Source organism: Acinetobacter kyonggiensis, from assembly GCF_900107285.1.
Taxonomy (GTDB): domain Bacteria; phylum Pseudomonadota; class Gammaproteobacteria; order Pseudomonadales; family Moraxellaceae; genus Acinetobacter; species Acinetobacter kyonggiensis.
Map to the genome: position 1 here is coordinate 115343 of NZ_FNPK01000007.1, position 57671 is coordinate 173013.

51 protein-coding genes, 1 tRNA gene and 1 pseudogene (1 of these 53 cut by a window edge) are annotated in these 57671 nt (G+C 38.1%); 23 read left to right on the forward strand and 30 right to left on the reverse strand.

Annotated features, from left to right (window positions below; all coding sequences use genetic code 11):
- Window positions 1-312: 312 nt before the first annotated feature.
- Complete coding sequence (locus BLV99_RS07690) at window positions 313-1932, forward strand: inorganic phosphate transporter (protein WP_092689365.1); 1620 nt, start codon at window positions 313-315, stop codon at window positions 1930-1932.
- 172 nt (window positions 1933-2104) lie between these two features.
- Here the strand turns inward: BLV99_RS07690 and BLV99_RS07695 are convergent, their stop codons facing one another.
- Entirely contained in the window at window positions 2105-3655 is a 1551-nt protein-coding gene (locus BLV99_RS07695) for a hypothetical protein (RefSeq protein WP_092689367.1), read from the reverse strand.
- Between the two features lie 331 nt (window positions 3656-3986).
- Window positions 3987-4604, reverse strand: coding sequence for a rhomboid family intramembrane serine protease (locus BLV99_RS07700; protein WP_004648195.1), 618 nt, complete (start codon window positions 4602-4604; stop codon window positions 3987-3989).
- 158 nt (window positions 4605-4762) lie between these two features.
- On the opposite strand from BLV99_RS07700, the gene nfuA reads away from it, so the two are divergent.
- The gene (nfuA, locus tag BLV99_RS07705) at window positions 4763-5401 is read left to right on the forward strand and encodes a Fe-S biogenesis protein NfuA (RefSeq protein ID WP_086184749.1); all 639 of its coding nucleotides are present in this window, start codon (window positions 4763-4765) and stop codon (window positions 5399-5401) included.
- A gap of 280 nt (window positions 5402-5681) precedes the next feature.
- A complete protein-coding gene (locus tag BLV99_RS07710; protein ID WP_092689370.1) occupies window positions 5682-7736 on the forward strand; it encodes a TonB-dependent receptor domain-containing protein in 2055 nt (684 codons plus the stop codon).
- Window positions 7737-7774: 38 nt separating this feature from the next.
- On the opposite strand, the gene BLV99_RS07715 is transcribed toward BLV99_RS07710, so the two are convergent.
- Together BLV99_RS07715 and BLV99_RS07720 are read right to left on the reverse strand one after the other, a co-directional pair.
- On the reverse strand, window positions 7775-8782 hold the full coding sequence (locus BLV99_RS07715; RefSeq protein WP_086184747.1) for a hypothetical protein: 1008 nt from the start codon (window positions 8780-8782) through the stop codon (window positions 7775-7777).
- A gap of 14 nt (window positions 8783-8796) precedes the next feature.
- On the reverse strand, window positions 8797-9825 hold the full coding sequence (locus BLV99_RS07720; RefSeq protein ID WP_092689372.1) for an alpha/beta fold hydrolase: 1029 nt from the start codon (window positions 9823-9825) through the stop codon (window positions 8797-8799).
- 316 nt (window positions 9826-10141) lie between these two features.
- Here BLV99_RS07720 and BLV99_RS07725 point away from each other — a divergent pair, with 316 nt between their 5' ends.
- A complete protein-coding gene (locus tag BLV99_RS07725; RefSeq protein WP_092689374.1) occupies window positions 10142-10756 on the forward strand; it encodes a carbonic anhydrase in 615 nt (204 codons plus the stop codon).
- 353 nt (window positions 10757-11109) lie between these two features.
- Here the strand turns inward: BLV99_RS07725 and BLV99_RS07730 are convergent, their stop codons facing one another.
- The gene (locus tag BLV99_RS07730; protein ID WP_425283534.1) at window positions 11110-11694 is read right to left on the reverse strand and encodes an arylesterase; all 585 of its coding nucleotides are present in this window, start codon (window positions 11692-11694) and stop codon (window positions 11110-11112) included.
- 56 nt (window positions 11695-11750) lie between these two features.
- On the opposite strand from BLV99_RS07730, the gene BLV99_RS07735 reads away from it, so the two are divergent.
- Complete coding sequence (locus BLV99_RS07735; protein ID WP_092689382.1) at window positions 11751-12479, forward strand: ABC transporter ATP-binding protein; 729 nt, start codon at window positions 11751-11753, stop codon at window positions 12477-12479.
- A 1-nt stretch (window position 12480) separates the two neighbouring features.
- Window positions 12481-14952, forward strand: coding sequence for an ABC transporter permease (locus tag BLV99_RS07740; protein WP_092689386.1), 2472 nt, complete (start codon window positions 12481-12483; stop codon window positions 14950-14952).
- Between the two features lie 31 nt (window positions 14953-14983).
- Here BLV99_RS07740 and BLV99_RS07745 read toward each other — a convergent pair whose 3' ends face one another.
- Window positions 14984-15796 (reverse strand): rhomboid family intramembrane serine protease, encoded by an 813-nt coding sequence (locus BLV99_RS07745; RefSeq protein ID WP_092689389.1) that lies wholly within the window; start codon window positions 15794-15796, stop codon window positions 14984-14986.
- 79 nt (window positions 15797-15875) lie between these two features.
- Here BLV99_RS07745 and mtgA point away from each other — a divergent pair, with 79 nt between their 5' ends.
- Both mtgA and ppk1 read left to right on the forward strand, forming a co-directional pair.
- The gene (mtgA, locus tag BLV99_RS07750) at window positions 15876-16550 is read left to right on the forward strand and encodes a monofunctional biosynthetic peptidoglycan transglycosylase (RefSeq protein ID WP_086184740.1); all 675 of its coding nucleotides are present in this window, start codon (window positions 15876-15878) and stop codon (window positions 16548-16550) included.
- 503 nt (window positions 16551-17053) lie between these two features.
- Entirely contained in the window at window positions 17054-19135 is a 2082-nt protein-coding gene (ppk1, locus tag BLV99_RS07755; protein ID WP_086184739.1) for a polyphosphate kinase 1, read from the forward strand.
- Window positions 19136-19231: 96 nt separating this feature from the next.
- On the opposite strand, the gene BLV99_RS07760 is transcribed toward ppk1, so the two are convergent.
- The 5 genes from BLV99_RS07760 to rubA all read right to left on the reverse strand — a co-directional run bounded on the left by BLV99_RS07760 (window position 19232) and on the right by rubA (window position 23696).
- Window positions 19232-19855 (reverse strand): response regulator transcription factor, encoded by a 624-nt coding sequence (locus tag BLV99_RS07760; RefSeq protein WP_092689391.1) that lies wholly within the window; start codon window positions 19853-19855, stop codon window positions 19232-19234.
- 515 nt (window positions 19856-20370) lie between these two features.
- Entirely contained in the window at window positions 20371-21276 is a 906-nt protein-coding gene (gene oxyR, locus BLV99_RS07765) for a LysR family transcriptional regulator OxyR (RefSeq protein ID WP_092689394.1), read from the reverse strand.
- Window positions 21277-21282: 6 nt separating this feature from the next.
- On the reverse strand, window positions 21283-22227 hold the full coding sequence (gene estB, locus BLV99_RS07770) for an esterase EstB (RefSeq protein WP_086165459.1): 945 nt from the start codon (window positions 22225-22227) through the stop codon (window positions 21283-21285).
- 57 nt (window positions 22228-22284) lie between these two features.
- The gene (locus tag BLV99_RS07775; protein WP_092689397.1) at window positions 22285-23463 is read right to left on the reverse strand and encodes an NAD(P)/FAD-dependent oxidoreductase; all 1179 of its coding nucleotides are present in this window, start codon (window positions 23461-23463) and stop codon (window positions 22285-22287) included.
- Window positions 23464-23531: 68 nt separating this feature from the next.
- Window positions 23532-23696 (reverse strand): rubredoxin RubA, encoded by a 165-nt coding sequence (rubA, locus tag BLV99_RS07780; RefSeq protein ID WP_004648213.1) that lies wholly within the window; start codon window positions 23694-23696, stop codon window positions 23532-23534.
- 531 nt (window positions 23697-24227) lie between these two features.
- On the opposite strand from rubA, the gene BLV99_RS07785 reads away from it, so the two are divergent.
- Complete coding sequence (locus tag BLV99_RS07785) at window positions 24228-24770, forward strand: adenine phosphoribosyltransferase (RefSeq protein WP_086184734.1); 543 nt, start codon at window positions 24228-24230, stop codon at window positions 24768-24770.
- Window positions 24771-24813: 43 nt separating this feature from the next.
- Here BLV99_RS07785 and BLV99_RS07790 read toward each other — a convergent pair whose 3' ends face one another.
- Window positions 24814-25317, reverse strand: coding sequence for a YqiA/YcfP family alpha/beta fold hydrolase (locus tag BLV99_RS07790; protein WP_092689400.1), 504 nt, complete (start codon window positions 25315-25317; stop codon window positions 24814-24816).
- Between the two features lie 299 nt (window positions 25318-25616).
- Here BLV99_RS07790 and BLV99_RS07795 point away from each other — a divergent pair, with 299 nt between their 5' ends.
- Window positions 25617-26030 carry an SRPBCC family protein gene (locus BLV99_RS07795; protein WP_092689403.1) on the forward strand — a complete coding sequence of 138 codons (414 nt, stop codon included), beginning with the start codon at window positions 25617-25619 and terminating at the stop codon, window positions 26028-26030.
- 150 nt (window positions 26031-26180) lie between these two features.
- A complete protein-coding gene (gene lysS, locus BLV99_RS07800; protein WP_086184732.1) occupies window positions 26181-27707 on the forward strand; it encodes a lysine--tRNA ligase in 1527 nt (508 codons plus the stop codon).
- A gap of 297 nt (window positions 27708-28004) precedes the next feature.
- On the opposite strand, the gene BLV99_RS07805 is transcribed toward lysS, so the two are convergent.
- The 3 genes from BLV99_RS07805 to trpS all read right to left on the reverse strand — a co-directional run bounded on the left by BLV99_RS07805 (window position 28005) and on the right by trpS (window position 32152).
- Window positions 28005-29108 (reverse strand): hypothetical protein, encoded by a 1104-nt coding sequence (locus BLV99_RS07805; protein ID WP_092689478.1) that lies wholly within the window; start codon window positions 29106-29108, stop codon window positions 28005-28007.
- 68 nt (window positions 29109-29176) lie between these two features.
- Window positions 29177-30703 carry a hypothetical protein gene (locus tag BLV99_RS07810; protein WP_092689406.1) on the reverse strand — a complete coding sequence of 509 codons (1527 nt, stop codon included), beginning with the start codon at window positions 30701-30703 and terminating at the stop codon, window positions 29177-29179.
- Between the two features lie 435 nt (window positions 30704-31138).
- Complete coding sequence (trpS, locus tag BLV99_RS07815; protein ID WP_074944120.1) at window positions 31139-32152, reverse strand: tryptophan--tRNA ligase; 1014 nt, start codon at window positions 32150-32152, stop codon at window positions 31139-31141.
- 194 nt (window positions 32153-32346) lie between these two features.
- Between trpS and BLV99_RS07820 the strand changes: the two genes are divergently transcribed.
- A complete protein-coding gene (locus tag BLV99_RS07820) occupies window positions 32347-33273 on the forward strand; it encodes a DUF808 domain-containing protein (RefSeq protein WP_092689408.1) in 927 nt (308 codons plus the stop codon).
- Window positions 33274-33323: 50 nt separating this feature from the next.
- The gene (gene ypfJ / locus BLV99_RS07825; RefSeq protein WP_092689411.1) at window positions 33324-34229 is read left to right on the forward strand and encodes a KPN_02809 family neutral zinc metallopeptidase; all 906 of its coding nucleotides are present in this window, start codon (window positions 33324-33326) and stop codon (window positions 34227-34229) included.
- Window positions 34230-34270: 41 nt separating this feature from the next.
- Here ypfJ and BLV99_RS07830 read toward each other — a convergent pair whose 3' ends face one another.
- Window positions 34271-34828, reverse strand: coding sequence for a hypothetical protein (locus tag BLV99_RS07830; RefSeq protein WP_092689413.1), 558 nt, complete (start codon window positions 34826-34828; stop codon window positions 34271-34273).
- 281 nt (window positions 34829-35109) lie between these two features.
- On the opposite strand from BLV99_RS07830, the gene BLV99_RS07835 reads away from it, so the two are divergent.
- Entirely contained in the window at window positions 35110-35445 is a 336-nt protein-coding gene (locus tag BLV99_RS07835) for an MGMT family protein (protein WP_092689415.1), read from the forward strand.
- 73 nt (window positions 35446-35518) lie between these two features.
- Here BLV99_RS07835 and BLV99_RS07840 read toward each other — a convergent pair whose 3' ends face one another.
- A complete protein-coding gene (locus BLV99_RS07840; protein WP_074944131.1) occupies window positions 35519-35962 on the reverse strand; it encodes a universal stress protein in 444 nt (147 codons plus the stop codon).
- A gap of 313 nt (window positions 35963-36275) precedes the next feature.
- On the opposite strand from BLV99_RS07840, the pseudogene BLV99_RS18455 reads away from it, so the two are divergent.
- Window positions 36276-36467: pseudogene (locus BLV99_RS18455) on the forward strand (P-loop ATPase); the annotation flags it as partial.
- A gap of 65 nt (window positions 36468-36532) precedes the next feature.
- On the opposite strand, the gene BLV99_RS18460 reads toward BLV99_RS18455, so the two are convergent.
- From BLV99_RS18460 to carA, 6 genes are all read right to left on the reverse strand, one after another.
- Complete coding sequence (locus tag BLV99_RS18460; RefSeq protein ID WP_244516294.1) at window positions 36533-36817, reverse strand: hypothetical protein; 285 nt, start codon at window positions 36815-36817, stop codon at window positions 36533-36535.
- Between the two features lie 607 nt (window positions 36818-37424).
- Window positions 37425-38051, reverse strand: a complete 627-nt coding sequence (locus BLV99_RS07855) for a CatB-related O-acetyltransferase (RefSeq protein ID WP_092689416.1) — start codon at window positions 38049-38051, stop codon at window positions 37425-37427.
- A 130-nt stretch (window positions 38052-38181) separates the two neighbouring features.
- On the reverse strand, window positions 38182-38394 hold the full coding sequence (locus tag BLV99_RS07860; protein WP_092689419.1) for a hypothetical protein: 213 nt from the start codon (window positions 38392-38394) through the stop codon (window positions 38182-38184).
- Between the two features lie 99 nt (window positions 38395-38493).
- Window positions 38494-38970, reverse strand: coding sequence for a transcription elongation factor GreA (greA, locus tag BLV99_RS07865; RefSeq protein ID WP_092689422.1), 477 nt, complete (start codon window positions 38968-38970; stop codon window positions 38494-38496).
- A 95-nt stretch (window positions 38971-39065) separates the two neighbouring features.
- Window positions 39066-42296, reverse strand: a complete 3231-nt coding sequence (gene carB / locus BLV99_RS07870) for a carbamoyl-phosphate synthase large subunit (protein ID WP_092689425.1) — start codon at window positions 42294-42296, stop codon at window positions 39066-39068.
- A 14-nt stretch (window positions 42297-42310) separates the two neighbouring features.
- Window positions 42311-43450, reverse strand: a complete 1140-nt coding sequence (gene carA, locus BLV99_RS07875; protein WP_086165445.1) for a glutamine-hydrolyzing carbamoyl-phosphate synthase small subunit — start codon at window positions 43448-43450, stop codon at window positions 42311-42313.
- Window positions 43451-43760: 310 nt separating this feature from the next.
- Here carA and BLV99_RS07880 point away from each other — a divergent pair, with 310 nt between their 5' ends.
- Window positions 43761-44327 carry a hypothetical protein gene (locus BLV99_RS07880; RefSeq protein ID WP_086165444.1) on the forward strand — a complete coding sequence of 189 codons (567 nt, stop codon included), beginning with the start codon at window positions 43761-43763 and terminating at the stop codon, window positions 44325-44327.
- 266 nt (window positions 44328-44593) lie between these two features.
- Here the strand turns inward: BLV99_RS07880 and BLV99_RS07885 are convergent, their stop codons facing one another.
- Window positions 44594-45133, reverse strand: a complete 540-nt coding sequence (locus BLV99_RS07885) for a DOMON-like domain-containing protein (RefSeq protein WP_004648234.1) — start codon at window positions 45131-45133, stop codon at window positions 44594-44596.
- A gap of 5 nt (window positions 45134-45138) precedes the next feature.
- Window positions 45139-45462: a ribosome assembly RNA-binding protein YhbY gene (gene yhbY / locus BLV99_RS07890; protein WP_004648235.1), complete on the reverse strand. Its 324-nt coding sequence runs from the start codon at window positions 45460-45462 to the stop codon at window positions 45139-45141.
- A 196-nt stretch (window positions 45463-45658) separates the two neighbouring features.
- Here yhbY and rlmE point away from each other — a divergent pair, with 196 nt between their 5' ends.
- The 5 genes from rlmE to BLV99_RS07915 all read left to right on the forward strand — a co-directional run bounded on the left by rlmE (window position 45659) and on the right by BLV99_RS07915 (window position 51495).
- Window positions 45659-46309, forward strand: a complete 651-nt coding sequence (gene rlmE, locus BLV99_RS07895; RefSeq protein ID WP_034696440.1) for a 23S rRNA (uridine(2552)-2'-O)-methyltransferase RlmE — start codon at window positions 45659-45661, stop codon at window positions 46307-46309.
- Window positions 46310-46441: 132 nt separating this feature from the next.
- On the forward strand, window positions 46442-48331 hold the full coding sequence (ftsH, locus tag BLV99_RS07900) for an ATP-dependent zinc metalloprotease FtsH (protein WP_086185628.1): 1890 nt from the start codon (window positions 46442-46444) through the stop codon (window positions 48329-48331).
- 134 nt (window positions 48332-48465) lie between these two features.
- Window positions 48466-49317, forward strand: a complete 852-nt coding sequence (folP, locus tag BLV99_RS07905; protein WP_092689427.1) for a dihydropteroate synthase — start codon at window positions 48466-48468, stop codon at window positions 49315-49317.
- Between the two features lie 154 nt (window positions 49318-49471).
- A complete protein-coding gene (locus BLV99_RS07910) occupies window positions 49472-51058 on the forward strand; it encodes a vWA domain-containing protein (protein WP_092689429.1) in 1587 nt (528 codons plus the stop codon).
- Between the two features lie 122 nt (window positions 51059-51180).
- Entirely contained in the window at window positions 51181-51495 is a 315-nt protein-coding gene (locus BLV99_RS07915) for a DUF5713 family protein (protein WP_086165438.1), read from the forward strand.
- Between the two features lie 14 nt (window positions 51496-51509).
- On the opposite strand, the gene BLV99_RS07920 is transcribed toward BLV99_RS07915, so the two are convergent.
- Both BLV99_RS07920 and BLV99_RS07925 read right to left on the reverse strand, forming a co-directional pair.
- Entirely contained in the window at window positions 51510-51902 is a 393-nt protein-coding gene (locus tag BLV99_RS07920; RefSeq protein ID WP_092689432.1) for a hypothetical protein, read from the reverse strand.
- Between the two features lie 105 nt (window positions 51903-52007).
- Window positions 52008-52093, reverse strand: a tRNA-Leu gene (locus BLV99_RS07925).
- Window positions 52094-52301: 208 nt separating this feature from the next.
- Here BLV99_RS07925 and BLV99_RS07930 point away from each other — a divergent pair.
- Entirely contained in the window at window positions 52302-54065 is a 1764-nt protein-coding gene (locus BLV99_RS07930) for an alkaline phosphatase D family protein (RefSeq protein ID WP_092689434.1), read from the forward strand.
- 44 nt (window positions 54066-54109) lie between these two features.
- Here the strand turns inward: BLV99_RS07930 and BLV99_RS07935 are convergent, their stop codons facing one another.
- On the reverse strand, window positions 54110-54841 hold the full coding sequence (locus BLV99_RS07935) for a hypothetical protein (RefSeq protein ID WP_092689437.1): 732 nt from the start codon (window positions 54839-54841) through the stop codon (window positions 54110-54112).
- A gap of 355 nt (window positions 54842-55196) precedes the next feature.
- Here BLV99_RS07935 and BLV99_RS07940 point away from each other — a divergent pair, with 355 nt between their 5' ends.
- Entirely contained in the window at window positions 55197-55706 is a 510-nt protein-coding gene (locus BLV99_RS07940; protein ID WP_086185634.1) for a hypothetical protein, read from the forward strand.
- A gap of 93 nt (window positions 55707-55799) precedes the next feature.
- Here BLV99_RS07940 and paeA read toward each other — a convergent pair whose 3' ends face one another.
- Complete coding sequence (gene paeA, locus BLV99_RS07945) at window positions 55800-57128, reverse strand: polyamine export protein PaeA (protein WP_086185622.1); 1329 nt, start codon at window positions 57126-57128, stop codon at window positions 55800-55802.
- 128 nt (window positions 57129-57256) lie between these two features.
- Window positions 57257-57671, reverse strand: the 3' portion of a protein-coding gene (locus BLV99_RS07950) for a LysR family transcriptional regulator (RefSeq protein WP_004648248.1). 575 nt of this gene lie beyond the right edge of the window; 415 of the gene's 990 nt are visible here — the last part of the coding sequence; its start codon lies beyond the right edge, outside the window — the gene reads right to left on this strand; it ends in the stop codon at window positions 57257-57259.

The following is a 57671-nucleotide window of genomic DNA, read 5'->3' on the forward strand; positions in this document are numbered from 1 at the left end:
TTTCATCGAATTGAAATATGGCTCAGCTATGATCTGAGTCCAGATAAGAAAAAAATTGAGTGATGAACGGAATTAGAAAGATTTTTTATGCAGTGATCCAAATATTTTGAAATATTGCGGCGCAATTTATTTTGAGCTTCAAAGATTGCAAAATGATGGATTTAAAAGAATTTAGCTTCCTAAAATAAAGCGGGAGTGATTTAAATTAGCTCAATTGTTAAAATTTGGCTTTATATGGCACCTCTTTGTCATATAATTGTCACAATTAAATTGAACAATAAGGGGATTTTATTATCCCCTTGAACCGTCTGCATGAATTCTAATATTCCTCCCGTCCAAGATCAGGTGCAATCCGTGCCACAGAAATCGACGAATGTGCATGTTGCCACACCGAAATTTTTTATGCCGGTGTTTTTAACGGTTATTATTTCTACTTTGGTGTACATCGGCTTTCAACTTGCAGCTGATTTGTCACATGTTCCAACTTTAAGTTTATATTCCGTTATTCTTTTAGCCACTGCACTTTTGATTGCCTTAGGCTTTGAATTTGTTAATGGTTTTCATGACACTGCCAATGCGGTTGCTACAGTCATTTATACCAATGCTTTATCTGCACCTGTTGCTGTGATGTGGGCAGGCTTTTGTAATTTTCTTGGTGTAATGGTTGCAAGTGGTGCTGTTGCTTACGGCATCATTGCTTTATTGCCTGTCGAGTTGATTATGAATGTCAGCTCTGGGGCAGGTTTTGCCATGGTTTTTGCCATGCTAATCGCCGCTATTCTTTGGAACTTAGGGACTTGGTTCTTGGGTATTCCAGCGTCAAGTTCACATACCTTAATCGGTTCGATTTTAGGTGTGGGAATTATGAACTACATCTTGCATGCAGGTAGTGGTGCTAGTGGTGTAGATATGGACCAAGTAATGAAAGTCGGCAAAGCCTTGCTGTTTTCACCTTTAATTGGTTTTGCTTTTGCTGCGGTCGTATTCTTGTTAGTGAAGAAAGTTTTCAAAAAACAAGTCGAACTTTTTCAACCGCCTGAAGGTAATAAGCCACCACCGCCTTTAATTCGTGCCATCTTAATTTTTACCTGTACTGGTGTTAGTTTTGCACATGGTTCAAACGATGGTCAAAAAGGTATGGGCTTAATTATGCTCATTCTGATTGGTGTTGTACCGCTAGCGTATTCGTTGAATAAAAACTTAGATACTCAACATATTCAGTCATTTGATCAATTATCAAATCAAACTGCGGCTGTTATGTACGCCAATCACAGCAATATTTCGGATACTCACGCACGTGAAGTTTTGACGTCATACATTCAAACCAAAGAAATGAATAAAGACGTCATTCCTGCTCTAGCAAGCTTAACGGATCATTTGGGTGATCGTGTGGCTAAGTATCGTGATTTAAAAGATATTCCTGAAGCAGATACATCTATTATTCGCAATGATATGTATTTAAGTAGCACTGCATTTAAGCGTTTAGATAAAAATAAACAGTTACCTGCAATGTCGGAAGCACAAAGCAAAGTGGTTAAAGAGTACCGCTCTAACCTAGACTCGTTCTTACAATATATTCCGACTTGGGTGAAAGTTGCAGTGGCACTGGCACTTGGTTTAGGCACCATGGTGGGCTGGAAGCGTATTGTGGTGACAGTCGGTGAGCGTATTGGTAAAAACCATATGACTTATGGTCAGGGCATGTCGGCTGAACTTGTGGCAATGACCACCATTGCAGCGGCAGATGGTTTTGGTATGCCAGTTTCAACCACACACGTTTTGAACAGTGCGGTTGCGGGTACTATGGTTGCCAATAAATCAGGCTTAAACTTTGCAACAGTGAAAACCATTCTTTCTGCATGGGTCTTTACTTTACCAGCAACGATTTGTTTATCTGGTGGTTTGTATTGGTTGTTCTTACAGTTTGTTTAAACAAGCTATATGAAATAAAAAACGCTGCAATTGCAGCGTTTTTTATTGGTTTTTTGATGTGGTCTGACTTTTACAGACGCTTAGAAGAGAGTAGATAAACTACCTATGGTGAATAGTCATCTTGTATTAAAGCCAAAACTGAGTTTCAGCTTTAATCGGTTAAAGATAAAAATTACTTCTTAAATAATCCGTATATTTTCTTCATCGGTAATTTATCATTGGCAAAGCCATAGATTGCTGCAAAAGGCAGAGCGGTACGTGCTAAATAAGCCACACGCCATAAACCACCATGGTTTGCACCTTTCATCATTAATTCTAAAGGATGGGCCAAAGGGGTTTCTGGATTGGCAACCGAGTCAGGATTGCGTAAGTCATGAACCCATAATGCTGCCATAAGCGCATTGGTGGTTTCTGGACTAAATGATTCAACATCAAACAGACTGGCGCCATTAAATGCAGCTTTTAATAACGGATTTTTAGTCACCGAATGGGTTGTGGTCGAGGGTGCAATATTAATACTGACACGTTGTCCAGAGTGACGAGCTAAAGTTGCACGCCACTGTTGAATGCGTTTTGCCAAAGCATAGTTGGGGCCTTGTTCCACCACCAAACAATCGGCAATACCATATTCCTTGCCATTATCAGAAGAAATTAATGTTTTTAGATTTTCTTTGAAAAAATGCTGACCCGAAACAGTGGAAATACTTTTGCTAATAATTTGCTGGGTTTTAGAGCGTTGTTGGAACTTTTCATGTGACGCCTCTACCACCTCTTTAGGAACGGCATAGACATCGGTTGGCGTACACATAAACATTAAACTGGTGTCAGCCTTTCGCTCACTCACGTATTGCATAATACTGTCCATGGCCATAGAGACACGAACATGTTTTTCACCATCTAAATAAGCAATCGCTGCTAGATCAAGCTGATGTTCACTTTGAGTCAGCCAGTGTGCAATTTCTGGTGTTTGAGTCAGTAAATCAGCCCCCAATTTTTTTTTCAGCGTGGCAGTTGGGGTATTTTCATCTAGCTTTTCTGCGCAGGGTGCATATAGCGTTGCATTGCCTTGTTGAATCGTCTTTAAAATTTTGTCCCAAACACGGCTATTGGGTAAATCGACAGCCACGATGTTGGCTTTCCATTTAGATAACCACGTGAGGGGGCCTGCTTCAGAGCCTGCACCAAATAAGACCATGGTACGGTCAGAAAGATTAAACCATTCAGGATGGGCCTGTGCTGCACGTAAAGCATCTGCATGGCTAAGCTCAATAATTCCTGCATCTTGCCATGTTTGAATTTGGTCTAATAAAGCCTGACCTTGCAATTTTTGTCCTTTATAAGGTACATACCATTCAGGTGCAGCATGACTTTCACCTTTAAGCTGAACGGTATGCAAATCTGCTGTGTCGACATCATTCATGATGTCTTTGAGTAAATAGCGTTGACCATTGCGATAAAAATCAAAGCTATGGTGGGCCTTGTGTAAGCCTTGTTTTGCGATGGTAATCGGATTGTTGGTGCTACGAATACCGTGTTCAACCAAAGCTTTAAAATAGATAGGATAATTTTTACGCCAATTTTTTTCTGTGAGTGCATCCATTGATGATTTATTGTCAACAATAGAAAGGGCTTCAGCAATAATTTCTTTACCTGTCTGGGATGTGCTGGCTTTATTGCTGGCTGGATTGATTGGAAATTGAAGACCATCTAATGAAGTAGACATGCAAAATATCTCGTTTTTTTGATTGTTAATATACAGATGTCTACATTATCTATGCCAAATTGATTTATGGGTTAGCATTTAATGACAAAATTGTGTAAATCTTTTTTAAAATAATTTTTTTTACAATGATTTTAGCGTCTTGAGAAAGAAGGGCAACAGCGCTTTAAGCTTTAAATCCACCATCTTAAAAGCTCAGTGTATTTGACAAGATGTTCAGAGCTTTTTTAATCATGCCACGATCAAATTCAATGACATAATCAGAATTTGATTTTACTCTAAAAAGGACGCTGAATTTTAACGTCCTTGAGTATTGATAAATGAAGCATAAATTTTAGAAAGGAAGTTGCATCAGCTTATTTAAAAAGTGTGGAATCACACGTGGTTCTATAATGATGGTCATGATCACACCGTAAGCTGCTCCCCATAAATGGGCACTATGGTTGATGTTTGAATTGCCACGTTTGCCAGACCAAATACTATAGCCGATATATAAAATGGCAAAAATAATCGCAGGCACTGGAATAAAGAACACAAAAATCAGTTTCCACGGTTCAAATAAAATATACGCAAACAAGACTGCTGAAACTGCGCCAGAGGCACCTAGACTGGCCCAGCGATGGTCATTTTTATGTTTTAAATAACTGGGAATAATTGCGACAATTAGACCGCCTAAATAGAATAAAACAAAGCCAAGATCAAAAAAATACTGTCGATAAAAACTTTCAATTACACTGCCAAAAAAGAACAGCGTAATCATATTGAAGATTAGATGTGCGCCATCTGCATGTACAAAACCATGAGTCACAAAGCGATCATATTGCCCACGTTGCATTGCAGGTGGCCAAAAAATAAGGCGGCTCATGACTTTCTGATTTGAAAATGCAATCAGTGAAACAACCACTGTAATGAGGATCAAGCTAACAGTATGGTTAAAAGGTAAATCTAGCATAAAGTGAAGGTTCAGCTTTTAGATATTTGTTTTAATAATGCCATTAAATGAAGGGCTAAGATGAAATTTTATAATAATTCCGACAATTTTAGTTGATTTTTTTTTATTACCCCGCATCTTCAGTTAAAATAGCCACTTCAGCTTGAGGAAATATTATTATGTCGACTGAGAACATCAGCGCTGCAGTTGCAGAAGAAATTCCAAATTTATTGATTACGCCAACAGCACAAGAGTATTTGTTTGATTTACTTGAAAAACAAAATACACCAGGTATTGCTGTACGTGTTTTTGTGGAAAATCCTGGTACGCCACGTGCTGAATGTTGTATGGCATATAGTGCGCCTGAAGAAATTATTCCTACAGACTATAAACAAGATTATCCAAATTTTGCGGCTTATATTGACGCGCCATCTATCCCATATTTGCTAGATGCTGTGATTGATTACAATAAAGACCGTTTTGGTGGGCAATTGACGTTCCGTGCGCCAAATTCAAAAGTGCCACGTGTGGGTGCAGATGCTTCAATGGAAGAGCGTATTAGCTATGTATTACAAGCCGAAATTAACCCCGGTCTTGCTGGACATGGTGGTAACTGTGCTTTAGTTGAAATTGTTGAAGATGAAGAACATGGTTTAACGGCTGTATTGAAATTTGGTGGTGGTTGCCAAGGTTGTTCAGCCATTGATGTCACACTAAAACAAGGTGTTGAAACGACCTTGAAACAGCATATTCCTGAATTATCTCGTGTGGTTGACCAAACGGATCATACTCAGGCAGAGGGTGCTTATTTTAAATAATTTTTGAAATAAGTTTAGGAAAACCTCCAATTATGGAGGTTTTTTTATGTAGAAAATAAGCATAAATTTTTGAGCTGAACTCAGTTTTAGATTGTGCAGAAAACATATAGGTCAAACTTAAATTTATGATGAAAATCGCTAATCTTGTTTAAAATCCCCTCATAAAAGAGAATTGTATTGATAATTATTATCAATATTTATTGCAATCCGATTACTTTTTGTTACACTGTGCGACGAAAATTGCAATACTTATCCACTATTTGCCACTTGGGGACCTTGAATGACCAAGCGTATTATTCGATCTGCATTATCTCTTTCTGTACTTTCTGCTATAGCTTCATTTACCTATGCAAATGAAGAAAAAATACCGTCTGTTTCTGAGCCAGTTAAGTTAGAAACCATCGTTGTTACAGCAGCGGGTTATGAACAGGATGTGAGTAAAGCACCTGCGTCAATGACAGTGATTAGCAGCGAAGAATTAGAGGCACGGCAATATAATGATATTACTGATGTGCTCAGAAATACTCCAGGTGTGGTCGTTTCTGGAGCAGGCTCCGCACAAACTATTAGTATTCGTGGGATGGGGTCGGATTACACACTATTTTTGGTGAATGGTAAACGTCAATATTCTAAAGATGTGAATCCGAATGGTGATGACAGCGGTTTTGAAAAAAATATCTTACCGCCAATGGCAGCTATTGAGCGTATTGAAGTGATTCGTGGGCCTGCATCTACTTTATATGGTAGTGATGCTATGGGCGGTGTAATCAATATTATTACTAAAAAAGTCAGCGATGAATGGTCAGGCACAGTTGAATTAGGGACTGTTCTACAGGATCAGGGTAATTCTGGTGATATTAAGAATGCTTCTGTATATTTAGCTGGGCCGTTGATTGCAAATAAATTAGGTATGCAACTTGGAATTAATAAGCAAGAGCGTGAAGAAGATAATTATGTCGGTGGCTTCCGAGGTACGGAAGTAGAAAGCTTAAATTCCCGTTTTACTTATTTGATTAATGATAATCATGATTTAGAGCTTGAAGCAAATTTCACAAAACAGCAATCTGAATCAACTGCGGGAAAAACCATTCTAAGTACAGGCGCTGATTCATACGGACGAAATTATCGTGAAGTATTTGGCTTGACTCATAATGGTCATTACAGCGACGTACTAAACAGTAGTTCATATATTCAGTATGAAAAGTCCAAAAATCCAGATCGTAAAAATAGCACTTCAGGTTTAAGTGGCATTGAGCTGGAAACTTTACTTGCCAATACACAATGGAATTGGCAGTTAAGTAATCACAATTTAATTTCTGGGCTATATTTTAAAAATGAGTCGCTCGTTGATAGTGCGACAAATCAAAATACAAACATGCCTGTAACGGAATTAGAGCGTTGGGCATTTGCTGTGTTTGCAGAAGATACATGGTCGATTACAGATACTTTTAATTTAACAACTGGTTTACGTTATGATCATGATGAAAATTATGATGGTAACTTCTCACCACGTTTATATGGTGTGTATAACCCAACAGATGCATGGACATTCAAAGGCGGTGTATCCACTGGGTATAAACAACCCGATTTAAGAGCTTCATCTAGTGATGTGCATTCTGTTACAGGTAAAGGCAGCGCCTTTATTATGGGGAATGAAGATTTAAAACCAGAAAAATCATTAAGCTATGAATTAGGAACTGCATGGCAGGGTGACAAGGCTAAAGCTTCATTAACCGCATTCTATACTGAATATAAAGATAAAATTACTGAAGTCCGTGATTGTTCATCTCCAAATGGAAGTAATACAAATTCTGCAACGTGGGCATGTGTAGACCCATTTGGTCGTATAGATGCAGCAACGGGGAATGTTCGTCTATGGAATTTTATTAGTTCACAAATCAATGTAGATAAAGCCACAATGCAAGGGGTTGAAGCATCTTTTGCAACTGAACTGGCTGAAGGTGTAAATTTAAATACCAATTATACTTATATGGAAACTGAGCAAAAATCAGGTAATTTAAAAGGTCAACCATTAAACCAAATGCCAAAGCATATGTTTAATGCAACAGTGGATTACAACATCAATGATGCTTTAGATGTTTGGACACGTTTACATGCTCGTAGTGAAACGTCTTCTTATTTGGGGCGGGCATCAATGTCTAAACCAACACCTGCATATCAATTCCTCGATGTTGGTTTTAACTATAACTTTACTTCAACTTTAAAAGGTAAGTTTGGTGTATATAACATCTTAGATAAGAAAGCTGAAAATGCAGATGGCGATCAAATCTTAGATGGTCGTCGCTACGGCATTAGTTTTGTTGCTAATTTTTAGATCAGTAATAATGAAAAAAGCCGCATTAGCGGCTTTTTTTATGCCTGAATATTTAAAATTTTCTGCGCTGTTTCAGCATAATAAAATTTCTCTAAATACACTCTGGCACGTTCACGTAAATATTCAGAGGAAACCAAATTTTGCATCACAGGGGCTAATAAATGCTGTAATTCTTGTTGAATCAGCGCTTCATCAATATTTAAATCACGAAGTAATAAGTCAAAACTATGTTCTTGATTACGGACATACCAAGCATAAACGCCATCATGAACCTGTTGTTTTAAATATTCTGTTTGACGGATATGATCCCAAATTTCATGCCCTAAATTGACAGTATTGGGAAGGTCTTGAATTTCAATATAGTTCTTCAAGACGCTTAAAGGCATATCTTTAATTTTATGCCAAAGATTGGCCTGAAAGTGATACAGCTTGTCATCATCAAAATGTTGATTGAGCACATGCTCACTCATTTGGCTAAGTTTTAAAATATTTTTTTGTAAATAATGTCCGATGGTGTCATTTAAATTGGAATCTGTGACCGTTTCTAAAACAGATTTGCCCATTTTCATAAAACTGGACATACCTGGCATGCGTTTAGCCATGACAGAGTTATCTAAATAATCTTGAATAGAGTGCTGAATTAATTGGGTAATCATGGCTGAAAAGGCAGGGCTATTCACCACAGTTTTAATTAAACGCTGACGATGAGCACTTTTACTTGCCACATATTGGGCAATTTTATCGACGGTGAGTACGGGAATTACATCGGCAATTAGCGTGTTTTCATTGGCAGGATGAATTAAAGCAAAACGAAGGTGTTCAGCAATTTGCTCAATGAGAACAGGACTGGCAGGCGTGGCTAAAATTTGCTTTTGTAACAGGGCATTGATGTGTTCAAATGACCAAATGTTCTGTAAGGTTTGTTTTCTAAACCAATGATAAAAATTTAAAAATTCGCTTTGAATGGTGGCAGCATGCGAAAACTCTTGCGCTAAAAAGTCAAGATGAGCATCTATTAATTGCTCAATCATCGGGTGTTTCTGCATACTGTCTCTGCAAGCTAATTTAAAGGAATGAGTTTATCAGCAAGTGGGTTTTTTAGCTTTTGGGTTTTTGCTAGAAAGGGTAAATAGTGTAAAGCCACTTGTTGTTCTGCTTCTAAAATCGGCATATGACCGACATTGTTTAAAATCACAGGCGTTTCTGCACGCTTTAATAAAGACTGTAATTCACTTGCTGCTTCAACATTAATAATTTTATCTTGCTTGCCCCAGAGAATCAGTGTCGGTGCTTCAATGGTACGTGTCAGACGGGCAAAGGACTCAGGGGTGTAAATACGATTGAGTGTCACGATTTGATCAATCATTTTACGGGTTTGTGCAGATTGTGAAATCAACATTTTTTCTTGTGCTTTTTTAAAGTAAAGCGGTAGTTCTGGTGGTGTTTGCATGACTTGACTGAGTACATCTTCTAAATCACCCGGTTTAGAAACAATCAAATTTTTTAAAAAATAAGGATCTTTGGTATAGGCTGTATTGGCTTGTTTATAAATTCCTGCGCTATTGAGTAAAAACAAACTTTGAGTATCGAAGGGATACTGTGAGGCATAAATGGTTGCAATTGATCCGCCCAGTGAGTGTCCTGCAATATTCAGTTTAGTTTCGATATTAATTGCTTCAACAAAACGACGTAAGCGTTCCGTGACATTGGGCACAGAGAGATCAAAATTATCTGCAACTTTGGTTTCGCCATTGCTGGGAAGGTCTGGAATAATCACATGATAATAAGGCGTTAAAAAATGTGCTACGCCATTCCAATTGTCACGATTTCCTGCCAAGCCATGAATGAGTAATACAGCAGGTTTATTGCTGGAACCACCTTCACTATAGCTCCAAGTAATGTCATCAATTTTTATAGTTTTACTGCGTAAGCCTGCTGCATGACGTTCTTTGGCGAAATAATTCTGTAAAGAAAGCGGTGCATCGGTCACTTTATTGGTTGCTGCATATGAAAAATGAGGCACACTGATTGCAAGTGCTAAACACATCGTGCTTAAGATGCGAGATAAAATCGAGTGTTGCTGTATCATTGATCATTATCCTTAATGTGTTCATGACGATAATATTTATAGAGGATATGATAAAAATAATCTAAATTTAGACTGCATTTTATTTTTCTAGAAATGTCTATAGCTTATTGTAAGTATTATTAAGAAAATGTCACTGTATTGTTTGTTGAATTGGGTAGCTCGAAAGCTTAGAAGTGTGAACTAGATTTATTTTTTATGTGAAATAAATTTTTTTGTAACGTCATTATAAACTCGATAGCTATTCGTTTTTGCAAGTGACTTTCATTTTTACAGCGATTAAAATGTTCCAACTTCAAAATATTCTGGTGGGAAAGAAATGCTAACAGCTCAAGAAGCTTTAGAACGTCTTAAAATTGGTAACGAACGTTTTGTATCTGGCGAGACGACCCATCATAAACAACTGAGCCATCAGGAACGTGCAGAAATGGCGGGAGACCAAAACCCGTTTGCTATTGTTTTAGGCTGCTCAGACTCGCGTGTTCCTGCTGAAATGGTCTTTGATCAGGGGCTGGGTGATTTATTTGTGATTCGTGTCGCAGGCAATGTGGTTGCACCTTCTCAGGTGGGTAGTGTTGAATTTGCTGCTGAACGTTATGATTGCGCAGTGGTTGTAGTTTTAGGTCACAGTCATTGTGGTGCTATTCAAGCCACGATTGATACATTGATGAATCCTGCCAGTCCACCATCACAAAACTTAATGTCCATTGTAAACCGCGTGCGCCCATCGGTTGAAACCTTGTTGCAGACAGAATTGAAGGATGATTTGGCTAAACTATGCAAACATGCGGTACGATCAAATGTTTTTGCATCTGTGAATCAGTTGCGTCATGGTTCTGCTGTACTGGAAAACCTGATTGCTAAAGGTAAGTTAAAAGTGGTTGGTGCAGAGTATTCTTTAGAAACAGGTGAAGTATTGTTCTTTGATTTTTAAAATCAAATAAATTTCAATGATTCATAAGAAAGTGTTTATAAACCTAATGTCAGCCGGTTAAGAAATTGACCGGCTTTTTTATTTTAAATTCATGATGTTATTTGATACGCGGAAACGTCATCTGCAACTGTTCGAGGCAAGACTACTTTGAAAAAGTAAGGTTTCTGCGATTAATTGATCAATAAAAGGTATTTGACGAGTTTTGCTGATGACAAATGCCTTTGGTTACTTTGGGCTTATCCAAAGTAATAAATGAGCTCCAAGTATTTGATTTAACAAATATAAGACTCCGTCATGAATAACTAAAAAGCTAAGGAGTTAGTTGTAAAATCTATTAACTGACTAGCATTAGTTTATAAAGCGCCTTTTATATAGGGATAAGCATTGTTCAGTAAAATGCTTTGCGCTTTTGCATTCGGGTGAACCAGATCGGATTGCATCAGGTTTTTATTGCCTGCAACGCCTGTTAAAAAGAAGGGCATCAATTTAACTTTGTATTGTTGGCTGACAATAGTGTAATTTTTTTCAAAAGCTTGACTATAAGCCGTGCCATAATTGGGTGGAATTTTCATGCCCAAAACAACCACCGTCGCTTTGGCTTGCTGACTTTGTTGAATTAAATTGGCAAGGTTCTTTTGAATCAAAAGTGGCGATTGACCACGTAAACCATCATTCCCACCCAATTCAATCACGACAATTTGTGGTTTATAGGTTTTCAATAATTTCGGCAAACGTGCTACAGCACCACTGCTGGTTTCACCACTCACACTGGCATTGACCACTTTATGTTTTTTCGGATACTGTTGGTCCAAACGCTTTTGTAATAAATAGACCCAACCTTGTTCTGCTTGCATGCCATATGCTGCGCTAATACTATCCCCCACAATCATAATGGTTTTAGCAGAAACCACGGCTGGAATAAGACACAGGCTGAACATCGCCAAGTAAGAAATTCCACGAATTTTTAAATTGCGATTTTGCATATAGAGATATTATGACCCAAGTTACTCACGATCATTGCATCATGCCACAAGTGATTATTTCTGCACAGCAACTGACACAAAAGATCAAAATTGCACAAAAAGAACTACGCATTTTTGAAAATTTAAATTTTGAAATTTATGCGGGTGAGCAAGTGGCAATTACGGGGCGTTCGGGTTCAGGAAAATCGACCTTGCTTGGAATTTTAGCCACGCTAGATCAAGCCAGTGCAGGAAAATTAACAGTTTGTGGAGAATCGATTGCTGAATTAAACGAAGAACAACGTGCTTTGGTGCGTTTAAAACATATTGGATTTGTTTTTCAATCTTTTCAACTGTTACCGCATTTAACTGCGGTTGAAAATGTGATGTTGCCACTGCGCTTACAAAAGAATTTTAATTTTGCAGCAGCTGAAAAAAAAGCCTTGGCGTTGCTGAAAAAAGTGGGTTTAGAACGACAAGCGACACAAACGCCCAAAGTCCTTTCCGGTGGTGAGCAGCAACGAGTTGCGATTGCGCGGGCTTTAATTAGTGATCCGCAAATTATTTTTGCCGATGAACCGACAGGTAATTTAGACACACAAACAGCCGAAGAGATTGAGCAATTATTATTTCAGCTAAATCGTGAATTGGGGACAACCTTGGTTTTGGTGACGCATGATCCAAAACTGGCTGAACAATGCCAGCGTCATTTTGAATTGTTAGATGGCCATATAATTGAACATCGTAACGGTGAGGACTGAAATGAACCCTCTATTTCAACCGTTACTCAAACAAAGTTTTAAAAGTAGCGGTGTTTACTTACTGATTATTGCGCTGGTTTTAGCCATTAGTGCGACCACAGCACTAAAATTTAGCAATGAACAAATTCAAAATGCTGTGGCACTACAAGCCGCAGAAATGTTAGCAGCGGATTTGGTTCTGAGTGACAATCAGCCATTGGAAAAAAAGTGGCAAGATCAAGCAAATCAATTCGCGTTACAACAATCTAAAGTCACCACATTTAGTTCAATGGCACATACCCATGAGCAGTTTGTGATGGTGAATGTCAAAGCCATTGATGATGCCTTTCCGTTACGTGGAGACATTCGGGTTGTGCCAACAGCAGACAAAATTCAAGCAGGGCAGGTTTGGCTCAGCGCTCGTGCTCTGGATTTATTGCATGTCAAAGTCGGTGATACGGTCAATATTGCCGATGCAAGCTTCAAGGTCACGGCTCAAATTGAACATGATTCCAATCAAGAATTGGGCTTTTCAGGTTTTTCCCCTACGGTGATTATTGCTCAAGCCGATGTTGCTCGAACCCATGCCATTCAAGTGGGCAGTCGGGTTGAATATCGTTTATTGATGGCGGGTACGGCAGGGCAAACCAAGCAATTTGAGCAAAATTTCAAATTGCAGCAAGGTCAAGGTGCAGGTGCTGAAACACCAAACGCAAATGAACAAAGCAGCCTTAGGTTACGCAATGCCAGCGAAGGCAATACTCGTTTAATGAAGCCGATTGCCAACTTAGATACCTTCTTACAACTGACCAATATTTTGACTATTTTATTGTGTGGTATTGCGATTGCCTTAACCAGTCAGCGCTATGTACAACAAAATCAGGACTATATTGCGCTCATGCGTTGTATTGGTGCAACGAAGGCTCAGATTCTTAACGCATATTTAGCTTTATTGAGCGTGGTTTTAATGGTTGCAATGGCGATTGGCAGTTTGGCAGGAGTTTCACTCGGCTATGGCTTGCTACAACTGATGCTACAGTTGATTCCACATCTGCAGATTCAATTTTCTGTGTTGGATTTGTTGCTTGGGCCATTGCCTATTGCAATGCTCACCAGCGCCGTAGTATTGCTTGGATTTATTGTGCCAAGTTTATGGCAACTGTTGAATACACCGCCTATTCGTGTGATTCGTCAGCAAGAAAAAACGGTGCAGTCGATGCTGTGGATGCTACTGATGGGCACGGCAAGTTTGGTGTTGTTTAGTATTGTACTGACTGAAAATATTGTGCTCACCACTTGGGTGATGGGGGCGATTATTTTATTGTGTACTGTGCTGTATATGCTCATTTGGGGCTGGCTGAAATTAATCAAAAGCTTAAAAATATCCATTTCAGCTTATGTACGTGCGCCTTATCAAACAGCATTTCAAATTACCGCTTTGGCACTGGGCCTAAGTCTAATTACCGTATTGGCGGTGCTGCGAACGGATTTGCTGGAGCGTTGGCAGCAACAATTACCTGAAGGCACGCCCAATCAATTTGTTTATGGTTTACCACCATTTGATATGCCTGTATTCAAAGCCCAGCTTGAACAACAGGGTTGGCAGAGTACACCATTATATCCCAATATCCGTGGGCGATTGGTGGCGAAAAATGATCAGCCCTTTGCAGAGCAATTGCTGAAAAGCAATAATTCTTTGCGTCGTGAATTAAACTTAACCCAAACCACAGAATATCCGACTGACAATAAAATAGTGCAGGGCAGTGCAGCATTAAAACAGGTCGGTGATGTGTCTGTTGAAGTCAAAACTGCAGAAGAACTGGGAATTAAGATCGGAGATCGGCTGACCTTTAGCTTGCCTGAAGGTTTGGTTCATGCCAAAGTCATTAATTTGCGTAGTGTGGAATGGGAAAGTTTTAGCCCCAATTTTTTCTTTATTTTTGCACCCAAAACCATGGATGAAAATGCAGGCAGTTATTTAGGCAGTTTTTATGTGCCAGAGCAGGATAAAAAGCAATTGGTTGCTGTGATTCAGCAATTTTCCAATACGGTTTTTATTGATGTCAGTTTGATCTTGGATGAAGTTAAACGCTTAGTAAATGTATTAGTGCAAATTATTACCATTTTGGCGTTGTTGGTGAGTGTGTCAGGTATTTTGGTGCTCATTGCTTGCTTGAATTTATTGATGGATGAACGTAAACGTGAAGTGGCCTTGCTACGTTCGTTTGGTAGTTCTAAACAAAAGCTAAAACAAATGATGAGTTTGGAGATTGGTTTTATTGGATTTGTGGCGGGTGTGGTTTCTTGTCTGTTTGCAGAAGTGATTAGTGCCATTGCGAGTTATAAAATGAATCTGGCAATTCAGGCACATGGGGAAATTTGGCTGATTTTACCGATTCTGATGACCTTACTGTGTGCCTTGATTGGACGTTATCGTTTAAGTTATCTTTGTGATATTCCACCTTTACAAAGTTTGCGAGAGATCAATCAATGATCTTTCATCTGAAATAGGTGATTTATTTATGTTAAAAATGAAGTTGTGCGCGCATAGCGCTAAGAATTTGGCGCCAAATCGGTTCAAGGATTTGAACTTGTTGCATGCAGTAATCATAAAATAAATAACAGGTCACTGCGCCCACAGCTAAGCCGATATAAACACCCAAATTCGGTTTATGTATCCGTTGTCCCATATACCAAATAATTGCCAATACAGCGCCCATCAGCATACCGCCAATATGGGCTGCATTATTAATTCCGGGCATGGTGAAGCCAATCAATAAGTTAATCCCCATTACCATGACCAAAGTTTTTTTATCTAAAATAAAGCGTTGCTTGGGTAAAACAGGAAATAAAGATAAAATCGTTAATGCGCCACCAATGCCCATGACTGCACCAGAAGCACCCGCACTGACGGTTGGAAAAAGTTCAGGATTTTGGGTTTGAAGCAGTTCGAAGGTGTTTTGAATGTCGATGAAACCGCTGAGCAAGCTGCCCATAAGACCTGCAAAAATATACAAACCTAAATAGTAAACCCGACCAAAAAGTTGCTCAGCGACACTGCCGAAAATATAGAGTGCCCACATGTTTAACATGAGATGAATTAAGCCAAAATGAAAAAACATGCTGCTAAACAGGCGGGTGGGTTCCTCTAAAAAGGTTAAAGGTGCATAATCAGCGCCCCAATGAATAGCATCGACAAGACTGGGACTGCTAATATTTACCCCTGTGAGCACTTGCCAGAGAAATAAACTGACATTAATGGCAATAAAAAGTGCAGTCAGCCACCAAAGGTGAACCTCGGGTTTACTTCGAATTGAGGGAGGTGAAAGTTCAGCCATGCTATTCTTTTATAATCTTTGCTATATTCAGCTTCAAGCTTAGCATGAAAAAATAGATATTTTGGAGTAACTCACTGACATGAAAGCTTTTATTGTTCGTAGTTTGTTAATACTTGTCAGTTTGGTACTTTTAGTACAACTTTGGATTTTTGCAAGTCTGGTTTGGTGGCGCAGCCATCCGGTAGAAACCACCATGATGATGCGGATAGATTATTGGTCTGAACCGTCTAAGCCAATCAAACATGAATGGCGTGATTATGATCAAATCAGTGACTATTTGAAACATGCGGTGGTTGCAGCCGAAGATGGTAAATTTTTACAACACAATGGTTTCGATTGGGCCGGCATGCAATTTGCCTTAGAACGTAATAAAGATAAAGGTAAAGTGGTTGCAGGTGGTTCAACGATTTCACAGCAATTGGCAAAAAATCTATTTTTATATAATAAGCGTTCATTTCTGCGTAAAGGTCAAGAAGCAGTTGCCACGTGGATGATGGAGCGGGTCTGGTCAAAAGAACGGATTTTAGAAGTATATTTAAACTCAGTTGAGTTTGGTGAAAATATTTATGGTGTCGAAGCAGCAACACAGCATTATTTTGGTAAAAGTTCGAAAAATTTATCGCGTGAACAGGCTGCTTTCTTAGCTGCAATTTTACCGAATCCAAAATATTATCAAGACCATCGTGAAGATCGGAAATTAAAGTATCGTAAACGTATGATTCAAAAATATATGCGTTATAGCCATATTCCTTAATTCATGATTGTAAAAAGCCCAAATTATTGTAATGTCAGTTAGTTAAGAGATTGATTGGCATTTTTTTAAATTCATGATGTTGTTCGATACACGTAAACGTCATCCGCAACTTGAGCAATAAATAAAGCACGGCTTTATTTTGCAGCGCAAGGCAAGACTACTTTGAAAAGTAAGGTTTCTGCGATGAATTGATCAATAAAAGGTATTTGACGAGTTTTGCGGTGAGAATAGTTTTAAATAAATTATTTAAAACTATTCGCAATATACTTTTCTTACAAAGCGCTGCTTCTCATTTTGGCTAAACAAAAGAACAAACGAGCTCCAAAAATTTGATTTAAAGCGATAAGACTCCGTCGTGAATAACTAAAAAGTTAAGGCGTTCATTGTAAAATCCCTTAACTGATTCAGCATTATAAATTATTGAGCTTTTTTTATGAAATTGTCACAATTTTGAAGCATACTTAAGTGAATACGAATTACTTTAAAATATGCATAGGTTAGGTATGAATACTGCAGCAGACCCATCTCCTACACAAATAGAATATACATATAATGATCGCTATATTAACCGTGAACTTTCTATTCTAGATTTTCATCTTCGTGTATTAGAACAGGCGGTTGATCCTCTGCATCCTTTGCTTGATCGCATGAATTTTTTGCTTATTTTTTCCCGTAATCTAGATGAATTTTTTGAAATTCGTTTTGCTGGTTTGATGGAGCAACTTGATTTAGGCAATGAAAGTCGCAGCCCTGATGGTTTAACCCCAAAACAAGTGCTAGATACTATTTCTAAAACAGCGCACGCAGCAATTGAACGCCAATACCGTATTTTAAATGAAGCAATTTTGCCTAAATTACGTGAAGAAGACATTTGTTTTTTACGTCGTGGTGAGCTGACACCTGCTCAGTCTGCTTGGATTAAAAAGTATTTCCAAGAACAAGTTGCTCCTGTTCTTACCCCAATTAGCCTTGATCCAGCGCATCCATTTCCGCGGTTGGTGAATAAAAGTCTAAACTTTATTGTGACTTTGGAAGGAAAAGATGCCTTTGGTCGTCAAATTGATTTAGCTGTTGTTCCTGCACCACGTTCATTACCTCGCGTGGTACGTTTACCTGATGAGCTGACCGATGGCAAAGAACATCATGTTATGTTGTCTGCCATCATTCATGAACATGTGTCCGACTTATTCCCAGGTATGACTGCGACAGGTTGCTATCAATTTCGCGTAACACGTAATGCAGATTTGGCATTGAATGAAGATGTTGAAGACTTAGCCAAAGCATTAAAAGGCGAATTGAATTCACGCCGTTTTGGTCGTGCGGTACGTTTAGAGGTGACCCACAATTGTCCTGAACATATTTATGAGTATTTACTCAATGAATTTGATCTTGAAAAAGAGCAACTTTATAAAGTGGATGGGCCAGTTAATCTTGCACGATTACTCTCGAATTTTAAACGTCCACATTTACGTTATGATTCACATACGCCCATTATTCCAAAAGTTCTGAAAAAATCTGAAAATATTTTTTCTGCTATGCAGAAACAAGACATTTTGTTACATCACCCATTTGAATCATTTGCACCTGTGATTAATTTATTGCGTGAAGCTGCACGTGATCCGCAAGTGCTTGCGATTAAGCAAACCTTATATCGTAGTGGTCCCGATTCTGAAATTGTACAAGTGTTGGCGGAAGCTGCACGCAATGGTAAAGAAGTCACCGCAGTCATTGAATTACGTGCACGTTTCGATGAAGAGTCGAATATTGAAGTGGCAAATGTACTGCAAGAAGCGGGTGCTGTGGTGGTCTATGGCATTGTGGGTTATAAAACCCATGCCAAAATGATTTTGGTGGTACGCCGTGAAAATAACAAGCTTGTGCGTTATGTACATCTAGGTACAGGTAATTATCATGCAGGTAATGCGCGTATTTATACCGACTATGGATTGCTCACCACAGATAAAGAGCTATGTGAAGATGTACATCGTATTTTTCAAGAATTGACAGGCATGGGGAAAATGGCGAAGTTGAAAAAACTTCTACATGCACCATTTACCTTACATGCGCAACTTGTGAATTATATTGATGAAGAGATTGCCAATGCTAAAGCAGGTAAGCCTGCACAAATTATTGTCAAAGTGAATGCTTTAACTGAAATGCAGTTGATTAACAAGTTGTATGAAGCATCTCAAGCAGGCGTACAAATTGATTTAATTATTCGCTCTATTTGCTGTTTACGTCCGGGTTTGCCGGGGCTTTCAGAAAATATTCGTGTGCGTTCAATTGTCGGACGTTTCTTAGAGCATACCCGTGTTTATTACTTTGGTAATAATGGCAATGCTCGAATTTACTGCTCAAGTGCCGATTGGATGGATCGTAATTTATTTAATCGTGTTGAGGCATGTTTCCCAATTGAAGATCCCGCGCTGAAAAAACGTATTTATCAGCAAGGTTTATTGACTTATTTACAAGATAACCAACAAGCATGGTTGTTGCAAGGAGATGGAACGTGGGTACGTGCTCATGTTGCGTCAGGTCAACAGCCACATAATGCGCAAAGAATATTACTAGGCTTAATTAAATAATTTACTCGTAAGTGCATAAAATAAAGGAGTCTTCGGATTCTTTTATTTTATCTCGATACTGCTTTTGAGATAAAAGGGGATTTGGGATATTTCATGCTATAAACAGGTGATTTTTTGATAAATATTTTTAATATGACCTTCAATCTTATATAAGGGCACAGTAATCTGTTGTGCAATGTGTTGTGGGCTTAGCCCCTCTGATATTAAATTTAAAATGTCATTTTCAATCGCTGTTAGGTGTATGGGTAGGGGTGTTTTAGTTGTTGCTTGGGTTTTATTAATGTTGGGTTGATGTGACAAAATATACTGCGCTAAAGCGTAATGAATGGGCGCACCGCCACGCAAAATAGTTTTAATGTGGCTGAAAATTTCTGCTTCAGTGTGCTCATGAAAAATATAGCCTTGTACACCCGCTTGAATTGCAGCAAATAGCAAACAGGTCTCGTGCTGGGCTAAGACCACAATAATATATGTATCTGGATGAATCTTTTTTATTCTTCTTATAAATGAAATTTTTTCTGATTGATTAAGATACAAATCAATCAAGATTAAATTGGGTAAATGTTGTTGCAATAATTGTTCAGCTTCAATCAGATTATCAGTATGAATCATTAATTCAGCTGGATAACCTAATCGAATGAGAATACTTTCGGATAGATGATTAAAAACTGGTTGATCCTTTATCATCAGAATAGGAACAGGTAACGTTAGTTCACCCACTAGGCATTTCTCACAATGGTTTTCTATTTTATTGAGTCACTTTGCTATAAAGTGAATGAAAGTGCTATCCCAAGAAATTGGTAATTTATAAGGTTTGAGGTAAATTTAAGTATTTGTTGAATAATATATATTTAAAAAATGTATATTTATTGTGTTCTTATTTTAAGCTTTTTTTGTTTGCAGCAGAGTGGTTTTGGGTAATGAGGAAATCCCTATTTATGGGGATATAAAAAACACATTTAACCTTCTACTATGACAGCACTTCTTATTAGTCTGGCTAATTAGTAGTACTTCAACTTATCGGGAATCTAATATTTTATTGCTCTATTGAGTCATAATCTATTTTTATCTTGAATAGCTTATCTGTATAGATAAGCTATTTTTTTATCTAAAAAAACATGAAGTATGTTTTGAGTTTGCATCCCGTGGATTGATTTGCGTTAGGTGAACATGGAGTATAAAAAATTAAACATAAAAAAAGGAGCGATTGCTCCTTTTCATATATAGATGGTTGTTTAGTGAAGATTTTTGGTGATTTTTTGAAAAATTTGCAACAGCACATCAAATTCACTTTGCAATGGGGTGCTTTTACGCGTAACCAATGCAAGGGTACGACTTGGTGCTGCCTCAATCGCTTTGACCACTAAAGCTGAATTTGCTTTAATCATATTGGTATGAATTGCAATTTCAGGAAGTAAGGTAAAACCTAAATCTGAAGAAACCATTTCGACTAATGTTGGCAATGAACTTGCTTTTAAGCGATGATCATTTTTACGTTCGCCAATTGGACAAGCACTCAAAGCATGATTACGTAGACAATGACCTTCTTCAAGCAAGACTAAACGCGATAGATCTAAGTCATCTAAAGAGTTTGCATTATTCGCATTTTGGTCTGATTTATTACAGACCAAATAAAGGTTTTCTTTTGCAATTTCAGCAACTTTCAAGCCACGCGTATCAAAAGGTAGAGCCAAAACAATCATGTCGAGATTGCCATGTTCTAGTTTTTCGACGATTTTTTCACTTTGTGCTTCGTGCAAATGCAATTGAATTTTAGGAAGTTGTTTATGAACTTCGTCTAAAAGTTTCGATAAAATAAAAGGTGCAATGGTCGGGATGATCCCCAAATGTAAATCACCAGTTAAAGGCTCGCTCATCTCACGACTTAAACGCATCAAGTCTTGTGCATCTGCCAATAGAACACGGGCTCGGGCAACAACCTGCTCGCCTAGTGGAGTTAAACGTACATTTTGGCGGTCGCGTTCAACGAGTACTCCACCTAACAAGCGCTCTAACTCCATGATCCCGCCTGACAAAGTCGATTGGGTCACAAATGAACGACGCGCAGCTTCAGTAAAATGCAGCGTTTCAGACAGTGTAACGAGATATGACAGCTGTCTTAAAGATGGTAATGCAGCCATAGTGTCCTAATGTTTTGATTTAAAGTGATCAGCAAATAATCCGCTAAGATATGGAATAAAATGCGGAGGCATATCATGCCCCATTCCATCAATTAATTCAAACTTAGCATCTGTAATTGCCTTTGCAACGGCTTTGCCATGACTCGGTGGAATTAAACGATCCCGAGAGCCATGTACCACGAGGGTCGGTTGCTGAATTTGCTTACCTAATTGTAGCAAAGAACCAGTACATAATATTGCTAAAAATTGTTGAAGTACACCCGCTGGATAATAACTTCGTTGATATAACTTGCGTGCGGTCTGAATAATCTCAATTTGATTGATATATCCGGGTGAACCAATAATATTAAATACTTTCACACTATGATTCACAATACCATCTTCGTCGGTAGATTCAGGTTTACCAATCAGACTAAAAAGTTGTTTTGGAAAGGGTGGTGGTAGTAAGGGTTGATTGTTACTGGTAAACATTAGCCCCAGATTGCTTACTTTTTGAGGGTGTTTTGCTGCCAGAATTTGCGCAATCATCCCCCCCATTGAAGCTCCGAGCACCGAGACGTTATCAAGTTCTAAATGATCAATTAACAATGCAGCATCTTCTGCCATATCATATAAATTATAGGGTGCGCCTTGGTTTTCTAAACCTAAAGCAAAGCGACCCATGAGTTTTAATGTATTGAGTCGTGGACCTGAATGACGAATTTTTGAAGACAACCCAATATCTCGGTTGTCAAAACGAATGACTCGATAACCTTGGTCTATAAGTGATTTACAGAAAAAATCAGGCCAGAATAACAGTTGCGCACCTAAACCCATAATCAGCATGATTGCAGGATGTTCAGGCTTTCCACCTATTTCGACATGCAGCTCAATACCATTGCTTAAAGTAACTTTGGTTTCATGCATAAACGAAGTATATGGAGAGCCCGTGAATGTGAGTGCGCTATTCATTGTTATTTTCCTAAAAAAGGACATTTTTTTTGAAAAAACATCCTTTATATTAAACCCTTAAACTGCTACAGGAATCAAGTCAGGTACTAACTTAGTTAGGCTTAAACGTTGTTTTGCTGCAGTTGCACCCAAGAGTACAAAACCACGTAAGGTATTTTGACTATCGAAAGCTTTTGCAATCATGCCATCTTCTAGTTCTTCTGTCTCCCACGTGACATCTACGTCAATTGGTGCTGGAAGTACAGTCAGTGGTGCAGTAGGCGTTTTAACGGCAACAGGCATTGCAGGATAGTGAACATGCGTGTTGTCACCATTTAAGGTTTTTGCTAAAGCGCGGGCTTGTTGCATGATTGGCATCACGTAAGGTAGCAGTAGACCATTGACTTCTGCACAGTCACCAATCGCATAAATATCGGCTTGATTGGTTTCTAAAAGGCCATTGGTCAAGATTCCACGACTACATGTAATCTTTGTCGCTTTTGCTAACTCTACGTTGGGTTGTAAGCCTATTGCAGAAAGTACAATGTCTGCAATCACAGACTGACCATTGGCTAGGGTAATTTGATAGTCGCCATTTTCAACTTTGGTGACTTTTTCAACTGTTGTAGCCAATACAAAGTGAATACCAATCTCTTCTAATTTTTCTTGGAACGAAGATGCAACATATTCAGGAATGAGACGTCCTAAAGGTTGAGCTGCTAAATCAATCACAGTGACTTGATGTTCAGTGTTTTGTAAGTCATTGGCAAATTCACAGCCAATCAGACCTGCGCCAAGAATCACGACACGTTTGTCTTGACGTATAGCCAAATTTTTACGGAAGCTTTTGTAGTCATTCAAATTGTTAACCACATGAATGTCATCACTACCATCGCCTGCAATGGCTAAGCGAACTGGATTTGCGCCAACAGCGAGAACCAATTTTGAGTAGGGCTGAGTACTTTGTTGCCCCTCTTTTTCTAAAATGAGTTGATGTTGTTCGGACTGAATTTCTTTGACCCAAGTATGTGCTTCAATACGCATCTGTAATTGAGCACTCATTTTAATGGCATCACCCAAAGCAATTTGTTCTGGTGCTTTGTTACCAACCAAAGCATTTGACAGCGTGGGTTTAGCATAGTTTACCGCATCATCTGCACAAATCATGACCAGTTCATGCTCGGGATTTAGCTTACGAAACTCACGTGCTGCGGTATAACCGGCCATACCTGAACCAATGATGACGATAGGGTGCATAGTTTTCTCCAAACGGTTTTCTAAAAGATGTAAAAAAGACCATGCGCTATGGTCTTTTGTATCAATGATTAGATTTCAATCATTTCAAAATCAACTTTTGATACACCACAATCCGGACATGTCCAATCATCTGGGATATCTTCCCATTTCGTGCCTGCGACAATACCATCTTGTGGCCAACCTTCAGCTTCGTTATAAATCCATCCACAAACGATGCATTGATACTTTTTCATTTGACTCTCCAAAGCACTGACTTTTTAAAAAGTGAAGTCAGTAAAAATCCATATACAGCTTGACTCTAGTGATATGACTTTCAATGTACATATTCAAGCAAATTTTTACGCAGTTCTAGCGTTAATGTAAAGCAAATATCTGAGTTTAGTGAGTGAATTTGAAACCAGAATTGCAGATGAGGACAAAACTTGTCATAAAAATGCTGAAATATCATTTTTGTTTAACAATATGAACTAAATATACGCCTTTAAATAGCGGTGAATGAAAGGTGTATGCAAAGATTTAGATAGTTTTTTTAAGTTTAAAAGTCAGTCTCTAGACTAAGGTCGAGGAGAAAAAGAATATCTGATTTGTTATTTTATCATTGGGTAAATTTATATCTATTATTTATTTAAAAATTAACATAATAAAATCATATACTTGTGTTTTGATTTGGTGTTTGATTGTATTTTACTGATGGTTGTTTACTGGCCATTTAGTGTATAAAGCGCTAAAATTGACATATTCTCTTTTTAATTAATTTTCTCCCCATGAGCAATCTGTCTACAACTTTGTGGTCTAAAATTCGTACTGTCCAAAATTTCCCTAAACCTGGGATTTGTTTCTTTGATTTAACACCATTATTTATGGGCAATATTGAGCTATTAACAGATGCGTTAATCGCAAGTATTCCTGCTGAAAAGTTGCAAGAAGTCGATAGTTTTGTTGCTGTTGAAGCTCGTGGTTTTGTTCTTGCGAGCTTGTTGGCACAGCGTTTAGGCAAAGGTCTATTACTGGTTCGTAAAGCGGGTAAGTTACCGCCACCCGTAGTTGGAGTAGGCTACAGCTTAGAATATGGTATGGATCGTTTAGAAATGTCTGCTGAAATTGAGCCGCAAAAAATTATTATTGTGGATGATGTTTTGGCAACAGGCGGTACTTTAAAAGCAGTGAAACAATTGGTGGATAAATGCAACCATGAACTTTTGGGTGCTAGTATTTTCCTAGATTTACCTGACCTACATACTGATTTGGGTTTAACGGTTTGGTCAGTATTGGATGATAAAACTCAGCCAGAAAAAGCTGTTGCATAAACAATCATAAATGATAAAAAGCCTTGGTTAATCCAAGGCTTTTTTACTTCAAGAAATGTATTTGCAAATGTTGAATTAAGTCATTCAAGTTTTCAGGGCTGGCTAAACGGTGATGTCCACCTTCAACAGCTTGAACAAGCATATATGGTTCAAGTTGTTCTTTCACTGCATGCATATTTAGTACTTCATCCCCTAGCTCTAAATAAGCAATTTGAGCAATTTCATGTTCTAGATCATCTTCAGTAATAGGTGGATAGTCTTCCCGAAAATTTGGGTTGAGACTTGGATTGGCAATAATTGCTGGAATTTTATGTAAGGCTGACATTTTGAGTGCCCAATAAGCACCTAAGCTGTGTCCCACTAATATTTCAGGTTTAATTTTAGTAATAATGTCGTGATAAAAATTGGCGACAGTCTGAAAAGTAAGATTGCGATAATCGATATCAATGCAATATTTATGATTGGCATCAATGGCATGGAATTTGGTCGATTCACGAGAAGAATCTAGTCCATGTAAAAATAAGATTTTTGAAGTACATGTACTCATTATTTTATCGTTCACTCTGTCTTTATTTACAAAGATAGAAAGAGTTGAATAGTTTCCTTTTCAACTATTTTGCTTAAATCATTGTAAGGGACTCTGGTGAACAAAGAAGTTAGCTTTTGGTCTAAGGAACCAATAATAAGATGTGAAATAAAATAATTTTAAAAATAGATATTTGAATAAAAACATGTATTTATTTGTATTTTTAGCTAATTATTTTTTAAATAACAAAATATAAATATATGGTAAAAATAAACATGGATAATTTTAAATGGATACGATCACTTTGATGTGTCACGGCTATGGAAATTCTAAAATATGAAATTTTGATTGCTGCAACGCCACAAAAAGTTTGGCAGGTATTATGGAACCCTGAAACGTATATGCAATGGACACAATATTTTTCACTGGGTTCAACGATGCATTCAGATTGGACAGTCCATGGCAAAACTGTTTTTCTTGATGCCAGTGGTGCGGGTATGGTTTCTACAATGAGTCAACTAGAAGAATTTAAACTGGTGGTTTTTAAACATTTAGGTCTAGTTCAAGGTGGTATTGAAGATTTAGACAGTGACGAAGTTAAGAAATGGAGGGGTGCATTGGAAAAGTATTTCTTTGAAGATTTAAATGGAACAACAAAATTGAAAGTCGAGTTAGAAACCGCTCAAGAATATTTAGAAATGATGGATGTTGCATTTAAAAAGGGTTTTGAGTAGGTCAAACAATTGGCCGAAGGTTAAAAAGATGAATTAAAGGAAGTTGTTTTGAGTAAATCAATACTTTTGTTTGGCAATAAGTCATACGAAACTTTTACTGAATCTGCTATGCTATGCAACTTCCGTTTTTTACACATATACGAGGCAGAGATGACGCAACCTAACGCTCAATCGACTTCTGAACAACAAATTTCCGAAAACGATTTAATTGCACAGCGTCATGCCAAGTTAAAGCATATTGAACAACATGCTAAGGAAAAGGGCACTAGCCCTTGGCCGAACACCTTTAAACGTGAACACTATGCTCAAGATTTACAAGATCAATTCGCAGATCAGTCTAAAGAAGAAATTGAAGCTGGTGAAAAAGTTTATGTAAAAGTTGCAGGTCGTGTGATGTTGAACCGTGGTTCATTCATCGTGATTCAAGATATGACTGGTCGTATTCAACTTTATGTTGCGCGTAAAGAATTAGATCCAGAAGTACTTGCAACCATTAAAGGTTTAGACCTTGGTGATATTATTGCTGTTGAAGGCTATATCGGTCGTTCTGGTAAAGGCGATCTTTATGTTCATATTGAACACTTTGAACTTTTAACCAAATCACTGCGTCCACTTCCAGATAAATTCCATGGTTTAAACGATACCGAAATGAAGTATCGTAAACGTTATCTTGATTTGATGGTGAACGACGAAACACGTAAAACTTTTGAAATCCGTGCCAAAGTCGTTGCGGGTATGCGTGCATTTTTAACTGAACAACGTTTCATGGAAGTTGAAACGCCAATGATGCATGTGATTCCAGGTGGTGCATCTGCGCGTCCATTTGAAACACACCACAATGCACTTGATATGCCATTGTATTTACGTATTGCCCCTGAGCTTTACTTAAAACGCCTAGTGGTTGGTGGTTTTGAACGCGTATTCGAAATTAACCGTAACTTCCGTAACGAAGGTGTTTCGACTCGCCATAACCCAGAATTCACCATGATCGAATTCTACCAAGCATATGCAGATTACAAAGATTTGATGGCTTTGACTGAAAATATGTTGGAAAAATTAGCGCTCGATATTTTAGGTTCTACTGATGTACCTTATCAAGGTGAAGTGTTTAGCTTCAAAGGTCCATTTAAGAAAATTTCGATGTTTGATGCCATTCTTGAACATAATTCAAATCTCACGCCAGAAAATGTGGCTGACCGTGAATTTTTGGCTAAATTTATTCAAGAAGAATTGAAAGAAAAAGTAAAACCGAGTTTTGGTCTAGGTCGATTACAAACCATTGTATTTGAAGAAACGGTGGAAACGAAACTTCGCCAACCAACATTCATTACCGAATATCCAGCGGAAACTTCACCATTGGCGCGTCGTAATGATCACAATGCACACATTACAGATCGTTTTGAGTTCTTTATTGGTGGTCGTGAATTGGCAAATGGTTTCTCAGAATTAAATGACCCAATTGACCAAGCGGAACGTTTCCAAGCACAAGTTGAAGAGAAAGACGCAGGTGATGATGAAGCCATGCATTACGATGCTGACTTCATTGAAGCACTTGAATATGGTCTTCCTCCAACAGCGGGTCAGGGTATTGGTATTGACCGTTTGGTGATGTTATTTGCTGATGCAGCAAGTATCCGTGATGTGATTTTATTCCCTCACATGCGTCATAAAAACTAAGTCTTAAAATGAGAGTGAATACCAGTCAGTTGAACTTGACTGGTATTTTTCTTGACTATTTAAAGCAGCTTAAGAGTTACAAATGGTATTCAATGCTTGTATAAGAAAAATATCTTGAGCTAACAGTAATCTTATTTTCTGTTTGAATATTCTTCAACATCTTTGTTAGATTAAGCTCCAAAGAGTAGAGTAGTCAGTACATTAAAAATATAATTATTTGTTTTTGCTATATTTTCACCTTGATGTAATGATGCATTACTCAATCTTATCTTAAATAATCCTTAATCTTTGCTATTGTTAAAAACCTTGAAAGGTTAGCCCCAAAGTCGCAAGACCATATCGACGATCCAGACGCGATGCAGTCACCCCATTATACAAGAATGGAATATTGCCGATGAAATTGTGTTGGTAAAATTCCCCTTTCATAAAGGTCGATATTTTTGGGGTAACATCGTAGCTGAGTTTAAGACCGAGACTATGATTGTTGTTAACTGGCGTATTACCAAAATTACGAACGCGATCATCAATGTTGTCTCGCCATAAATGCTGATACTGGTAGGCGAGTTGACTTTCAAATTGACGATATCTCCAGTTCCATGAACCGCCTAAGCTGGTAAAATAAGCGTTATAGTTCAGGTCATTTTGAATCTCAATGCCATAATCACTGGCATTACCTGAAATATTCAGTTGGTTGATCAATAGATTATCGATAGAACAGGGTTTGTTTAATTTTCCTGAATATTGATTACTGGAATTAATATTGATATCCATCAAACAACCGTTATATTTGGCTTGAATATCTAAGCTATCTACTTTGACTTGGCTATAACCGACTCCAGCAAATAAATTAATTTGATTCATGGGATCAAGTTTTCGAGAAAAAACACCATTGAGTTGAAATTGTAAGTCTTGCGGTTGATTGACCTGAAGCTGTTCAAGCCTTTGTTGATTAACGATGGTTGCTGTAGATTTATTTAGCTCATTGGCCTGATTTCCCCATAGCGTTGCAGCAATGAAAAAACGATCTTTTTTGTTTAAATTTAACTCAGGGAAATAGCGGATCCCCAGTGAGCCAGAGTGAATGGTATTGGTGTCTTGAGCATAATCAATTTCTCTGTACCAATATGATCCATCAACAATCCACTGTGGATGAAACTGGTATTCCATAGCAAAATGTGCACCCATGTAGTCGCCAGCGTTGCTATTCTGTACGCCTTCACTTTGTCTTATATCCAGAAAGTCGATGCGGTCATTCACTGCATTTAGTTCTGTTATAAATTTTAAAGATGATTTGGTTTCTTTTGCTAAGCTCTGTGCCTGTAAAAAAAGATCTTCAGGTGCAGCATATAAAGCAGTTGGGCATATACATGCCATATATATAATTAAATTATGATATTTCATACAATCCAAAGACAAATATTTAAATGCTGAAGATAAAAATGCCAGCTTGAAGGCTGGCATTGAATGGATTAATTCAGTTTAAAGTGAGCTGTTAAGGTTGAGCCTTGGAATTGAGTACTATCAATAGTTATGGTGCCATTTTGTAGTTCAAGAGCTGGATCTACTGTATAGGTGATGGGTAATACATAAGCCGATGCCTCTACTAAATCATTCACTGCAAGTTTCTTCATGTATTCAGTATAATACGTCTTTAAGGCATCACTGTTACTGACGATACTAGAGAGGGGAATAATTCCATTGCTGACATTAATCGGAATCTCTTTCTGGGTAGTAAACTGTAATTTGCTTACGCCTTGAAGAGATGTGGAAATATTAATAGCTGTATTCACTGGAACTTTAGCACTGAGTATTGTGCCATCTGTTTTAAAGCTCACTTGAATATTACTAATAATGACATCTAGGTTTTCTTTTAATGCACCACGGCTACCATTAATTTTAAAACCTAGTTTAATCGTATCGGTTAATTCAGACTTGGTATTGTTCAGTTTAAAGTTGACAGCCAAGGCAGTATCTAGGTTTGCATAACTTAACGCTAATGGTGCAGCTGCACTGGAAGTCTTAAGCGTTGCCAATGAATAACCTGCTAAAGTAAAATCAGCATAAATTGGCGTTTTTAAGCTCTCTTTAATTGTATTCAATGTTGTTTGATTGGCAGGAAGTTGTAGCGCCGTTTGTAAACTCTCGCCATTTCCGCCTGACTGTACAATCTTATTGATCTCTGTTGATACGGTGGTAATATTGGTGTTGATATTACCTTTAATATTAGAATCTACGGGTCTGGTATCATCCTTGATGGCTGTTTGGGCAGCTATTACGGCATTATCCAGAATTTCAGTTAAAGCCGTTGCTTGAAGTTCACCATTGCTATTAAATAAATTTTTCCCTTGAGTCTTTAATGTATTTCCGATAGTCGAAAAAGCAATTTGTGTAGCCTGTTCTTGCGTTAATGCGACAGAGCCATCACTTTTGTTGATGGCTTGGAAGTTATCTTCAATTTGAGTTGCAAGTTGTTGTAGCGTGAAAATGACCGCCATTTCTTTTGCGCTGCCATCCGTGACAGGATTGTATGACTTAATATTTGCTGCTGTTACCGTGGTCAGACCGAGATTATTTAAAACGACCTGAAGGTCGCCAGAGCCAAGATAATATTCAAGTGATGTAAGTGGACTCGCAACGAAATCATTATTTGAAATATTTTGTAAATCTGTTTTTTTGATTTTGAGTGTGCCAGTAAATGGAAGTCCTGTTCCTATATCTGTACCCCCAGTAATGGTAATTGCTGAGTTATTACAGTCGGCAGTGGTCTTAAAAGAGAACTTACCTTGTGCATCTGTTGTGGTTGTTAAGCCATTACAGTCATCAAATTTTACAGTAGCATTGGCTAAATAGAAATCGACCGCAGTCCCCGAAATTGATTTTGATGCAAAGGGTGTTGTTGAATTATTATTGCTACCATCGCTACCGGCACATGCAGTAAGTAATGTTGTTATCGTTGTTGCAAGAAAAGTATATTTTATATATTTGTTAAGTAACATATTTTAAACCCCGTATGAATTATAATCAGTTCTCGTTATTTATAACAAATTAAGAATTTAAAAAGAAGAACAAAATAAAGTTTATTTTATATACAAAAATTTCTAAACATTAAATAAAAATGTTTAGTTTTAAAGTCGTTTGTACATGGTAATTATTATAATTATGTAAACAAAAAAATACGCAACGATTGGGGTGATCATTGCGTATAACAACGAAGCTGTTTTCACAGTTTCGGTTAAGGAGAATGTTAAAACTCGATAGAGCTTTAAACACTAAAAACATCATAAAATGAATGATCAGTCATTTCATGATGCTTTCAGTTAAGTTGTGTTAATTAAAGTTAATAACTATTGGTGAGTGTGATTTGTTTATCATTTTCTGGACACAAAAAAGCCTTTCTCGATAAAGAAAGGCTTTTTTGTGCTTAAACGTGTTTAGAAGTGAAACATGCCTAAACCTGATTTAATTTCATCAAGTGTCTGCTGGGTAATATCGCGACATTTATCTGTGCCAGTTTTTAAAATATCCATGATGTAGTCAGGATCTTTAGCCAGTTCGAGACGACGTTCACGAATCGGTGTAATCAGTTCTTTCAGCACACCTTCAAGACGTTTTTTCACAGTGCCGTCGCCTAAACCACCGCGACGATAATGTGCTTTTAACTCTTCAACTTCTTCTTTGTTTGGGTCAAAAGCATCTAAATAAGTAAATACAATATTGCCTTCGACTTGACCTGGATCTTCAATTCTTAAATGATTTGGGTCGGTATACATGGCATTGACTGCTTTTTTAATGTCTTTGTCAGACGCATCGAGCACAATGGTATTGCCTAATGATTTAGACATTTTGGCTTTGCCATCAAAACCGGGTAAACGGCTCATGTTTGAAAGCAGAGCTTTACATTCGGGTAGCACATCATGACCAATTTGACGATTTAAACGACGTATAATTTCATTGGTCTGTTCAATCATTGGAATTTGGTCATCACCAACAGGAACGACGGATGCTTTAAAAGCAGTAATATCTGCTGCTTGTGCAACTGGGTAGCATAAGAAGCCAGCAGGAATATCACGTTCAAAACCACGGAGTTGAATCTCTGCTTTAATGGTTGGGTTGCGTTCTAAACGCGACACAGTCACAAAATTGAGGTACAACATGGTCAATTCATTTAATGCAGGTAAGCATGACTGAACACAAATGGTTGTTTTGGTTGGATCAATACCGACAGCAAGATAATCTGTTGCCACTTCAATAATATTGCGGCGCACTTTTTCAAAGTTATCTGCATTATCTGTTAAGGCTTGAGCATCAGCAAGGAGGAGATGTTGATGATGAGAATCTTGTAATCCTACACGCGAACGTAAAGAACCTACAAAATGACCTAAATGAAGTTGTCCAGTTGGGCGGTCGCCAGTCAAAATAACAGGACGATTGTCTTGATTACTCATTATCTCTCTATTCCAAAGTTGTTAACACAACATGTATCTGCTGATGAATTGCTATATTGTACGGCATAATGTTTTTTAATGTCAGACACTATAAAAACAGAACATTGAAAAAATAAAAAGAATTTAATGAAGTTGATACAGTTTTCTTATATTTGTATTTAAAATACCCTCTAGATACCTCAAGGATAAAAAGAATGGCGAGTAGCTTATTAATATTATTAGACGATATTGCCACCGTATTAGATGACGTTGCTGTAATGAGTAAAATGGCGGCAAAAAAAACGGCTGGGGTATTGGGTGATGATTTGGCGCTGAATGCACAACAAGTCAGTGGTGTTCGTTCTGAACGCGAATTGCCTGTGGTTTGGAGCGTTGCTAAAGGTTCATTCATTAATAAGTTAATTCTTGTACCTTTAGCTTTACTGATTAGTGTCGTTGCACCGTGGCTGATTAATCCTTTATTGATGATTGGTGGTTTATTTTTGTGCTATGAAGGCGTAGAAAAAGTTCTGCATAGTTTACATCATAAAAAAGCCCAAACAGAAGAAGCTGCGCAAGCAGAATTGATCAAAATAGAAACAGATTTAGTCACTTTTGAAAAAGATAAAGTTAAAGGAGCTATTCGAACGGACTTTATTTTATCTGCTGAAATTGTGGTGATTTCATTGGGTACGGTTGCCACAGCTGCATTTGGTACTAAAGTCCTCGTGCTTTCAGTGATTGCTATTTTAATGACTGTGGGTGTTTATGGTTTTGTTGCCATGATTGTGAAAATTGATGATTTAGGTTTATATTTAACCGAGCAAGCATCGAGTCTTAAGCAAAGTATTGGGCGTGGATTGTTGGCATTTGCACCAAAATTAATGAAAACCCTGACCTTTGTGGGAACCATTGCGATGTTCTTGGTCGGTGGCGGGATTATTAATCATGCTGTGCCTTTGATTCATCATTGGAGCGAAGATTCAGTCGATTATATTGAACATATTCCTACAGTTGGCAATATTATTGGTGCAGTTACACCCACCTTAATTAGTTTTGCCATTGGTTTTGTTGCGGGATTATTGGTTCTCGTAATAGTGAATTTGATTCAAAAGTTTTGGCCTAAATCCAAACAAGCATGAGCATCAATGCGCGGTAAAATCAAATAAATACAAGCTAAAGGAATATCACTATGCGCTGGAAAGGACGTCGTGTAAGTAGCAATGTTGAAGACCGTCGTGGTGGTGGCGGTGTTAAGGCGGGTGGTATTAGTATTTTAGGTCTTGTGGTTGCCTTTGTGGCGTGGAAGTTTTTTGGGGTTGACCCGCAACAAGCCTATCAAGCCACGAAGCAAGTCACATCACAAGCGCAACCCGCTGAAACGAAAGGCTTGGATCATCCCACAGCAGAACAGCAAGAAGCCATGGATTTTATTGGGACAGTCTTAGCGGATACCGAAGATACGTGGACGCAAGTCTTTCAACAGCAATTAAATAGTCAGTATGTTGCACCTAAATTGGTGATGTTTAGTGGTGTGGTGAATTCAGGTTGTGGTACAGCGCAATCTGCGATGGGGCCATTTTATTGTCCTGCCGATCGCAAAGTCTATATTGATACGACTTTCTTTAAAGATATGCGTCAGCAAATGGGTATTTCGGGGGAGCAAAATTCGACCGAGTTATCTCGCCAAGACCAAGCGGGAGATTTTGCCCAAGCCTATGTGGTTGCACATGAAGTTGGGCACCATCTACAAACCTTGTTGGGTATTTCCGATCAAGTGCAAAAAGCACGTGCTCAATCCAGTGAGGTGCAAGGCAATCAACTCTCTGTGCGTCAGGAATTGCAAGCAGACTGCTTTGCAGGAATTTGGGCACATCATAATCAACAACGTACCCAATTTTTAGAGCAAGGTGATATTGAAGAAGCGATGGATGCAGCGCATAAAATTGGCGATGATTATTTGCAAAAACGCGCTACAGGGCAGGTTGTACCTGATAGTTTTACTCATGGTAGTAGTGAACAACGCATGAAATGGTTTCAAACTGGTTTGAAATCAGGAAAGATCAACGATTGTGACACTTTTAATCAAGCGATTTAAAAAATAAAAGAGGATTAAGAGTCCTCTTTTATTTTCAATTTTCAGCGACTTAAGAATTTTTTAAAGTTACGGATAATTCGAATAGAGACGTAAAGTGCAGCTAAGGCAAAGAGGCTGATGCTAAAAACAATATATTTTAAACTTGAAATATCGGCTTGATAAAATTGCTGAATTTGTTGTTTAGAATAAGACCACTGTTGCTGTTTTTGTGTCAGACTATCTTGATAATTAATGTCTCTAATATAATACTGTTGACCAACTTTTAATAAATTAATCTGTTTGATTTGTCGAGTATGCGACTGATTATAGGCATCCGTACAAATATCTTGTAAATAATGTTCGCAGTTTATTTTTGCAACATAGCCATTATGCGCAATCAGAATATAAATCGCTTCATCGGGTCGTTTATTATTCGAAACCAAAACCAGTTGTTCTTGAGTGGTTGATTTGAGCGAAATCTGTTGTGCTTGCTGGAAAGCTTGATCTGCATTTAAAATTTCTTTGCTTTTTGAATAGATACTGAAAAATAAAGCGATTGTAATGAGAAAAATCACAACTGCAAAAAAAAGTCGAAATAGCGTTTTAACTGTTTGATGCATGAATAAATTCAACTTAATAGAGAGCCAGAAGAAAGCGTTGATACATTCAGCACTTTGATGGTGCTCTATGTTAATTCATTACTGAAAATATGTAAAAAACTTAACGATAGGCAAAAATAATTTAGCAGCTTAAAAATGATCATTGGTTATAATTTTTTTTAAAGTCTTTTTCATGAATTGTACTCAGGTTGTTTTTATATTGAATGTTGTTCTAGACTAGAAGTGCGAGTAATTAAAATCATTTGTTCTAAAGGTCGAATGAGATGATTTAAGGACCATATATGTCACAACATGCCAGTACTTCCAGTGATGAATTAGCACGGCAAATATTACAGGTGGTTGCTTTAATTCCTTATGGAAAAGTGGCTTCATATGGACAAATTGCAAAGCTGGCGGGCTTGCCTAAACATGCACGTTTAGTTGGTTATGTTTTAAAACATCTGGATCAAGCGGCTGAAATTCCTTGGCATCGAGTCATTAATTCACAAGGGAAAATTAGCCTAAGTAAATTGGATCATTGCGGGGGCAATATTCAACGCTTAAAATTATTAGACGAGGGCGTAATGGTTATTGCAGATAAGATTAATTTAAAACAATATCAATGGATGAATGATTGATCAGAGAATAACTGAAATTGAATGAGGATAGGGATTTTCCCATCTTTAGAGAAAGATGGGAAAAAGACAAGGATTATGGTTGACGAACAATCAGGACAGGAACATGAGATTCGCCTAGTAAGCTTTGTGCGACGCTGCCAAGAAAGAGCTTTTTAAAACCTGTGCGACCATGTGAGCCAATGATAATCAGGTCGGCATGCAGTTCTTCTGCTGCGCGGATAATTTCACGATGAATCACTTGTCCTTCAAGCAGTTTGGTTTCTACTTCAATGCCTTGTTCATTAAATTTTGCTTTAGCGGCAGCAAGTGATTCCTCGATTGATGTACGAGCACGTTCTATTAAATCATTTGTTTGACTCGCAGAAATATATTCCGCTGCAATATATGGGTCGAGTACTAAAGCCTGAACCACTGTAATTTTACTGCCAAATGCTTTAGCAAATTCAACTGCTTTTTCAACGGCTGCATGTGATGTTTCTGAACCGTCAACTGGCACTAAAATATTATGATAAGCCATGTGAATTTCTCCTTATAATCGTTACTAAAACAGATGCGTTATAGAACTATAAATTGTTGTTTGTTAAAGCAGCTTACATTTTGATACTAACTACATTTTTTCTAAAATAAAACCTAGTAATTTCATGGGGATAATTAACCACCCTAAAGTATTATTTCTAATTTAATCTAACATGTATTGCTTTGAAATATTAAGGCTTTAAAACTAAAGTCTGATGAAATTGTAAGCAGATTTTTTATTTGAAAGTATATGAAATATGCCTTTGGAAAATGGCATATCATAAGTGTAGTAACTTACTAATAATGAAATAGAAATGACTGAATTGAATCAGCTGGATTGGCAACGTACAAATTTAGATAATATTGAAGAAGCATGACAGGGTGATCTTTGGGATCGAAAGCCTTTAGGTGAACAGCTCACAAACTATGTTGATCGTTTGCAGTGCGGTGCTGTACTTGCTTTGGATGCACGTTGGGGTGAGGGGAAAACGTGGTTTGTAAGCTATTAAAAAAGCAGAACTTGACATAAAAAATGACATTGTTTTTTATGTCTGGAGTTTGAGAAAAAATTTTAAATAGTTAATTCATTCTTGCTAATATCAGCTATTGTGGCTTTAAGAACCTGTAAGCAAATTTTTGCAGTTTCTTCACGTGGATGAAAATTTTCTGTCATTTGTTGAAATGGATGAATGTAATTTCTAAAGTCTCTTAATTCTTTGCTAAATTTATAAGTATCATGTTCTATTAGATTAAGCTCGTGTGCGACATCAATAAAATTATTAAGTGTCCACTGATCAAAATTTTTGGCTTTAGCATCTCGCTTTGGTGTTAAATTGTTTTGGATATAGACTGGCACAGTTTAATAATAAGTCTTCTAATGTACTGCCCGCAAGAATAACTATTGATAAATATGCTTCTGCTCGAAATGCTTTTTCAATTTCAATTATTCTTGCGTTTATCACTGTAGATAAGCTGTGGTTAATACTAAGTTTTTCAATATCAACTTTAAATTCATGTGTTATAAAATCATAAGCTGATATTTTTGAATTTTTTATTTGAGTGTCTAAGTCTATGTTTTGTAGTTGTTGAATTTCTATTTTTGTATTTGAACGAAGTACTTTATATTTGTCAAATTGTAGGTACTGATTAAATTTTGAAATTAAAGCATCAAGTTTTTCAAAATCATTTATAAAATTAATTGGTGAAAATAGTTATTGAATGCAGATTTTAATTTTGCCAGTGCTGTTAATGTTATTTAATCTAGAGTCAGTGTAAATCCATCTAGAAGGAAATCCCTGTTGGTATTGGTCTTGATAATCAAAGTTTGAAAAAAATTTGATGATTTCAGGTCCTGAGCGATATTCAGTTTCTTCATTAATTAATAAGCGTAATTTTTCTAAAGATTTCTGTGATAGAAGCATCTAATAACCTGAATTTTATCAATGAAATTATTACTTTCTAATTTAATCAAGATTTTGAATATATGCTATAAGGGTTTCGATATTATCCGTCTGCAATTCTTCCCGCATCTTTAAAAACTGTTTTTCATCTAGGTCATACAACTTAAGTGAAAGCAGTTTTTCTATATCTGCTGTTGGAAAGCGGTATTTAATCATTTTAGCAGGCACACCACCCACAATTGCATAAGGCGGTACATCTTTAGTCACCACAGCACCTGTTGCAACCACAGCACCTTCGCCCAGTGTTACCCCTTGCATAATCATGGCACGTGAGCCAATCCAGCAGCCATCACCAATAATCGTATCGCCAGCAGGGACAAAACTACGTGTATCGAATGGAAAGGCTGAAATCCAGTCGGTACGGTGTAATTGGTTACCGCCCATCATAATCACGCATTCAGCGCCAAAACAGACAAAGTTGCCGATATGCAGCTGATCTATCGGTTTCTCTGTGGTTGCAGTTTTGTCATGTAGATAACGCACCACACAGCGCTCAAAACCTTGATCCCAATAAGCACTGTAATAGCTGTAATTCCCTTTAATATGGATATTGGGATTCTTCACTGTTTTCGAGATAAATTCGAATTCACACCAATGTTTTACAGGAGAGTTAATCAGTTGCTCAGACATAGATCTACAGTGCTGGGAGGTTTTGAAAATTATAACTGATTTAAGGAGAACTTTTGTAAAGGCAATAATTCTGGCTTGAAAACTATCTTAAAAATAGCCAAGGTTATTATTCAAAATGAGCAGTATGATTTTATTTAAAAAAATTCCAAAAAACTTTGAAAATGTGAGCAATACTCTTGGGGAAAAGAAAACCTAAAATGGCTGAGCAGAGCATGGTGATCATAATGATCAGAATAGAATTGGTATGTGTATCAATAGCGTATGACCATTGAATCGCAATAACAATACCGAGAAGAAAACCACCTAAAGTATAGTAAAAAGTTTGTATTAAGCGCTCATCCATTTTTCATTGTCATTTTATGTTATTGATTGAATTATAATCGAATGAAAAACAAAAATCCCCTCAAAAGAGGGGATTTAGAAAGCGATGAATCTTTAAAAATTAAAGATATTCAACTTTCACAATTTCATATTCCACTTCACCTTGGGGAGTGGTAATTTTTGCTTCATCGCCTTCGCTTTTACCCAAAAGACCACGAGCAATCGGTGAGTTCACAGAGATCTTGTTGATCTTAAAGTCTGCTTCGTCATCACCTACAATTTTATAGGTTTTCTTTTCTTCGGTGTCCAGATTTTCAATCGTTACAGTCACACCAAAAACAACACGGCCATTTTGTTCAAGTGATTTAATATCAATTTCTTGAACTGCACCAAGTTTGCCTTCAATATCCTGAATACGACCTTCACAGAAGCCTTGTTGCTCGCGAGCAGCATGGTATTCCGCATTTTCTTTTAAATCCCCATGTTCACGCGCTTCAGCAATTGCAGCAATGATGCGTGGACGATCAACCGATTTAAGTTGAAGTAATTCTTTCTCTAAGGCAATTTTGCCTTCAGGTGTCATAGGATAACGTTTCATTGTTGTCCCTCACAGTTGTTATGTATTAAAAAATACAGATTAAAAATAAAAAAATCCCGCCACCGATAAGGTGACGGGACCTATCGGATAATGAATTAACCTGCTGTTAAATCTTGCAAGCGATATACATCCATTGGTAATTTAATTGCTAAAGCTTGGCACACAGCATCAGCACCATTCAAAGTCGTGGTGTAATACACTTTACCTTGTAGTGCAGAACGACGAATTGAGAATGAATCTTGCTGCGCCTGTTTACCTTCAGTGGTATTGATAATGAGGTGAATCTCGCCATTTTTCAAGCGGTCGACAATATTAGGACGACCTTCTGTGACTTTGTTCACACGTTCACATGCAATACCAGCTTCGTTGATAACGTCAAAAGTACCACCAGTAGCGATTACTTTGAAACCGAAATCAACCAATTGTTTCGCAATACCCACAACACGAGGTTTGTCTGAATCACGCACAGAGATAAATGCGTGTTTCACTTCACCTTCGGTTGGTTTACCTGGTAAACGATCATTCGAGCCTAACACAGCTTTATAGAATGCTTCACCAAATGAAGTACCCACGCCCATTACTTCACCTGTAGATTTCATCTCAGGCCCAAGAACAGGATCAACGCCAGGGAATTTCGCGAATGGGAATACCGCTTCTTTTACTGCAAAGTGAGTCGGGATAATTTCTTTGGTGAATCCTTGAGATTCTAAAGATTGACCCGCCATACAACGTGCAGCAACTTTTGCTAACGATTCACCAATACACTTAGATACGAACGGCACAGTACGTGATGCACGTGGGTTCACTTCTAAGATGTAAACGTCATTACCTTTTACAGCAAACTGTACGTTCATCAAACCAACAACGCCAAGTTCTTTTGCCATAGCAATCGTTTGACGACGCATTTCGTCTTGGATTTCGTCAGACAGCGAATATGGAGGAATCGAACATGCTGAGTCACCAGAGTGAATACCTGCTTGTTCAATGTGCTGCATAATGCCGCCAATCACAACGTCTTTACCGTCAGATACGCAGTCTACGTCAACTTCGATTGCATCATCTAAGAAACGGTCAAGCAGTACAGGGGCTTCATTCGATGCTTGAACCGCATCACGTAAGTAACGTTTAAGCTCATCATCGTTGTATACGATTTCCATCGCACGACCACCAAGCACGTATGACGGACGTACTACAAGTGGGTAGCCCACTTTAGATGCTTCAGCCATACCTTCTTCAGCAGATTTTACAATGCTGTTGTTTGGTTGACGAAGTTGTAAACGTTGAATCATTTGTTGGAAACGTTCGCGGTCTTCTGCGCGGTCAATTGCGTCAGGCGATGTACCAATAATTGGCGCACCTGCTTCTTCTAAAGCACGAGCCAATTTTAACGGAGTCTGACCACCGTACTGTACGATAATGCCTTTAGGCTTCTCAATACGCACGATTTCAAGTACATCTTCCAAAGTGATTGGTTCGAAATACAAACGATCTGATGTGTCATAGTCAGTAGAAACCGTTTCAGGGTTACAGTTGACCATAATAGTTTCGTAACCGTCTTCACGCATTGCAAGGGCCGCGTGTACACAGCAGTAATCGAACTCGATCCCTTGACCAATACGGTTAGGACCACCACCAATGACCATGATCTTGTCTTTGGTCGATGGATTTGCTTCACATTCTTCATCGTAAGTTGAGTACATGTAAGCAGTGTCAGATTCAAACTCTGCAGCACAGGTATCCACACGTTTATAAACTGGCATTACGCCTAAGTTCCAACGGTGTTTACGGAATTGTTTCTGCGAAATGCCCATCAAATCTGCAATACGAAGGTCAGATAAACCTTTACGTTTGAACGAACGGATGTTGTCGGCATTTAAATCACCAAAGCCAAGTGTTTTTACTTGTTCTTCAGTTTTAATAATGTCTTCAATTTGAATGAGGAACCATTTGTCGATATTGGTTGCAGCAAAAACTTCATCTAAGCTAAAGCCATGACGGAAGGCATCAGCCACATACCAAATACGCTCAGGACCCGGAACTTTAAGTTCATGTAGGATCTTTTCGCGCGCGCCTTCAGCACCAACAGCAATTTGTTCGTCAAAACCACACACGCCAACTTCAAGACCACGAAGCGCTTTTTGCATAGACTCTTGGAAGTTACGACCAATCGCCATTACTTCGCCCACAGATTTCATCTGCGTGGTTAAAATTGCTTCAGCTTGTGGGAATTTCTCGAAGTTAAAACGAGGAATTTTGGTAACTACATAGTCAATTGACGGTTCGAATGATGCAGGAGTAATACCACCAGTGATGTCATTTTTCAATTCATCAAGGGTGTAACCCACAGCCAATTTCGCAGCGATACGTGCAATTGGGAAACCTGTTGCTTTCGATGCAAGTGCAGATGAACGTGATACACGTGGATTCATCTCGATCACAACCATACGACCGTCTTTCGGATTAATACCGAATTGAACGTTCGAACCACCTGTTTCAACACCAATTTCACGTAGAACGGCAATCGATGCATTACGCATGATTTGGTATTCTTTGTCTGTTAATGTTTGTGCAGGCGCAACAGTGATTGAGTCACCTGTATGCACACCCATTGGGTCGAAGTTTTCAATCGCACAGACGATAATACAGTTGTCGTTTTTGTCACGAACAACTTCCATTTCGTATTCTTTCCAACCAATCAATGATTCATCGATTAAAAGTTGGTGAGTTGGCGATAGGTCGAAACCACGTTCACAGATTTCAATGAATTCGTCACGGTTGTAAGCAATACCACCGCCTGAACCACCCATGGTGAATGATGGACGAATAATCGAAGGGAAGCCCAATTTTGCTTGGATTTCGAATGCTTCTTCCATATTGCTTGCAACAGCAGCACGTGGACATTCAAGACCAATACGACGCATCGCATCATCAAACAATTTACGGTCTTCTGCCATTTCAATGGCATCTTTACTCGCACCAATCAATTCAACATTGTATTTCGCTAAAATACCGTGCTCATCCAGTGCAAGCGCACAGTTTAATGCTGTTTGACCACCCATTGTCGGGAGGACTGCATCTGGACGTTCTTTTTCAATAATTTGTGCAACAGTCTGCCAAGTAATCGGTTCGATATACGTGGCATCTGCCATGCTTGGGTCGGTCATGATAGTGGCTGGATTAGAGTTCACTAAAATAACGCGATAACCTTCTTCACGAAGTGCTTTACATGCTTGTGCACCTGAGTAATCGAACTCACATGCTTGACCGATGACAATCGGACCTGCACCAATAATTAAGATGCTTTTAATGTCTGTACGTTTAGCCATGATCGCTTCCTTAATTACTTCTTAGATGCTTCGATAAGTTCGATGAAATGATCGAATAATGGTGCGCAGTCATGTGGGCCAGGGCTTGCTTCAGGGTGACCTTGGAAGCTAAACGCTGGTTTGTCAGTGCGATGCATACCTTGAAGGGTCTGATCGAACAATGATTTATGCGTCGCTTTTAGGTTTGCAGGTAAGGTATCAATATCGACTGCAAAGCCATGATTCTGAGAAGTAATCATCACTGTACCATCTTCAAGATTTTGTACAGGATGGTTGGCACCGTGGTGACCATGCGGCATTTTTACCGTTTTAGCACCAGAAGCAAGGGCTAAAATTTGGTGGCCGAGGCAAATACCAAATACGGGTAAGTTAGTAGTTTCAACAATGGTTTTTACAGCTTCAATTGCATAATCACATGCAGCTGGATCGCCAGGGCCATTCGATAAGAACACACCGTCTGGATTTAATGCGAGAACTTTTTCTGCAGGCGTTTGAGCTGGAACTACAGTCAGTTTGCATCCACGATCCGTCAGCATACGTAAGATGTTGGTTTTGACACCGTAATCATATGCTACAACATGGAATTTAAGTTCAGGTTGAGAGAAGCCTTGACCCAGTGTCCAAGAACCTTCCGTCCATTCAAAACCTTCTGGATCGCAGCATTCTTTAGCAAGGTCTAGACCATCCAAGCCACCGAAAGCACGTGCTTTTTCTAAAGCTTCTTCTTCTGTGATATTTTCACCAGCAAGGATGCAACCATTTTGCGCGCCTTTCGCACGTAAAATTCGTGTCAATTTACGTGTGTCGATATCAGCAATCGCAACAACATTGTGTTGTTCTAGGTATTCACCTAAAGATTGATCAGCACGGAAATTGCTATGCAATAAAGGTAGGTCACGGATAATTAAACCGTTTGCCCATACTTTATGAATTCGACCTGACTCAGCGTCTTCTTCGTTGCAACCAGTATTACCAATATGTGGGTAAGTTAAAGTTACAAGTTGCTGTGCATAACTTGGGTCAGTCAAAATTTCTTGATAGCCAGTCATGGCAGTATTAAAAACGACTTCACCAGTCGTACTACCCGATGCACCGATAGACGTACCTTTAAAGATCGTTCCATCTGCGAGGGCTAAAATGGCGGGAGTGCTCAAACCAAAGCTCCTGAAATTTAGGCTGTAAAAAAGCGAGAAGACGAAAAAAAAGGAAGGCTATTTTTTTAACCAACCCTCCTATGTCTGCTCGCTTGAACTTAACAGCGCATTATACGGACGAAGTGTCTTGAAGTCCATTTAATTTATACTGAATATACAATATAAATGCCTTGTAATTTATGTGGGAGTCTGCTTTTAGATCGTGTATATAAAATGTAAGCAAATAAGAATTGTCTGACAAATCAAAACTTAAATTTTATCAAATAGCGCTAGGCTATAGTTCTTATCTAATAACTACAGGAACAGAATCATGACTATAGAGCAAAAACAGGTTAAAGCTAAAACAGTATTAAAAGAAGTGGTTGCTGAAAGCGCTGAAAAGCTGGAACAAGTCTCTAAAGAAGCACAACAGAAAGTAACAGAAGTGGTTGCAGTGGTTACTGAAAGTGCTGAGAAATTGGAACAGGCTTCTAAAGAAGCTCAGCACAAAGTAACAGAAGCAGTTGCTGAATCAGCTGAAAATATTAAGGTTGAAGCTCAGGAGTTACAAAGTAATGTACAAGACCAAATCCAAAGTTTGAAACAAGATATTATTCAGCGTATCGAACTTATTAAAAAGCAATTAAATTTTTCACCAAAAGATTTAGGTGAATTAAAAGAGTTTGTGAAATCTGAATTAAATGCTGTCATTAACGATTTATCAAAACTGGGTAAAGAGTTAAAAGAAGATGTCAGCCAAATTTCAGTTAAACATAAAGATACTTTAACTGAAACATTGAAACGTTCGAAAGAGCATACCTTAGAAGCATGGAAAAAAGTGGTTCCACAAAAAGACGAAGCCACTAAAACAGAGAGCGATGCAGCGCTTAAAAGTTAATTGCGTATGTAAATGTAAAAAATAAAAAAGTGAACGATGTAAAATGCATGGTTCACTTTTTTATGATCTATTGTTCTTCTTTAAAAGAGATGAATCCTTTTCCCCGCTGGAAGGGGGTATTTCTTGCTCAGGATAAAGAAGCTGGATGTTAGACACATTGCTCACTATTTGAAACGATGTTTTATTCAAGCTGAGTAAATCACAGACAATAAAAAAGTGAGGTGCTATGCCTCACTTTTTTATTTATCGAATATTAATGCGCTAGCTTAGAACTGATGCAGCCAATCACGTTTATTATGAAAGTCTGCATTTGGGCTGCTATGCTGCATCGCATAGTATTGATTACCTTGCGAAGTTTTGAGCACAGCACTTAAGCTTAAGAATAAATTCGCCCATTGTAATTTGTGCTTTAACATAAACTCGGTTAGATCCAGACTCACACTTAAACCATAATGTGTGCGTTTGAGCTGATTGAGTTCAATATCATTTGCTGTTTGAGGAGGCATATCTTCAGGATAGCGATATTCCTCAAACTGATAAACCTGCCAAGCTTGTGAAGGCGAGAGGTTAATCTCACGATAGAAATCTTCACCGTGAACGCCAATAAAAATTTCATAACAGGTTTGTTCCCATAAGAAATCTTGGCGTGGGTTTCCATTCACCAATTCAGGCCATTGCATGAGTTGATTGGGATCACGTAACCAATAGCCCACATTTAAAGTATATGGACCTTGTTGTTCAATCGCTCCCACGAGGGAAATAGATTGAAAGCGACGATCAAAAGCGCTAAGTTCGTAACTGGCCATAAAGCTTAGTTAGACAAATTTGCGTGGCGTACAAGGTTTGAAAGTTTTGGATTTTGTTTGGCTGCTTTTTTGTAAAGCAATGCAATTTTACCAATGGTTTGTACAACTTCAGCACCAGTTACTTGAGCAATTTCGCTAATTGCAGCAGTACGAGCTTCACGATCTTCACCCGCAATTTTAACTTTGATGAGTTCGTGATCATTTAAAGCGCGGTTTGTTTCTTCAATGACACTTTCAGTCAAACCTTGACCACCAAGCATAACCACAGGGTTAAGCGCATGTCCGATTTGACGCAAACGTTTGCGTTCATGAATTGATAAAGCCGCCATAAAGATAACCTAATTTTAAAAACGGCTTAGTATAACAAATGCCAAGTTTAAACGCTTTATATTCTGTTGAAATAATCGATTTGAATTATTGAAAAAAACATCATCAAAGATCAGATTTAGATACAGATGTATACTGCAAGGCATGTATTTTTCACGTACAATCATGAATTAGCAGTTTTTTATTATTTAGAGAGTTATGGCGACACGCATTACCAACCCAAAGTTATCGAAAAGTAGTCGAGATTGGATGAGAGAGCATTTAGACGATCCTTTTGTGAAAAAAGCACAAAAGGAAGGTTATCGTGCGCGTGCTGCTTATAAGCTGCTTGAAATGCAAGAAAAATACAAAATTATTAAACCTGGCATGACGGTTGTTGACCTTGGTGCTGCACCAGGAAGCTGGTCGCAAATTGCCGGAAAACTGGTGGGTGATAAAGGCTTACTTATCGCTTCTGATATCTTGGAAATGGATGCATTACCTGATGTAACCTTTTTACAAGGTGACTTCCGCGAGGAAGAAGTTTTCGAAAAATTGTTAAATATTTTAAATGGACGGACTGTAGACGTTGTAATTTCAGATATGGCCCCCAATACATCAGGTAATAAGGCTGTAGATCAACCTCGTCAAATTTACTTGTGTGAGCTTGCTTTAGATTTTGCCAATAAGGTTTTAGGACCTAAAGGTCAATTTGTAGTTAAGGTTTTCCAAGGAATTGGATTTGATGAATTCCGTAAACAAGTTGTAGATAGCTTTGATGTACTAAAAACAGCAAAACCTGCTGCTTCGCGTGCCCGTTCGAAAGAAGTATTTTTGATCGGACAGGGGCGTAAGAAGGCTTCTAAATAAAGTTTACTTGCCAAGACGTTAAAAATTGTGCATTTTGTACTTTTTTAAAATATTGCAAAAGCTGGTCTTTAGCTTAAATTAAGGTCACCCATTTTGGGCATGATCAAATTAGATTGATATGGGAATAAAGCTTTGAGCGATCTCTTCAAGAATGCCGTATTGTGGCTGGTTATACTCGGTGTACTGATCCTTATTTTCAGTAACATCAGTGACCGCAATCAACCGACTGCACTGAATTATTCAGAGTTTGTTTCAGCTGTGAATGCTGGTCAAATTAAGCAAGTCACAATTGATGGTGAAAGAATTCGTGGTGAAAAAACAAACGGTTCAGAGTTTGAAAGTATTCGCCCTGCGATTCAAGATCCAGACCTTATGCCAAGCCTCATTAAAAACAATGTTGTCGTAGAAGGTACTGCACCTGCACGTCAAGGTTTGTTGATGCAGCTTCTTATCGCTAGCTTCCCTGTACTTTTAATCATTTTGTTATTCATGTTCTTTATGCGCAACATGGGTGGCGGTGCAGGTGGTAAAAGCGGCCCAATGAGTTTTGGTAAATCTAAAGCAAAAATGCTTTCAGAAGACCAAATTAAAGTAACATTTAGTGATGTTGCTGGCTGTGATGAAGCTAAACAAGAAGTTGTTGAAATTGTCGATTTCTTAAAAGATCCAACCAAATTTAAACGCCTAGGTGCAAGTATTCCACGTGGTGTTTTAATGGTGGGTCCTCCAGGTACAGGTAAAACTCTAATTGCCAAAGCCATTGCTGGCGAAGCAAAAGTGCCATTCTTTAGTATTTCTGGTTCTGACTTTGTTGAAATGTTCGTTGGTGTGGGTGCGTCCCGTGTCCGTGATATGTTTGAACAAGCCAAACGTCATGCACCATGTATCATCTTTATTGATGAGATTGATGCTGTCGGTCGCCATCGTGGTTCGGGTACAGGTGGTGGTCATGATGAACGTGAGCAAACACTGAACCAAATGCTGGTAGAAATGGACGGTTTTGAAGGTAATGAAGGTATTATCGTTATCGCTGCAACAAACCGAGCAGATGTACTAGATAAAGCGTTACTTCGTCCGGGTCGTTTTGACCGTCAAGTGATGGTTGGTCTTCCAGACATTAAAGGTCGTGAACAAATTTTAAATGTTCACATGAAGAAATTACCTTCAGTCACAGGTGTGGATGTCAAAGTTCTTGCACGTGGTACACCAGGTTTTTCTGGTGCGCAATTGGCAAATCTTGTAAACGAAGCGGCATTATTTGCAGCACGTCGTAACAAGAATACTGTCGATATGCATGATTTTGAAGATGCAAAAGATAAGTTATACATGGGTCCTGAACGTAAATCGATGGTGCTTCGTGATGAAGAACGTCGTGCTACGGCTTACCATGAAGCAGGTCATGCGATTGTTGCTGAAAGTTTACCGGGTACAGATCCTGTGCATAAAGTTACCATTATGCCGCGTGGTTGGGCTTTGGGTGTGACTTGGCAGTTACCTGAATTCGATCAAACTAGCCATTATAAAGACAAAATGTTGAATGAACTTTCAATTTTGTTTGGTGGTCGTATCGCTGAAGAAGTATTCATTAATCAAATGTCTACAGGTGCATCGAACGATTTTGAACGTGCAACAAAAATGGCGCGTGCAATGGTTACGAAGTACGGTATGTCTGACAAGATGGGTGTGATGGTGTATGAAGAAGATGCACAGCAATCATTCATGGGCAGTATCGGTAGTCGCAGTATTTCTGAAACCACACAGTTAGAAGTGGATCGTGAAATTCGCCGTATTTTGGATGAACAGTACAGAGTGGCGCGTGATATCTTGGAAAGTAAGAAAGATATTGCTCATGCGATGGTGAAAGCATTAATGGAATGGGAAACCATAGATCGTGACCAAATCCGTGACATCATGGAAGGTCGTGAACCACAACCACCTAAGGTATATGTTGCTGAAAATCCAGTGATTGATGTAACACCAAAGGATGGTCCTGTAACACCACCGCCATTACCTGCAAGTTAATTAAAAGCTTTACATAAAAAAGAGTCTCAATAGAGGCTCTTTTTTATGTTTAAAAGTTGAATTTTTGAGAACATTTCAGCAAGAAGAAAAGTCACTCTTGATACACTGTGCTTAGATATTTTAGGAAAGTTACTATGCGATTGATGCCATTACCCAAACGAGTATTGCAATGTGGAACATTGAGCTTGGATTTATCTCAACCGCATGTGATGGGGATTCTCAATGTTACGCCTGACTCTTTTAGTGATGGTGGGAAGCATAATACGCAAGACCAAGCCATAGCGTATGCGCTGCAAATGATTGCTGATGGGGCAACCGTGATTGATGTCGGGGGCGAGTCAACACGACCAGGTGCTTCAAGTGTTGAAGTTGAAGAAGAAATTCGTCGTGTTGTGCCTGTGGTTAAAGAATTATCCAAACATAATGTTGTTATCTCAATTGATACTTCACAGCCTGAAGTCATAAAGGCTGCGGTAAAAGCAGGTGCACATATTTGGAATGATGTTCGTGCTTTAACCCGTCCACATGCGCTAGTTACCGCAGCGGAGTTGAATATACCCATTATTATTATGCATATGCGTGGTGAGCCAACCACGATGAATCAATTGGATCAATATAATGACGTAACAGTTGATGTGATGGGGGAGTTACAACAACGTGTTAATGATGCCCTTAAAGTGGGGGTGAAGCCTGAAAATATCATGATTGATCCAGGGTTTGGTTTTGCTAAAAATGCACAGCAAAACTTAAAACTGCTACAACAATTTCATAAATTAAACCAAATGGGTTATCCAATTCTTTCGGCATTATCTCGTAAGCGTTTTATTGGTGAAGCATTGGGTGGAGCGGATGCTCAAAACCGTGCTGTAGGTTCGGTAGCAGCACATTTGATCAGTATTCAGCAAGGCGCCAGTATGGTGCGTGCGCATGATGTAAAAGCGATGTCAGATGCAATTCAGGTTTGGCAAGCCATGCTGTCGGCTTAAGTTTAGGCAAGCTGGTTTGATTGGTGCAACTGGCTTGCCGTATTGATTTGTTAGCGCAAAATTACATAAAGGCAGTATGATAAAAATAAAAGTTGTTTATAGTGCAGAAATCTATTGATTTGTTTTTGATAATAACAACTTAGGATAAGTAATAATGTTTAAACTTAAATTTTTGACCGTCACGGTAAGTACATTCATCTTGGCTGCTTGTGGACAAATGCCATCTCAGCAAATGAGAATGGGTGAAGTTGCGGTATTATCGATGCCAGCGCCAGCGTTGAATATTACTGCATATGAACGTGCCCAGCCATTGGTAGAAAATACTGAGAATTATCAAAAAATTGACACAAATACTGTACATAGTGTTGCTCAGCAGCCTATTTCCACATTTAGTATTGATGTTGATACAGGAAGTTATACCAATGTGCGTCGTTTTTTAACGAAAGAAGCACAGTTGCCCCCAGTCGATGCTGTGCGTATTGAGGAAATGGTCAATTACTTTAATTATGATTATCCTGAGCAGCAGGGAAAGCATCCATTTTCAGTTTCAACGGAAACAGTTAACTCACCTTGGCAACCAAACGCCAAAATTATTCGAATCGGGATTAGGGCTAAAGATATTGCGGCTCAACAATTACCCCCAGCAAATTTGGTTTTCTTAGTTGATGTTTCGGGCAGTATGGATGCAGAGAATAAATTACCTTTAGTCAAGAAGACTCTTGCACTATTGACTGAGCAACTACGCCCGCAAGATAAAGTCACGATTGTTACTTATGCTAGTGGAGAAGATTTAGCCTTGGCTGCAACCTCTGGTGCAGAGAAAGATAAAATCTTAAAGGTCATTTATCGCTTGAAAGCGGGAGGTGCAACTTCAGGCGAGCGTGCCATTCAATTGGCATATGAGCAGGCAGAGAAGTCTTATATTAAAGCAGGAATTAACCGAATCTTGATTGCAACGGATGGTGACTTTAATGTGGGCATTACCGATTTTAATACACTAAAAGGTATGATTGCTGAAAAGCGTAAATCAGGCATTTCATTTACCACTTTGGGTTTTGGCAGTGGTAATTATGATGAGCAGTTGATGGAACAGCTTGCAGATGCTGGTGATGGTAACTATAGCTATATTGATAACGAGCGTGAGGCTAAAAAAGTGTTGCAACGACAGTTGTCCTCTACTTTAGCAACGGTTGCGCAAGATGTGAAAATACAAGTCGAATTTAACCCAGCGACAGTTAAAGAATATCGCCTGATTGGTTATGAAAATCGCCTGTTAAAAAATGAAGACTTTAATAATGATCAAGTCGATGCTGGAGATATTGGTGCAGGGCATACTGTTACGGCACTCTATGAAATTATTCCTGTAGGGCAAAAAGGGTGGTTAAATGAACCACGCTATCAAGTCGCACCTACAGCTTCAGCCTCGCTTAAACATGAGTACGCTGATGTAAATTTACGTTATAAATTGCCTAACCAAACACAAAGTATTTTGCTGAATTCACCTGTACAAGTTACAAGTAAGCCTCTGGCACAGGCCAGTACAGATACCCGTTTTGCCATTGCGGTTGCCGCGTATGGACAGCAACTTCGAGGTGGTCAGTACAATGCAAATATGCAATGGGATGATATTTTACGCTTAGCACAAAGTGCTGCAAAACCTGATACATTTGGCTTACGTGAAGAATTTATCGATTTATTAAAAATAGCAAAAAGTCTAAGTTCAGAGCAGAAAAAATCGTAGACGTTGGGTTGTTTGAAGTGATGTAAACGAGCAGATGGAAATCTGCTCGTTTTTTCATTTGGTAAAATGTAAAGTTTATGTTATACAAGCTCGCTTTAATGCGTGTCTTTTTTGAGTTTTATATGTTTGAAGATTTACTTCTCCCTATGTTTGATGATGAATATTATCCAGATATTCTTGTCGCTGAAGTTAAACAGATCATTAAGCAGTTTGCGAAGAAAATAGCAAAAACGGATCTATCTGAAGTCGAAATTTATCGTTTTGCTGCTGAAACCGTTGTATCCATTAATAAAATGAAGCTACAGTTTGATGATCTTGATTCATCATTAGATGACACGGCAGCGGATTATATTGCTGAAGCGATGATGATGGTGGCGCAAGATAATGGCTACATGAATATTGAAATGGAAGAATTGGTGTCGAATAGAGAGTGGTGATGCACTCTTTATTTTTAAAGTTTATTTAAATCTGACAATAAATCTGAAAGATGGCAACTTTCTTTAAGATGTACGTCTAATATCTCATCTACGACTAAATGATATCGTTCATTTTTTTCATAAGCGCTGGCTTTAAGGCTGAGCCAAAAATGAGCGTCTTGTTTTAGTCGTTTTCGAATTATATCTTCATCTTGAATATGCTTGAAATCAAGAAGATATTGATTTTTCGCTAAATTACAGTGCTGTAAGATCAGTTGATCTTTATCTTGTATGATTGTTCCAGAAAATAAATCATAAAGAATAGCGGGTTTCTCTGTTGTAACTAATTCTTCAGCATGGCTAAAAGGTGAAGTAATGAGTAAAAAGAAGCTGATATAGAATAGATGCTGTAATCCGTTGAAATTCATGTTTTATATTTCTTGTTCTGTGTTTGCTGGTATTTTAATAATTCAGACATAAAAAAACCAGCATAAGCTGGAATTTTTATTGCACCATTTTAAAAAGTATTAAAATGGTGCCCGAGGCCAGACTCGAACTGGCACGCTTTGTGGGCGGGGGATTTTAAATCCCCTGTGTCTACCGATTTCACCACTCGGGCATGAGCGCAATAATAGAGGACGAATGAAAACTTGGCAAGTATCTTTACGTTTGTTTGCTTTCTTTTCAATCAATTCATGTGCTTATCTAGCAAAATTCTTTATTTTTTATCAAGAAACAATAAATTGTCATGATTCTTTCATCGATTTGAGATCATAAAGCAACAATCCTTTCTTATATTAAAAGAATAAAAAATAAGGAAAAATATGATGTCTTTGAAAATTTCACGCCGTGAACTTCTGCAAAAAACCTTGGCCAGTTTTGGGGCTTTATCTTTACCGATTTCACTGACGGCTTGTGGTGGGGATTCTGATGATGGCATGCAATCTGACAGTGTGAAAGCAGATTTTTTACATGGTGTTGCCAGTGGTGACCCTTTAAAAGATAAGATTATTTTATGGACGCGTCTTACACCGAATGATGTATCTTTGCGTTTAGAGGTCATTTGGGAAATTGCTTTAGATCAAAAATTTACCCAATTGGTTAATTCTGGCAAAGTACAAACTGCACAAGCACAAGATTTTACCGTAAAAGTTGATGCCAATAAATTAAAATCAAATCAGCGCTATTACTATCGATTCCGTTATGGCAATGTTATTTCACCTATAGGTCAAACCAAAACATTGCCTGAAAGTAGCAATACAGTGAGTTTTGCGGTCTGTTCTTGTTCTAACTATCCAGCAGGTTATTTCCATGTTTATCAGGAAATAGCCAAACAGGATGTAGATGTGGTCATTCATCTAGGAGACTATATTTATGAATATGGTAAAGACGGCTATGCCACAGAAGATGCTGCTCAATTGGGGCGGGAGTTGGCTTTAGATAATAATAAAGAAATAATTACCTTAGACGATTATCGTAAGCGTTATGCTTTATATCGGAAGGATATCGCTTTACAAACGGTACATCAGCGTCATCCTTTTATTGTGATTTGGGATGATCATGAACTAGCGAATGATACATGGAAAGATGGCGCGGAAAATCATACAGAAGAAACGGAAAGTAATAAAAATGAAGGTAAATTTATAGCGCGTAAAATTGCAGCGCTGCAAGCTTATTTTGAATGGATGCCTATACGTCCTGTTTCAGACAATGATCATTTAAATATTTATCGTCAATTTAATTTTGGCACCTTGGTGCAGTTGACCATGTTGGATACGCGAGTTTTAGCACGTGATCGACAGTTAGATTATGCTGACTACATGACAGCACAGGGGATGGATTTTCAGCGTTTTCAACAAGATTTAAATCATCCGATGCGGACGTTAATGGGGTATAAGCAATTGCAGTGGCTACAGGCTCAATTGGAGCAATCTACAGCGACTTGGAATATACTCGGTCAACAAGTACTGATGAGTAAAATGCTGATTCCTGCTGAACTTTTGCTGCCGTTAAGCCAGATGGATATTGTGGCCTTAAACCAAAAAATTCCAGAATTAGTCACTTTGAAAATGCGAGCTTTACAAGGTGATCCAAGCCTAACAGAAATAGAAAAAGCACGTTTAACTTTGGTTGCACCCTATAATTTAGATGCTTGGGATGGTTACGCTGCGGAACGTGAAATACTCTATGCGACCTTGAGGAAAGTTGATAAAAAGGTCGTGGTTTTAGCTGGTGATACGCACAATGCATGGGCATCGGATTTACACAGTCAAAGTGGTGAACATGTTGGCTTAGAACTGGCGACCAGTTCCGTATCTTCACCGGGTCTGGAAAAATATTTAAATATTCCCTTGGCGCAATTACAACAATTTGAATTGGCTTTCACAACCTTAATTGATGAACTAAATTATTGTAATTTGAACCAACGTGGCTATTTAACTGTGCATTTTACTGCGCAGCAGATGCAAGCGAATTGGGTGTTTGTGAATACCATTAAAGACCGACAGTATACTGTCGATCATGATCGTTCTTATCAAGTTTTGGTAGACAGTACGCTCAATGATATAAAAGCCGAACCAAAAATTGCTTAACTTTAAGTGTTCAAAATCTGGGTAGGGAAACTCAGATTTTGGCGCTACATTAAGCTATCTAAATAGGTCTCGACATCCACATGTTTATGGGTTTTGCACAATTCATTTTCATAACGAATCAGTTGAATGTAGAGGTCAATAAATTGTTGTTCTTGTTGTTGTAGTACATTGAGCGTTTTGGAATTTTTAGCACTGAATAAACGCTTGAATTTAATCTTTAAAATTTGTTTATATGACCAAAAACAGATTCGACGCGTTTCTTGTAGATAAAAATATTGTTCATTTTGAGTGTCAGCGCGGAACATATTTTCTTTATAAAAGCGTACAAAACCAAAACTTAAGGCAAGAAAAAAAAGAATAATCTGTAAAAAAATACTTTCAATATAGGCAATGTTAATGGCTTGGAGCAGAATCAGCACTGCTAATTTAATCGGGGTATGACGAAGTTGTTGATATAAAGAGGTTGAACTGTGTTTGATTTGTTTAATCACCAATGGGGTATACAGCATAAACAATAACATGATGGCTAAAACAGCAATGCCATAGGAACGAAAGTGATCAAATTGTGGCAGTTGAACCGAGATGAAATGACCCAAACTCATTGAAAGAGAGATAAATATCATTGCCGCAAGAACCCAAGGAATCAGTTCTTTAAGTTCGTCTAAAATGCCTTTGGTTTTGATCATACTATAAAACAAAAAATTTCTTTTAAAGGCGGTTGGGTGTTGTTCCCGCATTTGTTTTAAAAAAAGCGCAGTTTGTTTGTTGCTGATCATAAGAATCAAGAGCACATAAAAATGAACTGTAATATAAATGATTTAATGACATTTGGCAGAAAAAAGTGGCGCTATGATTTATGAATCAGCAATAAACCGCTGTTATTTTTATTTTCAGTAGAATGAGCAGTTAGCTTTCGGGATTTCTGAGGATTAATTTACAATATTGTTTTATCTGAAAAATCATTAATTGAAGCCATTATTTAGATCAATTGGTTTTGCCACTCATCAAGTTGTTTTGGCGATTATTTTAGCTGTGCTATGCGCGAAGAATATGCTGAACTAGATTTTATTCCTGTATTAAATGGTGATTTATGCGAAAATAGTGCTTTATTATTTTGTCCAAGGACAGTTCATGACTGATCAATCTCCTGAATCTTTAAGCGATATCGAAATTTTAGACATTTTACAGTCCATGAAAAACGATGAGCTGAATACTGAAGCGAAAGAGATTATCTTGAATGGTGGTAAAGCGGGTCGTCAAGAAGCATATAAGCAAGCCATTGTTGCTTTGCATAATGCTTTTGAAAAAAACTTTGTTGAAGCGGTCACTTTGGCATTGGGGCTAAATGCAGGACAAGCGAAAAAGATTAAATATAAAAAAGATCGTATCCGTATTTTGAAAGTGCGCGGCATTGATTATATGGCAATTGATGGTGCTGAAACTGCTCAGGTTTTATCACAAGTTGCTCAAGCAATTGTGCGTGAAGATGCTATTGTAACGAATGGTTTGCACAATATTTTCCCATTTTGGAAAGAAGGCTGGCCAATGGTTCAGTTTGATAATGCCTACAATATTTTAGAAGATGATATTCGAATTCATTATGCTCTGGTGATTGAAAGCTTGATTAAACACTGTAGATAATCTTTGTAAATAGTTAAAAAGCACCTTCATGAAGGTGCTTTTTTATGTCATCTGACTTTTTGCAACAGCCTATCCTAAAATTTAAGCGACGATTTACTCTGCTTCTTCTTGAGTTTCATTTTCTGTGGGTTTTTCAAGTAAGCGAGTAACCAGTAATTGGTCTATCTTGAAATGGTCGACATCAACCACTTCAAATTTATAACCATCAAAATTCACGGCATCGGCAGGGCGTGGAATTTTACGCAACTTATACATCATAAAACCAGCGATCGTCTCATAATTTTCATCATCTGGCATTTCATTAATTTCAAGTGCATGTTTAATATCTTCAATAGGCGTGCTGCCATCAATCAGCCATGAATTGTTATCACGTTTAATAATTTGCTGATCGGCTTCAATCGGAGTCACCCAATCGCCCATGACGGTAATCATAATATCGGAGAGGGTAATTACACCAACTACCAAGGCATATTCGTTAATAACAACCGCAAATTTCTCTTTGGTTGAACGGAACCGATCCAGTAATTCAGACAAGGTTAATGTATCTGGAATAGTCAGCACGTTACGAATAGTATTTTCATTCAATTGCAGTAAAGATTGATTGTTTAGAATGCGCACTAAAATATCTTTGGCATCAATATAGCCAATCACATCATCAATATTTTCACTACAGACCACAAACTTAGAATATGGATATTCTGCTAGTTTTTGGCGAATGCTGGCTTCAGACTCTTTTAAAGTAAAAAACACCACATTTTCACGTGTGGTCATACTTGAAGGTACATTGCGTTCTTCAAGTTCAAATACATTTTCAATAAAATGATGTTCTTGCTTTTGTAGCACACCAGCTTGCGCACCAGCATCCATGACGGCTGAAATATCTGCGAAGGTAATATTATCGTCACGAATGGTATTAACTTTAAACAAACGGAACAATAAATTCGCGATGGCATTAATAATCCAAGCCAATGGTTTGCAGACTTTAATAAAGATTTGAATGGGATTAATGACAGAGACCGCAATTTTTTCTGGTGCGATCATCGCCAAGCGTTTCGGCATTAAATCTGCAAAAAGAATAAACAGTGAGGTCACTAAGGTAAAGGAGAGCGCAAAACCAATCGTTTCCGTCCAAGGACCGACATAGACACGATCAATCAGCGTGACAAAATAGGGGCGAAAGGCAGCCTCACCTAAAATACCACCCAGAATGGCAACGGCATTTAAGCCAATTTGTGAAGCAGCAAAGAAGTCAGCAGATTGTGCTTGTAAGTCTAAAACTCTCTGTGCGCGTTCATCGCCAGATTCAGCAAGAATTTTAAGTTTGACCTTACGTGCACCAGCAAGGGCAATTTCAGTTAAAGAGAGGAAACCGGCTCCTGCAATCAGTATTACGATGATGAGGATATTCTGGAAAAGGCTCACGAATCCACCTGTAGATCATCATTATTATGGAATATTTTTAACACAAAAGAACGGGAGGTAGTAAAGAGATTACTACCTCGATAGGCACAGTATAAGCTTAAAAAAGAAGAATTTAAGAATTTTTCTGTTTAATAGTGAGAAAATTGTGAGTTATTCATAAGAAATTCACGATTTTCTTCTTCAATCATTTGACGAGCAACGTACAGAATAAGCTGACGTAACCAGCGGTGTGCAGGATGATGATGCAATAACGGACACCAAGCCATTTTTAATTCAAATTCAGGAATATAGAACGGTGGGTCTTTAATCAGTAAATTTGAATTGTTTGATTGTAGATGTGCAATACGGCTAGGCAGCGTTGCAATCAAATCGACATTCGATGCCAAAAGAGCAGGCATTTGATAATGACGGGTAAAGACGGAAATCTTACGTTTTTGACCAATACGTTCTAGTGCTTGATCAATCCAACCCAGTCCAGCTTGTTTTTCAGGATTGACCCCGAAACCAACGCCCATACCTGTTTTAGATACCCAAATATGCTGT

What these genes read in the sequence shown, in the direction of transcription:
- BLV99_RS07860 (WP_092689419.1), bottom strand. Translation starts at nt 38,394, where the DNA reads ATGGATGAGCGCTTAATACAAACTTTTTACTATACTTTAGGTGGTTTT.
- estB (WP_086165459.1), bottom strand. Translation starts at nt 22,227, where the DNA reads ATGAATAGCGCACTCACATTCACGGGCTCTCCATATACTTCGTTTATG.
- lysS (WP_086184732.1), top strand. Translation starts at nt 26,181, where the DNA reads ATGACGCAACCTAACGCTCAATCGACTTCTGAACAACAAATTTCCGAA.
- BLV99_RS07730 (WP_425283534.1), bottom strand. Translation starts at nt 11,694, where the DNA reads ATGTTCAGCCTGTGTCTTATTCCAGCCGTGGTTTCTGCTAAAACCATT.
- BLV99_RS07810 (WP_092689406.1), bottom strand. Translation starts at nt 30,703, where the DNA reads ATGTTACTTAACAAATATATAAAATATACTTTTCTTGCAACAACGATA.
- BLV99_RS07915 (WP_086165438.1), top strand. Translation starts at nt 51,181, where the DNA reads ATGTTTGAAGATTTACTTCTCCCTATGTTTGATGATGAATATTATCCA.
- BLV99_RS07885 (WP_004648234.1), bottom strand. Translation starts at nt 45,133, where the DNA reads ATGGCCAGTTACGAACTTAGCGCTTTTGATCGTCGCTTTCAATCTATT.
- yhbY (WP_004648235.1), bottom strand. Translation starts at nt 45,462, where the DNA reads ATGGCGGCTTTATCAATTCATGAACGCAAACGTTTGCGTCAAATCGGA.
- BLV99_RS07715 (WP_086184747.1), bottom strand. Translation starts at nt 8,782, where the DNA reads ATGCAGAAACACCCGATGATTGAGCAATTAATAGATGCTCATCTTGAC.
- folP (WP_092689427.1), top strand. Translation starts at nt 48,466, where the DNA reads ATGCGATTGATGCCATTACCCAAACGAGTATTGCAATGTGGAACATTG.
- BLV99_RS07935 (WP_092689437.1), bottom strand. Translation starts at nt 54,841, where the DNA reads ATGATCAGCAACAAACAAACTGCGCTTTTTTTAAAACAAATGCGGGAA.
- BLV99_RS07910 (WP_092689429.1), top strand. Translation starts at nt 49,472, where the DNA reads ATGTTTAAACTTAAATTTTTGACCGTCACGGTAAGTACATTCATCTTG.
- mtgA (WP_086184740.1), top strand. Translation starts at nt 15,876, where the DNA reads ATGAAAGCTTTTATTGTTCGTAGTTTGTTAATACTTGTCAGTTTGGTA.
- BLV99_RS07840 (WP_074944131.1), bottom strand. Translation starts at nt 35,962, where the DNA reads ATGGCTTATCATAATATTTTAGTGCCAGTTGACGGTTCAGAAACATCA.
- BLV99_RS07855 (WP_092689416.1), bottom strand. Translation starts at nt 38,051, where the DNA reads ATGTCTGAGCAACTGATTAACTCTCCTGTAAAACATTGGTGTGAATTC.
- oxyR (WP_092689394.1), bottom strand. Translation starts at nt 21,276, where the DNA reads ATGGCTGCATTACCATCTTTAAGACAGCTGTCATATCTCGTTACACTG.
- ypfJ (WP_092689411.1), top strand. Translation starts at nt 33,324, where the DNA reads ATGCGCTGGAAAGGACGTCGTGTAAGTAGCAATGTTGAAGACCGTCGT.
- rlmE (WP_034696440.1), top strand. Translation starts at nt 45,659, where the DNA reads ATGGCGACACGCATTACCAACCCAAAGTTATCGAAAAGTAGTCGAGAT.
- BLV99_RS07920 (WP_092689432.1), bottom strand. Translation starts at nt 51,902, where the DNA reads ATGAATTTCAACGGATTACAGCATCTATTCTATATCAGCTTCTTTTTA.
- BLV99_RS07700 (WP_004648195.1), bottom strand. Translation starts at nt 4,604, where the DNA reads ATGCTAGATTTACCTTTTAACCATACTGTTAGCTTGATCCTCATTACA.
- BLV99_RS07830 (WP_092689413.1), bottom strand. Translation starts at nt 34,828, where the DNA reads ATGCATCAAACAGTTAAAACGCTATTTCGACTTTTTTTTGCAGTTGTG.
- ppk1 (WP_086184739.1), top strand. Translation starts at nt 17,054, where the DNA reads ATGAATACTGCAGCAGACCCATCTCCTACACAAATAGAATATACATAT.
- BLV99_RS07690 (WP_092689365.1), top strand. Translation starts at nt 313, where the DNA reads ATGAATTCTAATATTCCTCCCGTCCAAGATCAGGTGCAATCCGTGCCA.
- carB (WP_092689425.1), bottom strand. Translation starts at nt 42,296, where the DNA reads ATGGCTAAACGTACAGACATTAAAAGCATCTTAATTATTGGTGCAGGT.
- BLV99_RS07775 (WP_092689397.1), bottom strand. Translation starts at nt 23,463, where the DNA reads ATGCACCCTATCGTCATCATTGGTTCAGGTATGGCCGGTTATACCGCA.
- BLV99_RS07880 (WP_086165444.1), top strand. Translation starts at nt 43,761, where the DNA reads ATGACTATAGAGCAAAAACAGGTTAAAGCTAAAACAGTATTAAAAGAA.
- BLV99_RS07835 (WP_092689415.1), top strand. Translation starts at nt 35,110, where the DNA reads ATGTCACAACATGCCAGTACTTCCAGTGATGAATTAGCACGGCAAATA.
- BLV99_RS07740 (WP_092689386.1), top strand. Translation starts at nt 12,481, where the DNA reads ATGAACCCTCTATTTCAACCGTTACTCAAACAAAGTTTTAAAAGTAGC.
- BLV99_RS07785 (WP_086184734.1), top strand. Translation starts at nt 24,228, where the DNA reads ATGAGCAATCTGTCTACAACTTTGTGGTCTAAAATTCGTACTGTCCAA.
- trpS (WP_074944120.1), bottom strand. Translation starts at nt 32,152, where the DNA reads ATGAGTAATCAAGACAATCGTCCTGTTATTTTGACTGGCGACCGCCCA.
- BLV99_RS07795 (WP_092689403.1), top strand. Translation starts at nt 25,617, where the DNA reads ATGGAAATTCTAAAATATGAAATTTTGATTGCTGCAACGCCACAAAAA.
- BLV99_RS07940 (WP_086185634.1), top strand. Translation starts at nt 55,197, where the DNA reads ATGACTGATCAATCTCCTGAATCTTTAAGCGATATCGAAATTTTAGAC.
- BLV99_RS07720 (WP_092689372.1), bottom strand. Translation starts at nt 9,825, where the DNA reads ATGATACAGCAACACTCGATTTTATCTCGCATCTTAAGCACGATGTGT.
- BLV99_RS07820 (WP_092689408.1), top strand. Translation starts at nt 32,347, where the DNA reads ATGGCGAGTAGCTTATTAATATTATTAGACGATATTGCCACCGTATTA.
- nfuA (WP_086184749.1), top strand. Translation starts at nt 4,763, where the DNA reads ATGTCGACTGAGAACATCAGCGCTGCAGTTGCAGAAGAAATTCCAAAT.
- BLV99_RS07805 (WP_092689478.1), bottom strand. Translation starts at nt 29,108, where the DNA reads ATGAAATATCATAATTTAATTATATATATGGCATGTATATGCCCAACT.
- BLV99_RS07745 (WP_092689389.1), bottom strand. Translation starts at nt 15,796, where the DNA reads ATGGCTGAACTTTCACCTCCCTCAATTCGAAGTAAACCCGAGGTTCAC.
- BLV99_RS07790 (WP_092689400.1), bottom strand. Translation starts at nt 25,317, where the DNA reads ATGAGTACATGTACTTCAAAAATCTTATTTTTACATGGACTAGATTCT.
- greA (WP_092689422.1), bottom strand. Translation starts at nt 38,970, where the DNA reads ATGAAACGTTATCCTATGACACCTGAAGGCAAAATTGCCTTAGAGAAA.
- BLV99_RS07725 (WP_092689374.1), top strand. Translation starts at nt 10,142, where the DNA reads ATGCTAACAGCTCAAGAAGCTTTAGAACGTCTTAAAATTGGTAACGAA.
- BLV99_RS07930 (WP_092689434.1), top strand. Translation starts at nt 52,302, where the DNA reads ATGTCTTTGAAAATTTCACGCCGTGAACTTCTGCAAAAAACCTTGGCC.
- rubA (WP_004648213.1), bottom strand. Translation starts at nt 23,696, where the DNA reads ATGAAAAAGTATCAATGCATCGTTTGTGGATGGATTTATAACGAAGCT.
- BLV99_RS07695 (WP_092689367.1), bottom strand. Translation starts at nt 3,655, where the DNA reads ATGTCTACTTCATTAGATGGTCTTCAATTTCCAATCAATCCAGCCAGC.
- BLV99_RS07735 (WP_092689382.1), top strand. Translation starts at nt 11,751, where the DNA reads ATGACCCAAGTTACTCACGATCATTGCATCATGCCACAAGTGATTATT.
- BLV99_RS07710 (WP_092689370.1), top strand. Translation starts at nt 5,682, where the DNA reads ATGACCAAGCGTATTATTCGATCTGCATTATCTCTTTCTGTACTTTCT.